Source organism: Novosphingobium sp. PASSN1 (assembly GCF_002278815.1).
Genome location: NZ_NKIS01000001.1, coordinates 1 through 57671, shown reverse-complemented (window position 1 = coordinate 57671; position 57671 = coordinate 1). Strand labels below are relative to the sequence as shown.

Annotated in this window: 50 protein-coding genes (1 of these 50 running past the window's edge); 25 read left to right on the top strand and 25 right to left on the bottom strand. The window is 64.4% G+C overall.

From position 1 onward, the window contains the following. Positions 1 to 1471: the 5' portion of a benzoylformate decarboxylase gene (gene mdlC, locus CFE35_RS00250; RefSeq protein WP_292926743.1), read on the bottom strand. Its footprint begins 89 nt before the window's first position; only the first 1471 of its 1560 coding nucleotides appear in the window; it begins with the start codon at positions 1469 to 1471; its stop codon lies beyond the left edge, outside the window. A 93-nt stretch (positions 1472 to 1564) separates the two neighbouring features. On the opposite strand from mdlC, the gene CFE35_RS00245 reads away from it, so the two are divergent. From CFE35_RS00245 to CFE35_RS00225, 5 genes are all read left to right on the top strand, one after another. Further along, positions 1565 to 2467 carry a LysR family transcriptional regulator gene (locus tag CFE35_RS00245; protein WP_292926741.1) on the top strand — a complete coding sequence of 301 codons (903 nt, stop codon included), beginning with the start codon at positions 1565 to 1567 and terminating at the stop codon, positions 2465 to 2467. Positions 2468 to 2529: 62 nt separating this feature from the next. Continuing rightward, positions 2530 to 3438 carry a ketopantoate reductase family protein gene (locus tag CFE35_RS00240; protein WP_292926739.1) on the top strand — a complete coding sequence of 303 codons (909 nt, stop codon included), beginning with the start codon at positions 2530 to 2532 and terminating at the stop codon, positions 3436 to 3438. 162 nt (positions 3439 to 3600) lie between these two features. Continuing rightward, the gene (locus CFE35_RS00235; RefSeq protein ID WP_292926737.1) at positions 3601 to 3984 is read left to right on the top strand and encodes a hypothetical protein; all 384 of its coding nucleotides are present in this window, start codon (positions 3601 to 3603) and stop codon (positions 3982 to 3984) included. Positions 3985 to 4497: 513 nt separating this feature from the next. Continuing rightward, a complete protein-coding gene (locus CFE35_RS00230; protein WP_292926735.1) occupies positions 4498 to 6480 on the top strand; it encodes a TonB-dependent receptor in 1983 nt (660 codons plus the stop codon). A gap of 12 nt (positions 6481 to 6492) precedes the next feature. Next, positions 6493 to 7908, top strand: a complete 1416-nt coding sequence (locus CFE35_RS00225) for a PepSY domain-containing protein (RefSeq protein WP_292926733.1) — start codon at positions 6493 to 6495, stop codon at positions 7906 to 7908. A 49-nt stretch (positions 7909 to 7957) separates the two neighbouring features. Here CFE35_RS00225 and CFE35_RS00220 read toward each other — a convergent pair whose 3' ends face one another. From CFE35_RS00220 to CFE35_RS00185, 8 genes are all read right to left on the bottom strand, one after another. Then, positions 7958 to 9370, bottom strand: coding sequence for a sulfatase-like hydrolase/transferase (locus CFE35_RS00220; protein WP_292926731.1), 1413 nt, complete (start codon positions 9368 to 9370; stop codon positions 7958 to 7960). A 68-nt stretch (positions 9371 to 9438) separates the two neighbouring features. Beyond that, positions 9439 to 10392, bottom strand: a complete 954-nt coding sequence (locus CFE35_RS00215) for a TauD/TfdA family dioxygenase (RefSeq protein ID WP_292926729.1) — start codon at positions 10390 to 10392, stop codon at positions 9439 to 9441. Positions 10393 to 10420: 28 nt separating this feature from the next. Next, positions 10421 to 11815: an MFS transporter gene (locus CFE35_RS00210; protein ID WP_292927742.1), complete on the bottom strand. Its 1395-nt coding sequence runs from the start codon at positions 11813 to 11815 to the stop codon at positions 10421 to 10423. Between the two features lie 28 nt (positions 11816 to 11843). After that, positions 11844 to 14252 (bottom strand): TonB-dependent receptor, encoded by a 2409-nt coding sequence (locus CFE35_RS00205; RefSeq protein ID WP_292926727.1) that lies wholly within the window; start codon positions 14250 to 14252, stop codon positions 11844 to 11846. A 565-nt stretch (positions 14253 to 14817) separates the two neighbouring features. Next, complete coding sequence (locus tag CFE35_RS00200; protein WP_292926725.1) at positions 14818 to 15576, bottom strand: SDR family NAD(P)-dependent oxidoreductase; 759 nt, start codon at positions 15574 to 15576, stop codon at positions 14818 to 14820. Positions 15577 to 15601: 25 nt separating this feature from the next. Beyond that, a complete protein-coding gene (locus CFE35_RS00195) occupies positions 15602 to 15967 on the bottom strand; it encodes a hypothetical protein (protein WP_292926723.1) in 366 nt (121 codons plus the stop codon). 15 nt (positions 15968 to 15982) lie between these two features. Continuing rightward, positions 15983 to 17902, bottom strand: a complete 1920-nt coding sequence (locus tag CFE35_RS00190) for a hypothetical protein (protein ID WP_292926721.1) — start codon at positions 17900 to 17902, stop codon at positions 15983 to 15985. A 130-nt stretch (positions 17903 to 18032) separates the two neighbouring features. Continuing rightward, positions 18033 to 20372 carry a TonB-dependent receptor gene (locus CFE35_RS00185; RefSeq protein ID WP_292926719.1) on the bottom strand — a complete coding sequence of 780 codons (2340 nt, stop codon included), beginning with the start codon at positions 20370 to 20372 and terminating at the stop codon, positions 18033 to 18035. A gap of 230 nt (positions 20373 to 20602) precedes the next feature. Here CFE35_RS00185 and CFE35_RS00180 point away from each other — a divergent pair, with 230 nt between their 5' ends. From CFE35_RS00180 to CFE35_RS00165, 4 genes are all read left to right on the top strand, one after another. Continuing rightward, positions 20603 to 21319, top strand: coding sequence for a GntR family transcriptional regulator (locus CFE35_RS00180; RefSeq protein WP_292926717.1), 717 nt, complete (start codon positions 20603 to 20605; stop codon positions 21317 to 21319). 82 nt (positions 21320 to 21401) lie between these two features. After that, positions 21402 to 21710 (top strand): EthD family reductase, encoded by a 309-nt coding sequence (locus tag CFE35_RS00175; protein WP_292926715.1) that lies wholly within the window; start codon positions 21402 to 21404, stop codon positions 21708 to 21710. 33 nt (positions 21711 to 21743) lie between these two features. Further along, a complete protein-coding gene (locus CFE35_RS00170; protein WP_292926714.1) occupies positions 21744 to 22952 on the top strand; it encodes a hypothetical protein in 1209 nt (402 codons plus the stop codon). 5 nt (positions 22953 to 22957) lie between these two features. Beyond that, a complete protein-coding gene (locus tag CFE35_RS00165; RefSeq protein WP_292926712.1) occupies positions 22958 to 23944 on the top strand; it encodes a phosphotransferase family protein in 987 nt (328 codons plus the stop codon). A gap of 70 nt (positions 23945 to 24014) precedes the next feature. Here CFE35_RS00165 and CFE35_RS00160 read toward each other — a convergent pair whose 3' ends face one another. Genes CFE35_RS00160 through CFE35_RS00145 form a run of 4 tightly spaced genes read right to left on the bottom strand, consistent with a single transcriptional unit; the run spans position 24015 to position 27499 of the window. Continuing rightward, entirely contained in the window at positions 24015 to 24401 is a 387-nt protein-coding gene (locus CFE35_RS00160; RefSeq protein ID WP_292926710.1) for a hypothetical protein, read from the bottom strand. A 4-nt stretch (positions 24402 to 24405) separates the two neighbouring features. Beyond that, positions 24406 to 26130, bottom strand: coding sequence for a pyruvate, phosphate dikinase (locus CFE35_RS00155; protein ID WP_292926708.1), 1725 nt, complete (start codon positions 26128 to 26130; stop codon positions 24406 to 24408). Then, the gene (locus CFE35_RS00150; RefSeq protein WP_292926707.1) at positions 26127 to 26753 is read right to left on the bottom strand and encodes a hypothetical protein; all 627 of its coding nucleotides are present in this window, start codon (positions 26751 to 26753) and stop codon (positions 26127 to 26129) included. Before CFE35_RS00150 ends, CFE35_RS00155 begins: the two co-directional genes overlap by 4 nt. Further along, positions 26753 to 27499: a PEP-utilizing enzyme gene (locus tag CFE35_RS00145; RefSeq protein ID WP_292926706.1), complete on the bottom strand. Its 747-nt coding sequence runs from the start codon at positions 27497 to 27499 to the stop codon at positions 26753 to 26755. The genes CFE35_RS00150 and CFE35_RS00145 overlap by 1 nt, the downstream gene beginning before the upstream one ends. A gap of 151 nt (positions 27500 to 27650) precedes the next feature. On the opposite strand from CFE35_RS00145, the gene surE reads away from it, so the two are divergent. Next, complete coding sequence (gene surE, locus CFE35_RS00140; protein ID WP_292926704.1) at positions 27651 to 28427, top strand: 5'/3'-nucleotidase SurE; 777 nt, start codon at positions 27651 to 27653, stop codon at positions 28425 to 28427. A gap of 8 nt (positions 28428 to 28435) precedes the next feature. Next, positions 28436 to 28855, top strand: a complete 420-nt coding sequence (locus CFE35_RS00135; protein WP_292926702.1) for a GFA family protein — start codon at positions 28436 to 28438, stop codon at positions 28853 to 28855. Here CFE35_RS00135 and CFE35_RS00130 read toward each other — a convergent pair. Genes CFE35_RS00130 through CFE35_RS00105 form a run of 6 tightly spaced genes read right to left on the bottom strand, consistent with a single transcriptional unit; the run spans position 28852 to position 36522 of the window. Next, positions 28852 to 30072 carry a thiolase family protein gene (locus tag CFE35_RS00130; RefSeq protein WP_292926700.1) on the bottom strand — a complete coding sequence of 407 codons (1221 nt, stop codon included), beginning with the start codon at positions 30070 to 30072 and terminating at the stop codon, positions 28852 to 28854. The two genes, CFE35_RS00135 and CFE35_RS00130, sit on opposite strands and share 4 nt — an antisense overlap. Then, the gene (locus CFE35_RS00125; RefSeq protein ID WP_292926698.1) at positions 30072 to 31622 is read right to left on the bottom strand and encodes an AMP-binding protein; all 1551 of its coding nucleotides are present in this window, start codon (positions 31620 to 31622) and stop codon (positions 30072 to 30074) included. The genes CFE35_RS00130 and CFE35_RS00125 overlap by 1 nt, the downstream gene beginning before the upstream one ends. A 20-nt stretch (positions 31623 to 31642) precedes the next feature. Further along, entirely contained in the window at positions 31643 to 33100 is a 1458-nt protein-coding gene (locus CFE35_RS00120) for a pyruvate carboxylase (RefSeq protein WP_292926696.1), read from the bottom strand. A gap of 4 nt (positions 33101 to 33104) precedes the next feature. Then, positions 33105 to 34472 carry an acetyl-CoA carboxylase biotin carboxylase subunit gene (locus tag CFE35_RS00115; RefSeq protein WP_292926694.1) on the bottom strand — a complete coding sequence of 456 codons (1368 nt, stop codon included), beginning with the start codon at positions 34470 to 34472 and terminating at the stop codon, positions 33105 to 33107. Between the two features lie 5 nt (positions 34473 to 34477). Next, complete coding sequence (locus CFE35_RS00110) at positions 34478 to 34978, bottom strand: biotin/lipoyl-containing protein (RefSeq protein WP_292926692.1); 501 nt, start codon at positions 34976 to 34978, stop codon at positions 34478 to 34480. Continuing rightward, complete coding sequence (locus tag CFE35_RS00105) at positions 34975 to 36522, bottom strand: hypothetical protein (RefSeq protein WP_292926690.1); 1548 nt, start codon at positions 36520 to 36522, stop codon at positions 34975 to 34977. The genes CFE35_RS00110 and CFE35_RS00105 overlap by 4 nt, the downstream gene beginning before the upstream one ends. 366 nt (positions 36523 to 36888) lie before the next feature. Between CFE35_RS00105 and CFE35_RS00100 the strand changes: the two genes are divergently transcribed. Together CFE35_RS00100 and CFE35_RS00095 are read left to right on the top strand one after the other, a co-directional pair. Then, complete coding sequence (locus CFE35_RS00100) at positions 36889 to 37911, top strand: phosphotransferase family protein (protein ID WP_292926688.1); 1023 nt, start codon at positions 36889 to 36891, stop codon at positions 37909 to 37911. Next, entirely contained in the window at positions 37908 to 38327 is a 420-nt protein-coding gene (locus CFE35_RS00095; protein ID WP_292926686.1) for a hypothetical protein, read from the top strand. The genes CFE35_RS00100 and CFE35_RS00095 overlap by 4 nt, the downstream gene beginning before the upstream one ends. Here CFE35_RS00095 and CFE35_RS00090 read toward each other — a convergent pair. The 4 genes from CFE35_RS00090 to CFE35_RS00075 form a co-directional block, all read right to left on the bottom strand. After that, on the bottom strand, positions 38324 to 38713 hold the full coding sequence (locus CFE35_RS00090; RefSeq protein WP_292926684.1) for a limonene-1,2-epoxide hydrolase family protein: 390 nt from the start codon (positions 38711 to 38713) through the stop codon (positions 38324 to 38326). The genes CFE35_RS00095 and CFE35_RS00090 overlap by 4 nt on opposite strands. Then, positions 38710 to 39780 carry a zinc-binding dehydrogenase gene (locus CFE35_RS00085; RefSeq protein WP_292926682.1) on the bottom strand — a complete coding sequence of 357 codons (1071 nt, stop codon included), beginning with the start codon at positions 39778 to 39780 and terminating at the stop codon, positions 38710 to 38712. Before CFE35_RS00085 ends, CFE35_RS00090 begins: the two co-directional genes overlap by 4 nt. Positions 39781 to 39868: 88 nt before the next feature. Further along, entirely contained in the window at positions 39869 to 40657 is a 789-nt protein-coding gene (locus CFE35_RS00080; RefSeq protein WP_292926680.1) for a helix-turn-helix transcriptional regulator, read from the bottom strand. 134 nt (positions 40658 to 40791) lie between these two features. Further along, on the bottom strand, positions 40792 to 41505 hold the full coding sequence (locus tag CFE35_RS00075) for a GntR family transcriptional regulator (protein WP_292926678.1): 714 nt from the start codon (positions 41503 to 41505) through the stop codon (positions 40792 to 40794). Between the two features lie 254 nt (positions 41506 to 41759). Between CFE35_RS00075 and CFE35_RS00070 the strand changes: the two genes are divergently transcribed. Beyond that, the gene (locus CFE35_RS00070) at positions 41760 to 42812 is read left to right on the top strand and encodes an NAD-dependent epimerase/dehydratase family protein (RefSeq protein ID WP_292926676.1); all 1053 of its coding nucleotides are present in this window, start codon (positions 41760 to 41762) and stop codon (positions 42810 to 42812) included. Between the two features lie 15 nt (positions 42813 to 42827). Here the strand turns inward: CFE35_RS00070 and CFE35_RS00065 are convergent, their stop codons facing one another. Next, on the bottom strand, positions 42828 to 43949 hold the full coding sequence (locus CFE35_RS00065) for a hypothetical protein (RefSeq protein WP_292926674.1): 1122 nt from the start codon (positions 43947 to 43949) through the stop codon (positions 42828 to 42830). A 178-nt stretch (positions 43950 to 44127) separates the two neighbouring features. On the opposite strand from CFE35_RS00065, the gene CFE35_RS00060 reads away from it, so the two are divergent. From CFE35_RS00060 to CFE35_RS00010, 11 genes are all read left to right on the top strand, one after another. Then, positions 44128 to 44943 (top strand): glucose 1-dehydrogenase, encoded by an 816-nt coding sequence (locus CFE35_RS00060; RefSeq protein WP_292926672.1) that lies wholly within the window; start codon positions 44128 to 44130, stop codon positions 44941 to 44943. Positions 44944 to 45166: 223 nt separating this feature from the next. Continuing rightward, the gene (locus CFE35_RS00055; protein WP_292926670.1) at positions 45167 to 47440 is read left to right on the top strand and encodes a TonB-dependent receptor; all 2274 of its coding nucleotides are present in this window, start codon (positions 45167 to 45169) and stop codon (positions 47438 to 47440) included. A 192-nt stretch (positions 47441 to 47632) separates the two neighbouring features. Then, entirely contained in the window at positions 47633 to 48655 is a 1023-nt protein-coding gene (locus CFE35_RS00050; protein ID WP_292926668.1) for a LysR family transcriptional regulator, read from the top strand. A 148-nt stretch (positions 48656 to 48803) separates the two neighbouring features. Then, positions 48804 to 49886, top strand: coding sequence for a phosphotransferase (locus CFE35_RS00045; RefSeq protein WP_292926666.1), 1083 nt, complete (start codon positions 48804 to 48806; stop codon positions 49884 to 49886). A gap of 121 nt (positions 49887 to 50007) precedes the next feature. Next, positions 50008 to 51264: a cytochrome P450 gene (locus CFE35_RS00040; RefSeq protein WP_292926664.1), complete on the top strand. Its 1257-nt coding sequence runs from the start codon at positions 50008 to 50010 to the stop codon at positions 51262 to 51264. Between the two features lie 50 nt (positions 51265 to 51314). Next, positions 51315 to 52427: an NAD(P)-dependent alcohol dehydrogenase gene (locus tag CFE35_RS00035; protein WP_292926662.1), complete on the top strand. Its 1113-nt coding sequence runs from the start codon at positions 51315 to 51317 to the stop codon at positions 52425 to 52427. 271 nt (positions 52428 to 52698) lie between these two features. Further along, entirely contained in the window at positions 52699 to 53097 is a 399-nt protein-coding gene (locus tag CFE35_RS00030; protein ID WP_292926659.1) for a hypothetical protein, read from the top strand. Positions 53098 to 53212: 115 nt separating this feature from the next. Further along, complete coding sequence (locus CFE35_RS00025; protein ID WP_292926658.1) at positions 53213 to 53380, top strand: hypothetical protein; 168 nt, start codon at positions 53213 to 53215, stop codon at positions 53378 to 53380. A 97-nt stretch (positions 53381 to 53477) separates the two neighbouring features. Next, positions 53478 to 53912 carry a DUF2244 domain-containing protein gene (locus tag CFE35_RS00020; RefSeq protein ID WP_292926656.1) on the top strand — a complete coding sequence of 145 codons (435 nt, stop codon included), beginning with the start codon at positions 53478 to 53480 and terminating at the stop codon, positions 53910 to 53912. A 24-nt stretch (positions 53913 to 53936) separates the two neighbouring features. Next, a complete protein-coding gene (locus CFE35_RS00015) occupies positions 53937 to 55973 on the top strand; it encodes a TonB-dependent receptor (RefSeq protein WP_292926654.1) in 2037 nt (678 codons plus the stop codon). 32 nt (positions 55974 to 56005) lie between these two features. Further along, on the top strand, positions 56006 to 57103 hold the full coding sequence (locus CFE35_RS00010; protein WP_292926651.1) for a PepSY domain-containing protein: 1098 nt from the start codon (positions 56006 to 56008) through the stop codon (positions 57101 to 57103). 16 nt (positions 57104 to 57119) lie between these two features. On the opposite strand, the gene CFE35_RS00005 is transcribed toward CFE35_RS00010, so the two are convergent. Continuing rightward, complete coding sequence (locus CFE35_RS00005; RefSeq protein WP_292926649.1) at positions 57120 to 57566, bottom strand: helix-turn-helix domain-containing protein; 447 nt, start codon at positions 57564 to 57566, stop codon at positions 57120 to 57122. Between the last annotated feature and the right edge of the window lie 105 nt (positions 57567 to 57671).

Here is a 57671-nt window from a genome sequence, read left to right as displayed (position 1 = left end):
GGCGCGCGGCAACCCCGTGTCCTTCGGCCAGCTTGCAGAAATCCAGTTCGGGAAATGTCGTGCCGACCAGTTCCTGCATCCCGAAAATGCGGCCGAAGTGATGCAGCGCTTCGTAGCGGTTGTTCTTCAGGATCACGAAGCTGACCGCCAACCCGTGCTGCGCCGCCGCGTGGAGGCCCTGGATCGCATACATCGCGGAGCCATCGCCAATAAGGGCGATCACCTTGTCATGCGGGCGCGCCATCGCCAGGCCAATCGCTGCGGGCAGACCGTGGCCCAGTCCGCCGCTGGCCGTGGTGTAGAACGTGTTCTTGCGCAGGATCGGCAGATGATCGTGCATCGGTCCGCGGCTGGAAGGCGCTTCCTCCACGATCACGCTCTCGGGCGCGCGCAGCGCGGCGAGGCGGCTCAAGACATAGGCGTCGGTCATCGCATCGCCGGTAGTGGGCACCGGTGCGGCACTGCGCGGCGCGGGCGCGGTGCGCGGCGGGCTGCCCGCCTGCGCCAGAAGCGCTGCCGCTGCCGCCTTGCACCCTGCCACGATGGCGGTGCCCGCAGGCGCCCATGCGGCGTGGACATGGTTGTCGCCAATCAGCCAGACGTCGCAGCCGTCCGGCACATGGGGCCCGTGTCCCTCGACATGGTAGAGGCTCATCGGGCCGCCCAGCGCGAGCACGAAATCATGGCACGAAAGCGCGCTGACAATCGCCTCGCGCCCGGCAGTGAGGAAGCCCGCAAACAGCGGATGATCTTCGGGGAAGCTGCACCTGGCCGACATCGGCGCGACCCACACGGCGGCCTGATGCCGCTCTGCCAGTGCAATTACCTCGTCCCACGCATCATCGCGCGCGGCCCCTGCCCCCACCACGATGGCAGGCCGCTGCGCCTGCGCCAACGCGCGCGCACAGGCGGCCAGCGCGCCAGCATCCGCCGCGCGCCCGGCATGGACCGTGCGCGGCGCGAAAGGTTCGCAGTCCCGGTCCCAATCGTCGATGGGGATCGAAACGAAGGTCGGCCCGCACGGCGGCTCCATCGCCACCAGCCACGCGCGGTGGATCGCGGCGGGCACATCTTCTGCCCGCGCCGGTTCGCACGACCATTTGACGAACGGGCGTGGAAACTCCGCCGCGCGCTCGGCAAACAGGAACGGCTCATAGGGCAGGATCGAGCGCGCCTGCTGCCCGGCGGTCACCACCAGCGGGGTCTGGTTCTTGAAGGCGGTGAACAGGTTGCCCAGCGCATGGCCCACACCCGCCGAGCTGTGCAGGTTGACGATGGCCGCGCGCCCGGTGCCTTGCGCATAGCCATCGGCCATGCCCAGCACGACGCTTTCCTGCAGGCCCATCACATAGCGGAAATCCTTGGGAAAATCCCGGAACATCGGCAGTTCGGTGGAACCGGGATTGCCGAACACCGTGGTCATCCCCAGCTCGCGCAGCAGATCGATGGTAACGGCGCGGACGGTTGGCATGGCTCTTCCCCGGATGTGTGCTTTGGACTGAAAATGAACCGTTCGGCATTGCAAGACAATTGCATTGTGGCCGCAAAGTCATACGCTCTTCGCATGGATTTCGATGAACGCCAGCTACGCGCCTTTCTCGCCATTGCCGATACCGGCAGCCTTGGCCGTGCAGCCCGCGTGGTGAACCTCACCCAGCCCTCGCTCAGCCGGCTGGTGCAGACGATGGAAGCCCGGCTCGGCCACCGCCTGTTCGAACGCGGCGGCAAGGGCATGGCGCTCTCCGAAGCGGGCACGCTGATGCTGCCGCGCGCGCGCCATCTGATGGGTGAAATGCAGGCGGCGCGCGATGAACTCGCCGCGCTCGGCGGCCTCCGGCGCGGCACGGTGCGCGTCGGCGCGGTGGCCGCCGTAATGCGCACACTGGTGGCCGATACCGCTGCGCGCGTGCTAGCCGAAACCCCGCTGCTTTCGTTCGATCTGATCGAGGCGGTCGATGGCGAGCTGCTCGAAGCCCTGCTCACGCGCCGAGTAGATCTGGTCGTCACCTCGCGCCCGCTGTTACACCGCGATGTGACCGCCATCGGCCTTGGCGCCTACAGCGATGCCTTTGCTGTGTTCGGCGCTGCCCGGCATCCGCTCGGCGAAAATGCCGCCCTGCCCGCTGCGCTGGCTTACGGCTGGGTGATGCCCGGCTTCGCGTTCACCCCGCGCGCGCAGTTCGAGGACATCATCGCGCAGCACAGCCTGGCGCCCCCACGGATCGCGGTCGAATGCAGTTCGGTCGAAGCGATGATCGCGGTTTCGGCGCGCAGCGATCTCCTGTGCTGGCTGCCCGAGCCTTTGCTGGCACCGCACATCGCCAATGGCACGATGCGCAACCTGGCGATCCCCGAACTCGCCATCGACCGGCGCTTCATCCTGCACCGGCGGCGCTCCGGGGTCTTGCCCGAAGCGGCGCGCCAGTTCGTGCAGCATTTCCCGCTGCAAGGCGAAATGCGGGCTTGACCAACATTTCGCCGGGCCTGGATACTCGCGCACACATGCATGCACGTGAGGAGTTCGCCGGGATGGAAAACGTTGTGGTCGTCGGTGCCGGTGCCATGGGCTGCCTGTTCGCGGCGCGGCTTGCCCTAGCCGGTGCTCGCGTCACAGTGGTCGATGTCGACCGCGCCCGCCTTGCCTGCATTGCCGAGGAAGGCATCCGCCTGCACGATGCCAGCGGCGATCATGTCGTGCGCGTCGCTGCCTGCACGGCCGAGGAAACGGACCGCGCCGATCTCGTGCTGCTGTTCACCAAGGCGATGCATAGCCGCGCGGCCATCGCCTCCGTCGCGCACCTTGCGGATGGCAAGTGCTGCGCTCTCACCCTGCAAAACGGCCTCGGCAATGCCGAAGCGATGGCCGAAGTCTTTCCGGCCGCGAACGTGCTGGTCGGTGTGACCGACTGGCCCGCCGATTTCGCGCCTCCCAACGGTGTATCGGCACACGGCGAAGGCCATGTCTGGCTCGGCGCATTCCAGCCAGCGGGAGAGGCTGCGGCTTTGGCCGCCACCCGCCTGCTCAATGCTGCAAACATGGGGGCGCAGCATGATGGTGCAATACTCGCCGCGATCTGGGAAAAGGCGGCGTTCAACGCCGCGCTCAATGCGCTGTCGACGATCCTTAACCTGCCCGTCGGCGGGCTCGATACGCCGGATGGGCGGACGATTGCGACTGCCGTGATCGATGAAACCATCGCCGTGGCCGCCGCATCAGGAATCGCGATGGACCGCGCACGCCTGCTCGCGAAAACGGACTTCGCGCTGGCCAACCACAAGGCGCACAAGCCTTCGATGCTGCAAGACCGGCTTGCCCGACGCGCCACCGAGATCGAGGCAATCAACGGCCAGATCGTCAAGGCCGCAGCGGCGGCAGGGCTGGCCGCCCCGGTTACCGCCACACTCGCCGCACTGGTCAGGATGGGGGAGCCGGACTGAGAATCGCAACCGCAAAGCGCAAGTGCAGGCGCGCAACCGTCATTTGACTGTGACTTTGCCTGCTGTCTCATCCTGGTACCGCAACCGCTTGACCAACGGCCTCATTCACTTGACGAGTGACAAGCTGGCTGCATCGGCGTAACGGCGCGACCAATGCACTTCTTGCGCACCTTTTCCCGCGGGCACTACCGGCTGGCCATGCTGCTGGCCTGTCTCGCGCTCGTGCTCAAGGCAGCGGTGCCAACCGGCTTCATGGTGGGCACCGAAGGCAAATCGCTGACCATTCTTGTCTGCGGTGACGTCTCGGGCGATCACCTCACAAAGCAGATCACGATCCCCGGCAAGGCCGAAGGTCAGGCCAAGACGAACGAGAGCTGCCCTTACTCCTCGCTGTCCTTTGCTTCGCTGGATGCGGGCCTCCCCCCCTTTGTCGCGCTCGCAATTGCCTTCCTGCTCCTGCTGGGCTTTGCGCCCGTGCGCATTCCGCACCTTGCCAGTGCCAGCCACATCCGCCCGCCGCTGCGCGGACCACCTGCCCTGATCTGACAGACTGACCGGCCTCACCCCGCGTGAGGCTACCTGACAGATTTGCCCCGCGCGCCCGTGCGCGCGCCGGGCACGGTGGATACCAAACATGAAGACATCACTGGCTGCGCTCGGCCTTGCGCTGAGCCTCGCTGTTGCGCCTGCCTGGGCGCAGGACCTCCCCGCACCGAACGCCGAAATTCCGGAAAGCTCCATCCTCGTTGTCGGGCAGAAAGACGCCCCTCCGGCCCCAGATGTCCGGAAGGACTGCGCACGACGGCCAGACCATGTGCATGACCGGCACTGGCATGCGCGATCATCGTCAGGGTGTTCCTGAGTGCGGAATCTTGGGCGCTGCTACTTAAGCCGCCCGTGAACCGTGGTGAATGGTCATCGCCATAGAGCTCAGACCAAATTCAAGCACCTCCAGGATCGGACAACTGCCACGCCTAAGTTGCGTTCATGAAGAGCCGTCGGCCCTTTGGCTGACCAGGTTCAAGGCGTTGTTCGCCGTACAAATTCGAAAGGCATTTTATGAAAACGTCCCTGTTCGCCCTTGCTGCGGCCGTAAGTGCTACGCCCGCTCTCGCAGAAGAATCTGCGGCTGAAGATCGCACCATCATTGTAGTCGCGCGCACGCAGTCTGATCTGGCTGAAGCTGAAGCCAGACGCACGGCGGGCGGTGCTACCGTTGTGACCCATGACGATTATGCCGACAAATCGCTCGTTTCACTGCGAGATACCCTTGGCTACACGCCGGGTGTCTACGTCCAGCCTCGCTTCGGTCAGGAAATTCGGATTTCGATCCGTGGCTCCGGTCTCTCGCGTGGCTTCCACATGCGCGGCCTGACCCTTCTGCAGGACGGCATTCCGATCAATCTGGCGGACGACAACGGCGATTTTCAGGAACTGGAACCTACCTTCTTCGACCATCTGGAAGTCTATCGCGGCGCCAACGCCCTCCGCTTCGGGTCGGGCACCTTGGGCGGTGCCATCAACGGGGTTACCCCCACAGGCCGCACTGCACCCGGTGTTTATGCCCGGCTGGATGGCGGCACATTCGATACCGCAAGGCTTCTGGTTGCAGGCGGTTTCGCCACCGATCGCACCGATGGCTGGCTGGCCGCGAGTGCGGACACATCCATCGGGGATCGCGATCATGCCAAACGGCAATCGCTGCGTTTCCATGGCAATCTCGGGTTCAAGCTTTCCGATACCGTAAGCACACGGATTTATGCCAGCTACAACAATATCGATCAGGAACTTCCCGGCGCCTTGAGCCGGTCGACAGCCTTGACCGCCCCCAAGACTGGCAATTTCTTCGGCAATCAGCAGCGTGACATCAATTCCGTGCGTCTACAAAATCGAACGACGGTCGATCTCGGTGCCCTCAAGGTCAATCTGGGCGTGTTCTACAACCACAAGGAACTCTTCCATCCCATCTTTCAGGTCATTGACCAGAAATCGGATGACCTTGGTGCATTCTTCCGGGCTGATTATGCAGCAGGTCCGCTCGAACTCACTGTGGGCGGCGAGACACGCCATGGCACGGTTAATTCCCAGCGCTTCGTCAACCTGAACGGCATCAGCGGCAACCAGACATTTGCGGCTGACCAGAAGGCCCGCACTTCATCGCTCTATGCGGAACTGCGTTATCGCGCGGCCGAGAAACTCACGCTGATTGCAGGCGGCGTCTACGCCGATGGTTTCAGGCGGCAGCATGAAACCTACAACAGCTTCGCGGGCGGTCCCCGCGACGTCAAAGGCCGTGCATCATTCAATCAGTTCTCGCCAAAAGCGGGGCTGCTTTACGAAGCCAGCCCGGAAATCCAGATTTTTGCAAACTACAGCAAATCGGCCGAGTTTCCCGGATTCATCGAACTGGCGCAAATCTCGCAGTTCGTTCCCATCGACGCGCAGCGGGCCTGGACAGCCGAATTCGGAACGCGCGGAAAGCTGGGGATCGCGAGCTGGGAAGTCTCCTTTTATCGCGCGGATCTGAAGGGCGAGATCCTCCAGTTCAACACGGGCCCGGATGTTCCGGCTTCGACCTTCAATGCTCGAAAGACGCGTCACCAAGGTATCGAAGCGGGCCTCTCGCTAGATATCAAGCCCTGGCTGCGCCTTCGCCAAGTCTATCAGTATGCCGACTTCCGGTTCCGCGAAGATTCGCAGTACGCAAACAACCGTCTGCCGGTCATCCCGCGCCACAGCTATCGCGGCGAGTTGCGCTTCGGAACCGACCGGTTGCATCTTGCCCCCTCGCTCGAGTGGGTTCCCCAAGGTGCCTGGGCCGATTACCGGAACACCACCCGAACTCCGGGCTATGTGCTTCTGGGCCTGACCGCCGGGGCAACCGTGCGCGACGGGATCGATCTTTTCGTCGATGGCCGCAACATCACGGGCAAAAAGGCCATCGGCGACATTTCCGCGGCCATCACGGCCACGGATGCGTCGGTCATCTATTATCCTGTTGAACGTCGCGCCGTGTTCGCTGGCGTTCGCGCTCGCTTCTGATTGGAGGCCATGATGGATCGGAACGCATTGTACCGCACAGTGTGGCGCTGGCACTTCTATGCCGGGCTGTTCGTCATGCCGATGGTGGTGATCCTGGCGCTCACCGGCGCGGTCTACTTGTTCAAGCCGCAAGTCGAAGCGTGGGAGGAACGCGCCTGGCGCGGCCTCTCGGCGGCACAGGCAGCCTCCCCCGATGCGCAAGTCAAGGCCGCGCTGGCCGCCTTCCCAGGCAGCCGGTTCCACTCCTACCGCCTGCCCGAAGCGGAAAGCGATGCCGCGCTGATCCACCTCGCGCTGCCAGATCACGCCATGCGCGATGTCTTCGTCTCGCCCGCAGGCACGGTTGTCGGCGCGCTCGATCCGGAATGGCGGATCATGCAGGTGGTGCAGGAAATCCACGGGCAGCTGCTCATCGGCAAGCAGGGGAGCTGGCTGGTGGAGCTGGCGGCCAGCTGGGCCATCGTGATGATCCTGACCGGGCTTTACCTGTGGTGGCCGAGGGGGCGCGGCCTTGCCGGGGTGATCTGGCCGCGACTTCAGGGCGGCGCGCGCGTGTTCCTGCGCGATCTTCATGCCGTCACCGGCTTCTGGGTCGCGGGTCTTGCGCTCGTGCTGCTGGTGACAGGGCTGCCCTGGGCCGATGTCTGGGGCAGCGCGTTCAAGGCGGTGCGCACCGAAATGGGCTGGATCAAGGGCAAGCAGGACTGGACCATTGGCGGTGCCCCCGCCAGCGGCGGTGACCATGCCGGGCATGACCACGGCACCATGCCCGGCGCAATGCCCCCCGGCACGATGCCCGCAGGCACGCACCGGATGCCCGATGGCACCGTGATGGCAGGCCCGGCCATGTCGGCCGTATCGATCAGCGAGATCGTGGCCGAAGCGAAAAGCCGCCACCTGCCCTTCCCGGTAATCGTGACCCCGCCGGGCAGCGCCCCGCCGTTCGGGGGGAAGGCGAGCGGCGGATGGTCCGTCCGCAGCGACACCCAGAACCGCCCGTTGCGCACCGCGCTCACTTTCGATCCAGCAACAGGCCAGGAAACCAGCCGCGAAGTCTTTGCCGACAAGCACGTGATCGACCGCGTCGTCGGCTACGGCGTCGCCTGGCACGAAGGGCAGCTGTTCGGCCTCGTCAACCAGTTGATCGGCGTGGCGACAGCGGCGATGCTGATCACGATGTCGGTCTCCGGCTTCCTACTCTGGCGGCGGCGCAAACCGGCGGACCAGCTCGGCGCACCGCCCCAGCCCACCCTGCCCCCGCGCATGGGCGGCGCAGTGCTCATCACCCTTGCCCTTGCCGCACTGCTTCCGCTGCTGGCCATCTCGATGGTGGCAATGCTGCTCCTCGAATATGCACTGCCACGGCTCCTGCCCCGTGCGGCGCGATGGTTGGGCTTGCGGATCCCGAACAAAGCGGCCGCGCAATAGCGCCCGAGACGGCGGCGCTGGCGATGCAGGAGGGGGCAAGCCAGCGCCGTTATTTGTCGTTGCCGTAGTGATCGGCCGTATGCTCGCCGGTGAGACCGTGGGTGTAGGACGCCGGATCCAGCGCGAGCATGGTCTTGTCCCAGACGGCCCAACTCTGCGCCAGATCTGCGTAGATGTCTGGTTTGCGCAGCTTGAGGTTGGCGCGTTCGAGCGGATCGGCGACCACATCGAACAGGAATGTGTTGTCCTCGATCTTGAGGTACTTGAACCGGCCCTTGCGCGCGGCCTGCTGGCCGTGGCCCTTGTAGCGCCAGAACAAGGTGCGCTCGGGCAGCGCCCCGCCTTCGAGTGCAGCGCGAAGGTCTGTTCCATCGGGCGCGAAATCCGCATCAGCCGCGCCGCCAGCGGCCGCCACGAAAGTCGGCAGCCAATCCATCGAGATGATCTGCGCGTCGCTGGTGCTGCCGGGCTTCGTCACGCCCGGCCAGCGCACGATGGCCGGAATGCGCAGCCCGCCTTCGAGCAATTCGGTCTTGTGCCCGCTGAAGGGCCAGGTGTCGGAAAAGCGTTCTCCGCCGTTGTCGCTGGTGAACACCACGATGGTGTTGTCCGCCTGCCCGCTGGCGGCCAGCGCATCGAGAATGCGCCCAACCTGAAGATCCAGCCGGGTGACCATCGCCGCATAAGTCGCAGCACTACCGCCGTCATAATGGAACTGCGCTTCCGGATTGCCGAGCGCGGCAAGGCGGCGCGCTTCGGCTTCGTCTTCCGGGGTTTCCCACGGCCAGTGCGGGGCGGTGAAATGCAGGCTCATGAACCACGGGCGCGAACGCTGGCCAAATTCGCGCAGCACATCGATCGCGTGATCGGCCAGAAGATCGGTGGTGTATCCCGCTTTCGCGAGCGGGGTCGGGCCGTCCCACAAGTCGGGCTTGCCGTTGCTGGAGGCGTGGGTAAAATAGTCGATGGCACCGCCGCGCAGGCCCCAGAAGTGCTCGTATCCGCTCTTCAGCGGGTCAAAGGCGGGCAAGCTGCCGAGGTGCCACTTGCCGACCAGTGCGGTTGCATAACCGGCCTTGCGCAGCAGCGATGGCAGCGTCGGATGCTCGGGGGGAAGTCCGATATTCTCCCGGTTGGCGAGGGGTTCTTCTAGGCCGACAGGCAACCGGTACTGATAGCGCCCGGTGATCAGCGCGACCCGCGTTGCCGTGCAGACGGCGCTGTTGGCATAGGCGCTGGTAAACCGCAGGCCCTCGCTGGCGAGCTGGTCGAGCCGCGGTGTCTGGTAATCGCGCCGTCCGTAGCACGAGAGGTCGGCATAGCCCATGTCGTCGGCCAGAATGAACAGGATGTTGGGCCGCCGCCCGGGCTGCGCCGCCAGCGCGCCCTTGGGCAAGGCAGCCGTACCGGCACCGGCGGCGGCAAGAGAGAGGGCGGCGCGGCGCGAGAGCGTTGCTGACACGGAGATGCGATACTTTCGACTGGAGGATGCCCCGGCACCGCTTGGGCGCCGGGGCTTGAAACAACGAATCAGGCCGGCTCGGTCGCCCGTGCCTTTTCCTTCTTTACCGTGCGGCTGCGGCGGCCGTCGATAGCGACGGGAACTTCGCCGTTGACCGTCGCGCGGCGCAGTGTGCGGCGCTGCAGGCCGAAATCGGCGATGGCGCGGTGCTGGGTAGATTGGTTATCCCAGAACGCCACATCGCCCGCGCGCCAGCGCCAGCGCACGACGTTTTCTGGCCGCGTGATGTGATCCTGCAGGATGTTGAACAGGCGGGCGGAGTCCGCCTGGTTCAGCCCGACGAACTGCTTGACGAAGTGCCCCAGCAGCAGGCTGCGTTGGCCCGACACGGGGTGCACGCGCACGACAGGATGCTCGGTCTCATAGACGGTCGAGGCGAACACATTCTGGTTGAACTGCGAGCGGCTCTTCTCCGCCTCGTCGTTCTTCGGTGCGTTCTGGAGCACAGCGGCGTAGTCGTAGACGTTGGTGTGGACGGCCCAGAGGGTGTTCACCAGCTGGCGCAGCGGTTCGGGCAGGCCTTCATAGGCCGTCTCGCCATTGGCCCACAGCGTATCGCCGCCCGCTTCCGGAATGGTGATCGCGCGCAGGATCGATCCCTTGGGATAGGCATCCACGAACGTCACGTCGGTGTGCCAGCTGGAAGCGGCATAGCCTTCCTTGCTGTCAAGCTCGAGCAAGTAGCGCGAACCTTCGGCGACCGGCACGGTGGGGTGCGCGACGGGATCGCCGAAGCGCGCGGCGAAGGCTTCGTGGCGGTCGTCGGTCAGATCGTGCTGATCGCGGAAGAACACGACCTTGTGGCGCACGACGGCGTCCTTGATCGCCTCGATCACGCTTTCGTCGAGATCGTCGGCGAGGCGCACGCCTCTGATTTCAGCGCCGATCGTGCCGGTGACGGGGACGATCTCCAGCGGCGAGGCAGGGTCTTTGGCATTCACGTAAGTGGTAATGGCAGTCATGGTCGTTCTCCTGAGGGACTGGAGGGGGTCATTCGGCGGGCACGAGAGCGGCAGCGACAACGCTGTCCCGCGCTTCGAGCTGGCGGCGAATTTCGGTGTGCCGGCGCGCATCGAGCGGAAAGCCCAGCATGAGCGCGGCGGCGATGGCGTGGGCAATTGCAGGCCCGAGGGCGAAGACCACGATCAGCCAGCGCAGCGCCTCTGGCGTGTTGGCGGCGGCCTTGGGATCGAAGCCGAGCGAGGCGACCAGCGGCAGCGCGATGCCCACGGCGATGGCCCCGCCCAGCTTGATCGAGATGCCGAAGACCGAGAAATAGAGCCCGGTGCGGTCCTCCCCGGTGGCGAGGCGGTGATGATCGGCGATGTCGCTGACGATCGAGCGCAGCATTAGGTTGCCAGAACCCTGGCTGAGGCCCTGCAGCGCGGCTAGGAGCAGCATCAGCCAGAACCGGTCTGCCGTGACGAAAAGCAGGCCGAGGTTGATCGCGGACTGGACCAGCTCTGCCGCCACTGCGCCCCGCGATTTGCCGAGCGCGGTGCCGACGCGCTGCCAGATCGGAGCGGCTAACACGCCGAATGAATACTGGAACAGGAACATCCCCGCCGCCCACTCGGGCCGGCCCAGCGCGAACGTCACGACGAAGAGCAGCAGCCCGGTGCGCACCCCCTGCCCTGCGGTCACGGCGGCATCGGCGGCCAGCACGCGCAGCAGCAGCGGATTGCCGAGCACGGCCTTCAGCCCGGCGCTTGCCGAAAGCGGGCGTTCAAGCGCGGGTGGGGCGATATCGGGCACGGCGGTCAAGGTCAGCCACAGGCCGGGGAGCGCGGTGGCCAGCACCAGCGTGCCGAACAGGGTGAGCCGCAGCTGCCCATCACCGGGGCGGAGCTGATCGGCAATTGCGGGCAGCACCAGCGCCAGCACCAGCGCGCAGGACGAGAGCAGCGTGAACAGCGAGGCGATGCGTGTGCGTTGGTTATAATCGCCGCTGATCTCGCCCGACCAGGCCATGAGCGGCGTGGAAAGCGCCGAAGCACCGCAATAGTAGAGCGTCACGCCGAGCCCGACCCATGCCGTGCTCACCCCGTCAGGCGGAAAGAACAGGATCGCGCTGCCCGCGATGAACAGCACCCCGCCGCCGAGGATCCACGGACGGCGGCGGCCCAGTCGGCTCTGCGTGCGATCACTGAGCGAGCCGACCAGCGGATCGAGCAGCGAGTTTACCGCCTGCCCGGCAAGGAACAGCAGCCCCAGCGTGGCGAGCGGGATGCCATAGTGGCGCGAGAGCAGCGCGGGCACATAGGCCATGACCGGCTGGGCGGCGGCATAAAGCGGGATCACCAGCGCGCTGAAGCGCAGCAGACGCCATGTGGAGTACGCTGGTCCGGAGACCGGAGCCGCGAACGCAGAGTGGAGAGGATGCATTGTCACGGCTCCGGCCTCCTTCCCGCCGTCAGAACCGCGTGCGGAAGGTGGCGCCGAAGGTGCGCGGTTCGCCCACCTGTCCGGTCACCACGCCCGTCGCCGCGGGGCTGAGGCTGAGGTAGTAGTCCTTGTCGAGGAGGTTCTTGGCCCAGATCGCGAGATCCCAGACCCCGCTTTCCGCGCGCAGACCAAGCCGCGCGTTGATCAGGCCGTAGCCTTCGATCCGGGCCAGCTTCGAGTTGCTCGACGAGGTGTTGAAGCTCGACCGGTATGACCAGTCGATATGCGAATAGACGCTGACCGTGCCGCTTACCGGCAGGTTGCCGTCAGCACCCAGCGTATAGGCGAACTTGGGCACACCGGGCAGTTGCCGGCCGCCGAGGTCCGCCGCAACAAGGTTGGGCAGGCCCGCACGCACCGGATTGATCTCGGGCGCAAGCGGCGCATTCGTATAGGTTACGTAAGTTGCCTCGGTATAGCTGGCCGAGGCATTGAACGCGAAGCGGTCGCTTGGTGCGAAGCGGAAATCGCCTTCCACACCCTTCGAACGGACCTTTGGAATGTTCGCAATATATTGGCGGCTGACACCGATCACCACCGGGTCGGTATCGGTGATCGCGGTCTGGTAGTCGCTGATCTCGGTCCAGAAACCGGCAATGTTCAGCGTCGCGCGGCGATCCAGGAACTGCGACTTCAGGCCCAGTTCGAAGGAATCGACCTTTTCGGGCCGAACGCTGGGATCGGTGATCGTCACCGGCAACTGTGTCAGGTTGAGCCCGCCAGACTTGTTGCCCCGCGCATACGTGCCGTAGACCAGCACGTCCGGCGTCACCTTCCAGCTGAGCGTGGCCTGGCCGGAGAGGTTGTCGTCCTTGAGCCTTGTCTCGAACAGCGGGATCACGCGGTTGAAGGCTGCGCGGATGCCCAGGATCGCGGTCTTGGCGGCATCCGGAAATGCCGTGATATCGGGGGCGCTGGCCACCCATTGCTGGAACGTGCCGGTCTTGTCCTCATGGGTGAAGCGCAGGCCCGTCGTCAGCGTGACGGTGGGCGTCACGTGCCAGTCGGTCTGGCCGAACACCGCGAACGACTTGGTGCGCGGCTCCGAGGTGGAATTGACCTCGTAGCCATTGAGCGCCGCATTGCTGATGGCGGGGGGCGCTGCGGGCAGGAACCATGTGGGTGCCGCCGCGCCATATCCGGTGGCACCATAGCCCCGGATCGTCTGCCAGAAGTAGTAGGCGCCGATCACGTAATCGATCGTCCGATTGCCCTGCGAAGCGAGGCGCACTTCCTGGCTGAACTGGCGCTGGCGATTGGCCTGCTGCGCCTTGACGACGACCGGGAGCGACGTGCTTTCGCCGTCGTTCGCCGGATCCCAGTCCCACCAGCGATAGGCCGTGATCGCGGTGAGTGCCGCGCCGCCAAGATTCCAGTTGATCTCGCCCGAAACGCCGTAGCCCTTCATGTTCGCCTGGTAGTGGCTGTCTGCCTCACCGATCCGGTCAAAGGCGTTGAAGCTGGGCAGCGTGTAGCCGGGTAAGCGCGCGGTGCGGACGGAGAAACTGTTCGGGATCGGCGCGCCATCGGTGTAGGTCGCGGTGTTCGAGACGAACAGGTTCAGCACGTTGTCCTGCTTCTGGCGCGAATAGTCGCCGATCAGCCGGACCGAGAGATCGCTCGTCGGGGTAAACAGCAGCTGCGCGCGCAGGGACGCGTTGTAGTAGTTCTGGGCTCTGGAATTCTGCGTCTTGTTGAAGGTGAAGCCGTTGTTCTGGCTGATCGCGCCCGAGACGCGCACCGCCAGCTTGTCCGGAATGATCGCGCCGCTGGCCGAAGCCCGCAGCTGATAGAACCCGTAGTTGCCGACATCGGCCCAGCCGGAAAACTCGGGCGTGAAGCTCGGCTTGCGGCTGGTGATGTTGATCACGCCCGAAGTGGTGTTCTTGCCGAACAGCGTGCCCTGCGGCCCGCGCAGCACTTCGAGCGCTTCGAGATCGACAAGATCGAACTGCGTGGTGCCGACGCGGCCATAGTAGACGTTGTCGATGTAGAAGCCGACGCCGTTCTCCAGCCCGTCGTTGGTCAGCGCGACGTTGGAGCCGAGGCCGCGGATGTTGATGTTGGTGTTGCGCGGGTTGAAGCTGAACACCTGCAGGCTGGGCACTTGCGCCTGGATCTGCGCCAGCGTGAAATCACCGCGCCGTTCCAGTGCGGCAGCGCTCACCACGGAAACGGCGAGCGGAATGTCCTGCACCTTCTCCTCGCGGCGGCGCGAGCCGGTGACGACAATGGCACCGCCGCCGTCTGCGGACGTGATTGCGGCATCATCGGGAGCCGGAGCGGGTACTGCATCCTGCGCAAACGCCGTGGGAGCAAGCGCCAAGGCTGCCCCCGCAGCGCTGGCCAGAAGAAAAGAACGCGAGACGAAAGACATTTGAAAATCCTGCAATGAAGAGGGCATGGCTGGCAGGCTCCGCGCACGCTGAAGGGCGCGCGGATCGCTGGCGGCAGAATGTGTCCGTGACTGAGCAGCCGACACGGCAGCGCAGCACGAGCGGGACGGAGAAGACCGCGCGGAAACGAGCGCGTGCGATGCCTCAAGGCATTGGTGCTCGTTCGGTCAGGTCATGAAGGTCGGACTATCGATTGCCGCGGGATGACCCGTCCGGCAGAGCTTCAGTCCGAGCTGGTAACGGCGCTCAGGCGAGCGCAGGCATGTTGTGCATCGTATCACCTCGTCGTGGAGGGGATCACGATACCTGGCGGTGTCGCCCCAGCATCGCGCGCTTTAGCGGTTGGTAACGCGGAGCAAGCTGCATCCCGATCAAAGGCCGCGGATCAGGTCCCTGTTGTGTGAACGGATGGCCTGATCTCCATGGCCGTTCGGGTAATGTCTACCTATTGCGTTGAGTTCAGCACGTCAAGCAGAAGCTTTTCTGTCCGGCGCAGCAGCGGGGCTTTCGCGCGCGGGATTCGCTCACGGTAGCCCCCTTGCTGCGTCAGGCCATATGCCCCCCGCAATTGGCATGCAGGACCTGCCCGGTGATGACCGAAGCACGGGCCGAGGCAAGAAACAGCACAGCCTCGGCAATCTCGTCCACTTGTGCAAGGCGCCGAAGCGGCAAGGCCTCTGTCACCGCGCGCACCGCGCCGGTCTGGTCGGACTCCATCAGGGCGCGCACGGTCTCGGTCATCGTGGGGCCTGCGGCGACGGCATTGACCCGCACGGCGGGTGCCAGTTCAGCGGCAAGACTGCGGGTCAAGGCCTCCACGGCCGCCTTGCTCGCGCTGTAGGCGGCAAGGCCCGGTGTCGGGAACCGGGCGGCAGTGGAGGACATGTTGACGATCGCGCCGCTGCGCCGAGTCAGCGCGGGAATGGCCGCGCGGCACATCCGGAAGGTCGTGCCGATATTGGCAGACAGCGTCTGGTCGAAATCGGCATCGCCCGTATCCGCCACCAGCGCGGTCGGATACCAGCCTGCGATATTGGCGACCACATCGAGGCCGCCAGCCAGCCCTTCGGCAGCGGCAACCGCCCGCGCCGCGATCTCGGCGCTGTCGGCATCGCCTGCGATTCCAAGGTGCGCCTGCCCCGGCCCCGCTGCCAGCGCATCGATTGCCGCCTGAAGCCGCCCGGCATCGCGTGCCACACCGACGACGCAGGCACCTCGCGCAGCGAACATGCGCGCCACGGCAAAACCGATCCCGGACGAGGCACCCGTGACCAGCACCGTCCTGCCGTCAAACTCGCGCTCCATGGCGTTATATTCCCCCCTGGGCGGTTCAAACGGGCGCGGTGGTCACGTGTCCGTGCTGGTCGATCACCATGCGCACGATCCGGTCACGGCCCGAGCGATCACACAGGCCGACATAGTGCACCCGCTGACCGCGCAAGACGCCGACAGCCTGATCCCCAAGCTGATAGATGTGCTGCCCATGCGCGGCCCCGACCCATCCGCCGCCCGCCAGCAGTTCGAGCGAAACCGCAGCGGCAACCCATTTGCGCACCCGGGGACGGCGCAGCCATTCGCGAATGCGCCGGTAGAACGTATCGGCATCCTCGCCCGGCAGCGGCCGGACCAGCCCGAAGAACACCAGCCAACCGCGCACGATCGCCGTCACATGCGCAATGATGAGCGCGGCGATCATGCAGCACAGCACGGGTCAGATCACCGGCACGAGCGTCAACTGGCTGCGCTTGTCGAGATCGAACAAGATATTCGCCTGTCCCTGGGCATCGGCGATCAGCGCCTGCCCGGTCTCGACCACGCGGTAGCCTCTGCCCGGCTTAAGACGGCCAAAGCCGAGCTCGGTCCGGACCGGTTCGCCGCCGGCACGCAGCACGAGTTCGAGCGCCTGACCATCGCTCACCGCGCGGGTCACCAGCACCTCGGGATATGTCGCCCTGGTCAGCAGCGGACCGGTCTTCCACGCCTCGGGGAGGCCCTTGTTGACCATGTCGCGCACCGTGTTGCGGCGGGTCCATGTGAGCATGTCCGGAAGATCGGCGCCATTGCGTTCGGCCAGCGCGGCGCGGGTGGCCGCGATGATCTCCTCGTCGCCCATTTCGAGCGCGGACCACAGCACCATCGTCAGCGGGTTCATTTCCGGCCACTGGTCGAACGAGAAGTTCGCCGGCTTGCGCGTGTCCCAGCCCAGCGGCAGCAGTTTGAAATCGAGGCTGCCATCGGGCCGCGTCTTGATGAAGTCCTGCTTTAGCACCTGCCACAGGCGCTCCGCCTGCTCCGGCGCATGCGGGGTCAGGAAGCGGATGCCCCATGTCTCGCCAAACAGGCCGGAGAGGCTGGGCACCTGGAAGCCGAACGGCGTCGAGGTGCAGACCTTGATGCGGCCATCGGCCATCATCATTTCCTCGGTCATGGTCTGCTCGAACCGGTCATGGACCGGGCCAAGCAGGTTCGTGCCGTGGCGCGCATCGTGCAGCGCCAGCGAGGTGCGGCCGACGAGGTTGCACATCGAATAGACCCAGCGCGGCTCGCACGGGAACCAGCCGAGATCATAGCGCTGGTAATTCTTCTGGACTTCCTTGAGCAGCCCCTCGTGGTTGTACGGGAACGCAGTCCGCTCGTCCCAGCGGAAGGTCAGTTCGCCGGGCGCGGCAAAAGGCGACGTGCCGCTCGCAGTCTCGAACAGGCCCAGCGAAACGCCAAGGAAGCCCGAGAGCATGATGTTGTCGATCTCGACCGGATTGCGCGAAATCTGGAAGTTGCCCCAGAGGCTTTCCCAGAACCAGTAGTTCCAGGTCTTGCGGTCGATATGCTTGCGGATCAGGTTTTCCTGCGCCGTATTGAGATAGCCGTGGAACGCGGGAAGCTGGGTGTACTGGCCGAACGCCAGGTTCCAGCTCATCGTGCTGATCTGGTAGCGCAGCGCGCCGTCCTGCCACGTATCGTTCGTGGTAAAGCCGCTCCAGCTATCGACCGGCTGAAGCGCAAGATCGAGCATGCGGCGGTATTCGAGGATCTGGCCGTCCGTCATCTCGGGCGAGGCTTCGATCGGGGCTTCGCGCAGCACCGGTTCGGCCTTGGCGAGCATCACGTTCAGATCCTTGCCCCGCGCCTGCTGCTCGGCAAAGCGGCGGCGGCGTTGCAGCCCGAGGTAGCCGTAGATCGCTCCTGTTCCGGCCGGGATCAGGTAGGCCATCGCGCTGACGCCCTCCCCGCCTTCAATCCATGCAGCCGAAAGCAGCGCCGTGCCGACGAGCACGCCGGGAGGCCCGAGGATCACGCCGCGCGCCCACCAGATGAAAGTGATCACGGCAAAGCAGGCGAGAGAAACCAGCGCACCAAGCACGCCGACCACGCCGCCCGCATAAAGGAACCCGCCGCCCGGAAAGATCAAGCCAAGCCCGAAGGCCTGCCACTGCGCGCTCATGCCCAGCAGCACCGGGGCCAGCCCGGCGAGGAACAGCGCCGTCAGGCCGATCTGGAAGCGGCGGATGCGATAGGCGGTCAGCGGCCCGTTCGGCTTGAGGCGTTCCGGGATCGGCGGGATCGCGGCCACGATGGGCTTTGCCGCCCCGCTGCCATCCAGAAGGCCGTCCACGATCGCTTGCGTCGCCATATGCTGTCTCCCGAAACGCGCGGCTGCTGTTTTATCGCAAGCCCTGATTCGCTTATGTATATCGTACTACGATTCCGTCATACGGAAAAACCCCCGGAGCGCTTGGGCGATCCGGGGGCTTCGAGGGACCTCAGTAGCGGTAGCTGACCTGGATACCGTAGGTTCGCGGCATCCCGGAGAAGCGGACGATCGAGGCCAGAGTGTCCTGCGTGTTCGTCCAGTAGTAGGTATTGCCGACATTGCGGACAAAGCCGCCCAGCCGCACCTTGCCATCGTTGAACTCAAGCCCGGCGCGCAGATCGACAAGCGTGTAGGCGCGCATGTCGAAGCGTCGGTCCGCCGTCACCCCCAGCGTGGTATTGGTGTTCGCCAGCGCCGTGGTCGATTGGCTGTTGTGGGTGACCGAAACCCCACCATAGGCCTTGGTCGTATCGCTGACCGGAGCCTTGTATTCGGCATCCCCCGTGAGCGTGAACTCAGGCGCATAGGGGAAGTGCTGGCCGGCAAAGTTCTGCAGTTTGCCGAGCGCGTCATAGCCGGTGAAGTCGGTGATCTTGGTCTTGATGTAAGTCGCGCCCATGCTCACCGTCAGCCCTTCGACCGGGCGGGAAAGCAGCGAGGCTTCGACACCCCACAGATGGCTCTTGGGCACCTGGACGAGGCCGTCGAGCGTGCCGAACACCGGATCAGGCAGGCGGCCGCGCAGCTGCTTGTCCTGATAATCGTAGTAGAACCCGGCGGCGGTCAGCTCGAGAGCGCGGCCCGCAATCGGCGCCTTGAACCCGGCTTCGTAGGCCAGCACCGATTCCTGCTTCACCGGCGCATAGCCGCGGAAGCTGGCCACCGATGCCGTGGGGAAGCTGCCTTCCTTGTAGCCCTTGCTCACGCGAACGTAGAGCAGCGTGCCGCCATCGGTCTTGTAGTTGAGCCCGGCATTCCACGAGACGTTGTGCTCGTTGAGCTGCTGCTTGAGCGCATTGGGGCCATAGGGCGTGAAGGTCGGGTCGAAGGTGATGCACTCCCCTTCCTTGACCTTGGTGCCGAAGATCGTGTTCCACCACACGGCGGTGTCCCCGCCGAAATCGTGCGTGCAGCCCACGAAGCTGCGCTTGCTATCGGTATAGCGCGCGCCGCCAATCAGGGTGAGGCGCGGTGTGATCTCGTATTCCGCGTTGAAGAATACGCCCAGGTTGCGGGTATCCTGCGCGGAATCGTTGTAGGTCAACACGCCGCGCGGCGCACCGGGGATCATGTAGAGCGGGTTCGACGACGGGCCCTGGCTGAAGTTGTAGAACAGCCGGTCATACGTGTCGGCGCGGTTGTAGTTCCCGCCGAGGATGAAGGTCAGCTTGTCGAACTTGCCGCTGATGCGCAGTTCCTGGTTGAAATTCTTGATGTGGCCAGTGGTGTTGGTATCGGCGGAGGCGAACCGCGCACCATCGAAATCCTGCACCGAATCCGTCTTGTAGGACGAATAGGCCGTGATGCTGGTCAGCGTGAGGTGGTCCGACAGTTCGTAGTCTGCGCGCAGGCTTGCCTGCCAGAACGAGTCGTCGCGCCGCAGCGGACGACCGAAGATGCCGTAGCTCCAATCCGCCGCGCGCGCATTTTGCGGAGCGCGCGGATAGTTCTTGAAGTTGGTCGCATCCGGGCTGCCGCACGTTCCGGCAACCGAACCGGCGCAATTGTCCGACTGGAGCTGCGCCGCCTGCGTATCACCCTTGTCGCGCCAACCATTGACGTTGAGCGCCAGCTTGAACCGCTCGCTGGCCTCGATATCGATGATCGCGCGGCCCTGCAGGAGGTTCTTCTTGCCGAGCTCGTCCTGGCGGGTGTAGCTGTACTGCCAGTTGCCCGATTGCAGCGTCCGAACCGCGAGGCGCGCCTTGACGGTCTTCGACAGCGGCCCGCTGACGAAACCGGCGATGTCACCCGTGCTGAAATTGCCGTAGCTCGCGTCCACACCAGCCGAGAACGTATCGGTCGGCTTGGCGACGACATAGTTGATCGCGCCGCCGGTCGTGTTCTGGCCGAACAGGGTGCCCTGCGGCCCCTTGAGCACTTCGACACGCTCGATATCGAACGCCGCGCCGCGCGTGGTGGCCGAGAACGGCAGAGCGACTTCGTCGGTGTAGACCGCCACGGTCGGCGATGCCGAAAGCGTGGTTTCATAGAAGCCGACGCCGCGCAGCGTGTAGACCGGCGTGTTGAACGGCGAAGGCTGCACGGTCAGGCCGGGGACGATCTTGCCCAGATCGGTGGGCGACGTGATGCCGCGCGCAACCAGCGATTCGCCGGTTTCCGCCGTGATCGAAAGGCCGACATCGTTGATCGACTGGCGGCGCTTGTTGGCCGTGACGATGATTTCACCGTCGCTGGCGGACGCTTCCGCCGCAGCCTGAGGGGCGGTTTGCTGGGCATTTGCGGCTGAAGCAGCACCGAGCGTGGCCAGCGATACTGCTGCGGCCAAGAAGAATTTCCTCTGCATCATTTTCTGCATCCTCCCGTTTTTTGATTTCACGAACCGGCTCGGGACCCGCTTCGCCTGGATCGTCGGGATATCTCGCGCGGTTAAGCATCTGTCAATATCGTTCGACGATTTCGTGACACGAGAGCGGCGGATAATTTTGTACAGAACTCGACGCCGCCACGAAGTGCGATTAGAACTGCGAAGAACCAGTACGATCGGGAAGGCAGCGAATGGCGGCGAAGGCACCCAGCAATGACATCGAGGCAGAGCCGGGCGCGCCGGAGAGCGTGAGCAGCGCGGCGGACAAAGTCAGCGAAGCGATCATCCGCGGCATCCGTTCGGGAACATTCGTGCCGGGCCAGCATCTGGTCGAACCCGACCTCACCCGCCGCCTCGGGATCAGCCGCGGGTCGCTGCGTGAAGCCCTGAAGCATCTTGGCGCCGAAGGGATCGTCACGCTCAACCGGTTTCGCGGCGCCTACATTGCCTCGCTCGACAAGAAGGCGATCCTCGATCTGCTGCAAACGTTGGAACCGCTGTGCTCGCTGGCGGCTCGGCTTGCCGCCGAACACTGCGACACACCCGAAAAGGCGCAGCTCGTGCGCGATGTTGCGGCCGAGATCGACGAGGCCAATCGCGCCAAGAACCGCGCCCTCTATCTTGAACGGCGGCGGCATTTCTATTCGGTGATCGTGGAGATCGGCGGCAACCAGGAGCTGGAACGCGCCATGCCGCTAACCCGGACGGATCTGTTCCGCGCCCAGATCGAGCCCGTGCAATCCGACAAGCAGCGCAACCGCCACGCCTCGGGCTACAGCAAGATCGCCAAGGCCATCGCCGATCGCAATCCAGCCGCCGCAGTCCGCGCGGTCCAGCGCCATTTCGCCGGCACCATCCAGACGATCGAGGAACTGCCGGACGGGACGTTTCACAACATGATTGCCTGACCGCCCGTCAAAATTACTAGACGAAATCGTAGGACGGTTTTACCACTGACTTCGGGAGCTAGATCAACCTGAAGGCAGCCTGATGATTCGAATCGTGGCGATCTACCCGAACACGGCAGGAAGCCGTTTCGATGGGGCGTATTACGCCGGCCAGCACACCAAGCTGGCCCGCTCGCTGCTCGAGCCGCTCGGCCTCCTCGGCATTTCGACACTTCTTGGCAAAGCCGCGCTCGATGGCGCGCCGCCGCCCTTCTGGGCCATCTCCGAAATGCATTTCCCCACGCGCGAGGCGTTCGACAGCGCCATGGGTGCGGCCGGGGAAGCGCTGTTCGCCGATCTTCCCAACTACACCGACACCGCGCCCGTGCTGCAGATCGCCAGCGCGGCCTGAAATCATCATGCAAAAACAATTGGGAGCCTGAACATGGAACAGATCTTGCGCAGCAATGCGCCGCGCTTCGTGCGCAATGCCATGGAAGACATCGGCATGATCACTGCGCTCGATGAATTCCTGAACCACCAGATTGTCGATACCTTCGCCTCGGTCAGCACGTCCGAGCACAGCTGGACCGAGAAGATCTGGAGCACGATCGTGCGCAAGGATGGCTCGATGGGCATCGATTTCGGACTTGGCCGGTATCACAATCGCGGCATTCTGGATGGCTGGGCCGCCGTCTCGCGCGGGGCCGAACAGTGGACCGTGCGCGCCAACCGCGAACTGCGCGATGATCCGCTGATGACCGAAGTCGGCCCGCTGACTTACGAGATCATCGAACCGCTGCGCCAGGTACGCTATGCGCTGGCCAGGAACGACATCCAGCCGATTGCCTATGACATCACCTTCACTGCCGAAATGCCGCCGTTCTTCGAGGATCGCCACAAGCAGCGCGAAAAGGACGGCTTCCGCGTCGGTTCCGACGTTATCCGCTACCACCAGATCGGCGTGCCTTCGGGCTGGGTCGAACTGGAAGGCCAGCGGATCGAGATCAAGCCCGAGGAATGGACCGAGTACCGCGACCACTCGTGGGGCACCCGGCTCGATGTCGGCGCGAACAATGCCGATATTCGCCCGACCTCCGATTTCGGCGCGGCGCGCTTCGGCGAAGGCGAATTCGTCCTGATCTGGAGCCCGTTCATGGTCATCTCGCCCACCGGCGAGAAAACCGGCTATCACATCTATCACCAGACCAAGCAGGGCCGCGTGTTCTACTCCTCCGGCTATCGCAACCTGCCCGATGGCACGCAGGAAAAGATCAGCCGCGTGCGCCCCGAACTCAAGTTCGATGACGTCACCCGACGTTTGCTCGGCGGCCGCCTGCACTTCGACATGCAGCAGGGCGAAACCCGCACGATCGAGGTCGAAGTCGCCGGTCCCGCCGGTGTCCACCTTGGCCCCGGCCTCTATCTCGGCTTTGATGGGCGAAAGCACGGTTCGTGGCACGGCCCGCTCACGGTCGAGGGCGAATACATCGCCAACACGCTCGACCGCGAAACGCTAAAGCGCATCCGGCAGGTGCGCGATTGCCCGATCAAGGTGCGCGAGGGCGATTCCGTTGGTTACGGCATCATGGAATCGATCATCCACGGCGCGCATCCCGATCTCGGCCTCACCGCCGAAAACACGCTGATCTGACGGCGATGGCACGCGACACACAGGCCCTGGCGGCAGGGCTGCGGCACTGGCTGAAAGACCGCGGCGAACGCATCACCGGCGTTCGCACGCTGTCCGCCGGACATTCGAACGAGACTTATCTGGTCGAGGGGATCAACGAGATCCTGCGAATGCCGCCATCGGAAGAGGGCCTGCTCCCGCCTTACGACATGGTGCGCCAGCACGAAGTGCTGACCGCCGTGGCGGGCGCGGCCCCCGCCGTTCCGCTCCCGCCGATCCTCGAACTCTGCACCGATCCGGGCGTGCTGGGCGACCAGTTTTTCCTGATGGGCTGCATTCCAGGCGAAGCCTTCGAATACAGCGTGCCGGACTGGCTCGCCGCCGATCCAGTCGACGGCGCGGACCGGGTCTGCACCCAGTGGTTCGATGCCGTGGCGGCGCTTCATGCCATGCCCGTCTCGGCCATGCCGCCGGGCGGAAGGACGGTGCAGGAAGAAGCCCAGCACTGGCTCACCGTTTCGCAGGAATCGGATGCAGACCCGCGCCTTATCGCGATCCTCGAAAACCTGGTGAAGTCTCCGCCGCGCACCTCCGGCCCGGCCACCCCGGTCCACGGCGATCCCAAGCATGGCAATTGCCTGTGGCAGGACGGCAAACTGACCGGGCTGCTCGATTGGGAAATGGCCCAGATTTCGGAACCCCTGCTCGATCTCGGCTATATCCAGCTGTTCCACGATCAGGGTGAGGCCTCGCTTGCCGATGCAGGCTTCGAGCTGCCGGGCTGGTGGTCGCCAGCCAGGATGACCGAGGAATGGGAAAAGCGCACCGGGCGCAACGCAGTCGATGTGAACCGCTATGTCGTTCTGGGGCAAGCCAAGATCTCGGCGATCATCTCGGTCGGCGCGCACTTGTTCAACAGTGGGCGCATCGCGGACCCGCGCTTCCAGGCCTTCGGCGCAGTGCTTCCAGCTTATGTCACCTTGCTGGACAAGCGCGCGCAGGCCGCTGGCTGAAGCGCGGCAACAGGCACAAAAAAGGGGGGGCGAACCACGGCGGTCCGCCCCCCTTTTTTTCAGCTCACGCTCAGGCGGCGGCAAAGGCGAGGAGGCTGTCTCCGTACTCGACAAGGTCGTTGGCCGCCGCGCCAAGCGCGAGCACCCGTCCGCCATCATGCGCGAACACATCGGTCTTGCGCCCCAGCACATCGATGCGGGCAACAAGGCCACCCGGTGCAACCACATCACCCACCGCGCAGCACGGCTCGAACAGCCCGAGGTGCGGGGCTGAAACCACGGCGCCCTGCGTGTCGTCGCTCGCGGGCGCAGGTGCCGCTGCCAGCATCGGATTGGCCGCGCCGTCCGGATGGGCGAAAAACACTTCCAACGCGGTGCTGCGCAGATGGAAATCGCGCAAACCCGCCTTCTGGAACTGCCACAGCAGGGCGCGGATATCCTCGATTGCGGTCTCCATCCGCTCAGTCCTCCAGCGCAACGAGCAGCGCGGGCAGCACCGGCTCGGTTATCATGGTCCGCACACCGGCGCGGCGCACGGCGCGGGCGATCTCGACATTGGCGAGCGCCGAACCGCGCGCGGCGGCCTTGCCGGTCAAGGCTCCGGCGAGATCATCGACCGAGCCTTCCGCCAGCAGCAGATCGACATCGACGGCATCGGCGGGAGTCCCCTCGCCCGGATGCTTCACCGTAACCGGGCTGCGTTCGCGCGCCCACTGGATGAGCCGCGAAAGGCGCGGATCTTCTGCCTCGCGCGGAGCCTCGGTCGGCAAGGCGCCATCATAGACTTTGCCGGTCGCGCCATCGACGGTGACCAGACGGCCAACTAGCGCCAGCGCACCCGCCCCCGTGCCCACCACGCAGGGCCGCCCGAGCGCGCGGCTGACGACCGCCGCATGCGAAGTTGATCCGCCCTGCTCGGTCACCACCGCGCGCGCGGCGATCATGCCGTGCACGTCATCAGGGCTGGTCGTGGCGCGCACCAGCACCACGGCTTCGCCAGCCGCCGCGCGGCGCTCGGCCTCATCGGAATCGGCGACCAGAATGCCGGTGGCAACGCCGGGGCATGCCCCCTCGCCCGCCAGTAGCAGCTGCGCATTCTCTGCGGCCCCAGCCGCCAGATGCGGCAGCAGCAAAGTGGCGACCTGTTCGGCGCTCACGCGCGAAAGCGCGGTTGCCGGATCGATCCGGCCTTCATCGACCATATCGACCGCAAAGCGCACCGCAGCCGCAGGCGCACGCTTGGCCGAGCGCGATTGCAGCAGGTAGAGCTTGCCCATCTGCACGGTGAACTCGATATCCTGCACATCGGCGTTTTCGGCCTCGAGCAGCGTGCTTGCCGCCAGCAGAGCGCCGTGGGCTTCGGGCACATGCGCGTGCATGGCCTCAAGCGAAAGCGGCGTGAACTTGCCCGAAACCACATCCTCGCCCTGCGCGCGCGGCAGGTATTCGCCGTAGGGCACCGGATCGCCCACGAGCGGGTTGCGGCTGAACAGTACGCCCGTGCCGCTGAGCTCGTCGAGATTGCCGAAGACCATGACCTGCACCGTGACGGCTGTGCCCAGATCATGCGGGATGTTGTTGTGCTCGCGGTAGCGCTTGGCGCGCCGGGTGTTCCAGCTGTCAAACACCGCCTGCACCGCCCCGCGCAGCTGCGCGCGGCCATCAGCAGGCACTTCGCCGCCCGCCTTGGCCACTTCGGCGCGCCAGCTCGCGGGGTCGGCATCGTGCGCCAGTTCCACCGGCGATTTCAGCACGATGGCGCTGTAAAGCTCCATGAAGCGGCGGTGCGTATCGCGGGCAAACGCGGGCAGACCGGTCTCGCTCGCGAGCGCGGCTTCGCCGGCGTCGTCAATGCCGAGATTGAGCACCGTATCCATCATGCCCGGCATGGAAATCGCCGCACCAGAGCGCACGGAAAGCAGCAGCCGCTTGTCGCCGCCCGCAAAGCTGCGGCCGGTCTGCGCTTCGAGCCACTCCAGCCCACCAGCGATCTCGTCTTCCAGACCCGCCGGAAAGCCGCCTTCAGCCAGATAAGACAGGCAGGCCTCGGTCGTGATCACGAAGGCGGGCGGCACATGCAGGCCAAGCGCGGCCATGCGCGCGACCGACCAGGCCTTGCCGCCGATCAACTTGCGATCCGGCAGCGCGCTGCCGTCGAGATGGAGTACCCAGCGGTTCACGGTCATTCCTCGCGCTCGCGGCCCATGATCCGCAGCAGTTCCTCGTGCAGCTCAAACCACACGGTGTGGTAGGAATCGCGGCGGATATCGCTCACCCATTCCGCTTCGCCATCTTCCGCCGCCTCGAGCGCGGCGAGCAGCTTGTCGGCATAGTACTTGAGGCGCGGCAGCTTTGCGGCAAGGCGGCCCAGAATGCCCTCGGCCTGTTCGTGCAAGCTGCCGAGGCGGTCGATCACGGCGGCATCGTGCGCCTTGTCGCTGTGATCATTCGCGACCTTCGCGCCGCCCACATCGAGCGTCTGCCAATCGGTGATGATCTGCTTGAGCGTGCGGTTGATCCGCTCGAAGCCTTCGTAGGCGGCGACGAAACCTTCATCGGCGCGCAGATGCGTGAAATAGCGGGTGTAGCGCGCCTGGAGCGCGACCCCGGCCAACGGAGTGAGCGCGAAAGCCCCCTTGGCCTCCATTGCGCGCCCGCCGGCAACCGCCTGTTCCAGCACCGCCTGCGCGCGTGCTTCGGGCACACCGGCAAGATGGGCAATGGCGGCAAGCGGCGCGTGGCGCTTGATCGCGGCGGCGTGGAACACGAGATCGCGTTCGGGCATACCTGCAGTCGTTGCCGTGCTCATCATGCCCCCTCCCCGATCAACCAGACCCGGCCGACACGGTCGGTGCCCGTCTGGTAGTCTTCGGTTGTCTTGGCCTGTGCTGTCGCCTCGATCACGATGCGGTCACCCTCGCGGATGCCGGTGACCTTGGCGTTCATCAGGCAGGGGATGTTGTATTCGCGCGTCAGGATGCCGAGGTGCGAACGGACCGATCCGCCCGCGCAGATTACCCCGGCGAACTGGTCGATAATCGGCGCGGTCAGGGTGCCGCCCGAATCGTCGATGATCGCGATCGATCCGGCGGGAACGCCGTTCGTCAGCAGTTCCATCACGCGTTCGTTGGACCGCACGTAGAGCGCAGTGCCGGTCACGTCGGCGGGGTGGCGAACCACGTTGTCACCCACCCCGCGCAGAGCCTTGCCAGCGGCGTCCGGCTCGCCTTGCGGCGCTTCGGGATGAGCGAACCCCTCGCCGCTTTCAGCAGCCCCGTCGGCAGGTTTGTAGGCCTCGGGACGCTCGGCCACAGAGGCGCGCGAGGACCAGTCGAAGCGGTAGCCGGTCGCCAGAATGCGGCGCTCGACATCTTCCATGTCCGCCGCCGTAACCGCATCCGAGCCCTTGAAAACAAAGGAATCCCAGTCCTGACCGGAAGCGCCGAAACGCTCCCGCACTTTCTCGCGCACAAGATCGAGCACCGCCTCCACCAACGGGGTCGCCGGGGGCGCCGCATACTGGATATCGTCAATCGGCAATTTGTCGGCAGCCATGCAACAACCCCTGCATCCTCGTGGCTCAATGCATTGCCGATGCGGCTCACGCTGTCAACAGGATTGGATGAAATCGTCGGACGATCTTGACGACATACGGGCGCTGGCATACGCCTTGATCAGACCCTGATCCTGAACGGAGTGCCAAGCAATGCCAGTAGCCAACCCGCGTGTCCTGCTGGTCAACGACGACGGCATCGATGCCCCCGGCCTTGTCATGCTGGAAAGCATTGTCCGCCGCTTCACCGACGATATCTGGGTCGTCGCGCCCGACGAGGAACGCTCCGGCGCGGGCCACTCGCTCGCGACGACGCAGCCGATTCGCGTCCGCCAGCGCGATGAGCGCCACTTCGCGATCAAGGGCACGCCGACCGACTGCGCGTTGCTGGCGATCTACGAGCTGATCGAGGGCAAGCGGCCCGATATCCTGATTTCAGGCATCAACCGCGGCCCCAACCTCGCCGAAGATATCACCTATTCGGGCACGGCCGCCGCCGCCATGGAAGGTGCGCTGCTCGGCATTCCCGCCATCGCGCTCAGCCAGTTCTTCCGGCCACCGGCCGCGGTGCAGTGGGACACGGCGGAAATGTATGCAGGCCCGGTCATCGAAAAGCTGCTGCAACTCGAATGGACGCCGGGCCTGTTCGTCAACGTCAACTTCCCGGGCTGCCCCGCCGGTGAAGTCACAGGGATGCGCGTCACCACGCAAGGCCAGCGCCCGCCGGGTGCGTTCATTCCCGAACGCCGCGTCGATGTGCGCCATGTGCCGTATTACTGGATCAAGATCATGCTGCCCGACGGCGGCCACGCACCGGGCAATGACCTTCAGGCCATGCTCGACAAGGAAGTGTCAATCACGCCAATGCAGCTCGAAATGACCTGCCACCCGGCGATGACAAAGCTCGAGGCGCTGTTCGGTCAGGCGTGACCCCGCCGATGCACACCGCCAACCAGGCCCGCTGTTCCTGCGGTGCGCTGGGCGTGGAAACCCATGCCGAGGCGCAGTTCATCATCGCCTGCCACTGCCGCGCCTGCCAGCGCCGCAGCGGCGGGGCGTTTGGCGCGGGGGCATATTTCGACCGGGCCGCCGCCGAAGTGCTGGGTGATCCACGCGAATACGCCCGCACCCCCGAAGCGGGCGGAACCTTCCGCTCCTACTTCTGCCAGACCTGCGGCTCGACGGTGTTCTGGACGATCGACGATCATCCCGAACTGATCGGCATTGCGCTGGGCACGTTCGAGACGCCGTTGACCGGGGTCGCGGTGCACTCGCTCTACGAACGTACCAAGCTCGACTGGATCGCTTTGGATGCCGCTGCGCTCCACAGCCCGGCAGGATATACCGACGCGACCTAGCGCGCGAGAATGGTGACGGCGGACATGCCGTCCTCGACCCCGATGAAACCGCCCGAGTTTTCGGCCACGGCCACGCGCGCGCCTTCGACTTGCCGTGCCCCCGCACTGCCGCGCAATTGCGTCACGAGCTCATGGATCTGCCCTAGCCCGGTGGCAGCGAGCGGATGGCCCTTGGAGACGAGGCCGCCCGAAGTGTTGACCGGAATGCGCCCGCCGAGCGCCGTCTCACCGCGTTCAGCGGCAGGGCCAGCCTCGCCCGGGCCGACAAGCCCCAGCGCTTCGGTCTGGATGATCTCGCCGATCGAACTGGCATCGTGGACTTCGGCCAAGTGCATATCCTGCGGCCCCAGCCCCGCCTTTTCGTAGGCGATTGCCGAAACCCGCCGGGTCACGTGGCGGGCATAGTCGTCCGGCGCGCGGTCCGTGCCGGTGCGGTTTTCCGCCGCGAGCACGCGGATGGCATGGCCGCCCAATTGCCGCGCGAGGTCCGCGCTGCACACGATGGCGGCAGACGCGCCGTCGCTGATCGGCGCGCACATCGGATTGGTCAGCGGCCAGGCCACTTGCGGCGCGGCGAGGATCTGTTCGGCCGTCATCGCCTCGCGGTATTGCGAAAGCGGGTTCCACTGCGAGTGGGTGTGATCCTTGGCCGCAACGGCCGCGATCTGCGCCTGCGTCGTGCCATAGGTCGCCATGTGCAGCCGCGCCTGCGCCGCATAGGCTTCCATCAGCACGTTGGGGCTTTCGCTCTGCCTGCCTTCGGGCACCGGCTGGAGAAGGTGCGCCGTCTTTGCGATATAGGCGCGCGCCTCGACCAGATCGCGCGGCTGCTGGAACACGGCAAACCGCTTGGCCCGGTCGTCGCTGTAAAGCTTCTCCACGCCGACCACGAGCGCCACATCGGCGAGGCCCATCCGCACGTAATCAATCGCCAGATGCAGCCCCACGGTCGAACTGGCGCAGGCCTGCTCGACATGGAAACCCCGCACGCCGCTGATGCCAAGCGGGCGCAGCGCGTATTCGCCGGGGATCGACATTTCGCCCGCGAAAAAGCCCTGGATGACATTGGCATAGACCGCCATGTCGATCCGCCCGCCTTCGATCCCCGCATCGGCGAGCGCAAGGCGCACCGCCATTTGCGTCAGCTCTTCGTGGCTCTTGTCGAGGTGCCGGCCGAAGGGCGTCATGCCCACGCCAAGGATCACGGCGTCGCGCATCAGATCGTCCTTCCGGCCGCGTTCCACCGCGCCTTGCGCAATTCGGCGCGCAAGACCTTGCCCGCATTGGAGCGCGGCAGGCTCTCCATGATCTCCACCGACTTGGGCGTCTTGACCGGCCCGAGCCGCTCGCGTGCCGAAGCCAGCAGTGCTTCGATATCGACCGTGCCCCCGGCGCGCGGTTCGACCACCGCAATCACCGCCTCGCCCCACTTCTCGTCGGGCACGCCGATCACCGCGCAGTCCTGCACTTCCGGCCAGGCCATCAGCGCCTGCTCGACTTCGGCGGGATAGATATTGAACCCGCCCGAGATGATCATGTCCTTCTTGCGGTCCACCACATAGAACCAGCCGTCCTCGTCGCGCACGCCGATATCGCCGGTGTGGTGCCAGCCGAAGGTCGAAACCTCGGCGGTTGCTTCAGGGTTCTTGTAATACCCCTTCATCACCAGCGGCCCGCGTACCACGATTTCGCCGCGCACACCGGGAGGTAGGATGTTGCCCTCGTCGTCCATGATCTCGACGATGGAGAGCAGGTTCGCGCGGCCGCAGCTGCCGGGATGCGCGAGTTCGCCCGCAGCATTCAGGTGTTCATGCGGCGGCATGGCTGTCACGCACATCGGCGCTTCGGTCTGACCGAAGCTGGCGTTCATCACTGGCCCCATCACGTCGATCGCTTCCTTGAGCCGGTCGAGCGACATCGGCGCGCCGGCATAAGAGATGTATTCGAGGCTTGAGAGATCGGCTTCCCGTACGCGCGGATGGGCGAGCAGCATGTAGACCGCCGTGGGCGGCAGGAACATGTACGTGACGCGCTCGCGCTCGATGGCGTCGATCACATCACCCGCATCGAACTTCGGCAGGACGACCACCGATCCGCCGAGCGCCATGCTGGCCAGCGCAAGCGGCCCGGCCGCATGGGTCATCGGCGCGGCGACGAGGTTCACCGGCGGCGTCTTCATCGGCATCGAGGCGACGAGGCTGGAGACCAGTGCCTGCCAGTTGCCGTTCGAAAGCATCACGCCTTTGGATCGACCGGTCGTGCCGCCAGTATTGCCGAGGAAGGCCAGTTCATCGACATGCCCTTCGCGGCGCTGCGGCACGGGCGCGTCACCCTCCACCATCAGATCGCCAAGCCACACATCGGCTTCGGGAAAGGCCTGGTCGAGCGCGATATAGCGCCGGATGTGCGGGCATTCGGTGCGGAATGTGGCGATGCGGTCGGCCAGTTCCGAATGGATGATCAGCGTATCGACATCGAGCAGATCGAGCAGATAGGCATTCTCGCCCACCGCCGCGCGGTTGTTGGCCATGACCCAGACGCCGTCCGCCCGCAGCGCGCCGAGGATCGCCTCGAACGCCAGCGCGCAATTGCCGCTGAGCACGGCTGCGTGGCCGCCTGCGGGAAAACCGTCGGCGATCAGACCGCGCGCAATAGCATCGCTGCGGCGGCGCACTTCGTCATAGGTGCGGACCGCGGTGCCTTCGATCATGCAGGGCCGGTCATGCGCGATGCGCGCACCTCGGTCGAAGAAATCGATCATGCGCATGGCTGGATCCCCGCCGCCCCCTATCGCCGCATCGTGAGTTCGAGATTTTCCGACCGCATCTGCACGAGCGGCAGGCTCGCCATGCGCATGAGCCGCGCGACCTGATCCAGTTCGGTCGAGGACAGCGTCGGGAAATCCATCCGGATTGGCCCGGCCGCCCGCATCCGGTCGATATCCGAGCCCGGAACGAGCGCGCGCAGCAGCAGTTCGTCGTCGTCACCATGCGTGCCGTGGCGGCGGTGGAGTTCGGCGCGGTCAGGCTGCTCGGGCGGCGTTGCGAGGATTTCCTTGGCGCGCGGGGCAGACATGATCCGGTCCATCGCCTCGCCGTTAATCGGCGCGGGCGGCTGGCCATAATAGCCAGCGGCATACTGGATCACTTCGTCCGGCACCGCCGAATAGCGCTTGCCCGTCACGATATTGAGCACGGCGACCGTGCCGACCAGCTGCGCGAAGGGCGTCGCCATGCCGGGATAGCCCAGCTCGCGCCGCACCAGCGCGACTTCGTCGAGCACCTCGGGCAGCTTGTCGAGCATGTTCTGCTGGATCAGCTGGTTGCGCAGCGTGCCCATCATCCCGCCCGGAATCTGGGTGGTGAGCGAAGTCACGTCGTATTCGTAGTGCTGATCGTGCAGATAGCCCGCAGCCTTGGCCACGCTGCGGAAGTGATCGGACACCGGCTTCAGTTTCGACGTATCGATGTTGTGCGTATGGCCCAGCGCTTCCATGTTCTTGACCATGATGTCGATCGACGGGATCGAAGGGCCATTGGCCATGGACCGCGCGGCGGTGTGCAGCACGGTGACGCCAAACTCGACCGCATCGCAATAAGCCTTGGCCGATTGGGCGAGCATGTTATTCGAATGCAGCTCGATGGGCTTGCCGCGCGCATTCGCCTTGATCGCCGGAACCAAGGTCGAGATGCGGTCACGGTCGAGCACGCCGCCAGTATCATAGAGCAGCAAGCTGTCCACTTCGTCGAGCGCGGAGAGCTTGTCCGCCTTGTCCGCCCAGAAGGCATCATCGTGCACCGGCGAGAGCGTGAACAGCATCGTGCCCGCAACCTTGGAACCATGCCCCTTCGCGATCTTGGCAAGGCGGTGCATCTGTTCGATGTTGAACAGCACGTCGTAGATCCAGAAGCTGCGCAAGCCGTGCACGCAGAGCCGATCCACCCAGATGTCCATCAGCGCCTCGGGCGTGTGACCGAACGTGACCGAGCCATTGGAGCGGCAGCCCGCGCGCAGCGGTGTGTTCGGCATGGACTTTGTCAGCAGGTCCAGCCCCGCCCACGGGTCTTCCTGGCAGTGGCGGATCAGCACTTCGAACAGCGAGGAACCGGCAAGGCTGATGGTGCTGTAGCCGGTCTGGTCGATGATCGGCGTGACCGGCAACGCCATGCCGGCCTGCATGCGCATACCCCACAGGCTTTGCTGGCCATCGCGCAGCGTTTCGTCGAGGAACTGAATATGGGCCATGCGCCTACTCCGCCGCCATGCGCTGGGCTGTGAACAAGTCCTGTTCCAGCCAGCGCGTGTGGATCTTGTTGTTCCGGAAGGCTTCCTCGCGCAGAATCTGGCGGTGAAGCGGAATGGTGGTCGGCACGCCTTCGACCTCGAAGCTGTCCAGCGCCCCGGTGAGCCGGTCGATGGCGTGCTCGCGTGTGTCAGCGTGGACGATCAGCTTGCCGATCATGCTGTCATAAAACGGCGGGATCGAAGCGCCTTCGCTGATATGGGTGTCGAGCCGGATGCCCTCGCCCTCCGGCGGGCGCCAGCGGGTGATCGTGCCGGGCACGGGCACGAAATCGCGCGCCGGGTCTTCGGCATTGATGCGGCATTCAATGGCGTGGCCGGACAGGACCACGTCTTCCTGCCGCACCGAAAGCCCCTGCCCTCCGGCAATCCGCAGCTGTTCCTGCACCAGATCGCGGCCCGTGACCATTTCGGTGACGGGGTGCTCCACCTGGATGCGGGCATTGACCTCGATGAAATAGATCTCGCCGCGCAGCACGTCGTAGAGGAACTCGGCCGTGCCCGCGTTGCGGTAGTTCACGCTCTTCGCCAGATTGACCGCTGATGTGTGAAGCTGCGTCCGCAAGGCCGCAGGCATCACCACGCAGGGCGCTTCCTCGATCACCTTCTGGTAGCGGCGCTGCACCGAGCAATCGCGTTCGCCGAAATGAACCACCTCGCCCTTGCCGTCGCCCATGAGCTGCACTTCGACATGGCGCGCCTGCGGCACGAACCGCTCCATGAACAGCGTGCCGTCGTTGAACGCGGCCAGCGCTTCGGCGCTTGCAGTCTGGAACCCCGCCTCCACCTCGGACGCATCGCGCACGATGACCATGCCCCGCCCGCCGCCGCCCGCCGCCGCCTTGAGCAGGACGGGATAGCCAATTGAATCCGCAATGCGTCGCGCGTCGGCGGCAGAGGCGATCTCGCCGCTTCCGGGCACCAGCGGCACGCCGGCGGCAGCGGCCATTTCGCGCGCACGCAGCTTGTCGCCCAGCGCCTCGATCATATCCCCTTCGGGGCCTACGAACGTGATGCCATGCTCTACGCAGAGCCTTGCAAGCTCGGCGCGTTCGGAGAGGAAACCATAGCCCGGATGGAGCGCATCGCAGCCGCTCGCCTTCGCGGCCTGCACCACGAGCCGGGCATCGAGATAGCTCTTCGCGGCGGGGCCAGGCCCCAGCACCAGCTTGCGATCGGCGAGCCTAGCGGCAGCGCCTTCGCGGTCCGCATCGGAAACCCCGACCACGGTTTCAAGGTTCAGCGCCTGCGCGGCCCGCAGCACGCGCAGGGCGATTTCCCCGCGATTGGCAATGAAGAGGCGTGAAATGGCCATGGCGATCAGCGCGGCCGGATCGCGAAGAGTGGCTGGCCCGCCTCGACCAGAGCGCCGTCAGTGGCGAGGACAGCCTCGACCGTCCCGGCAACCCCGGCCCGCACGGCGGTGAACAGTTTCATCACCTCGACGAGGCAGACCTCTGTCTCGGCATCCACCTCGCTGCCGATCTCGACATAATGGGGCGAGCCGGGCTTGGGTGCGCGGTAGAAGGTGCCGAGATAAGGCGCGCAGACGACACTCGTGCCTTCAGGCGCAGCCGATGCCGCGACCGGCGTGGGCGCAGGCCTGAGTTTCACCGGCTCTGCTGCAGCGGCAGGCGTGATAGCGGCCGGCGCCGCCACCGTGCCGACGGTGATCTTGGGGCCATCGAGGCCGGCAGCGTCAGCATCCTGCGAGAGGTAGATCTCGATTTCCCCAGCCCGCGCATGGAGTTCACGCAAGCCCGACAGGCGGAAATCCTCAACCAGTTTCTCTAGATCTTTCAGGGGATCAGACCCGTTCATGCGCGCGTGCTCCTGATGGCTTCGATATCCGCCGGGGTCAGGCCCACGCCCTTGCCTTCCAGCGGCGATCCGGCCTGTTCCAGCCGATAGAGTTGCTCCACGGCTGCATCGCCGGGGCGGAACTTGGCGGTCGTGTCGCACACGAAGCGCAAGCCATCCGCCATCTGCGCCGGCCGGAAAGCGGCAGCGCGGGCGTTGAATTCGGCCAGCGTGAGGCGGCCCGCCGTGGTGGTGTAGACGTCCTGCTTGTCCGGAAACAGGCTGGTGCCCTTGGGGATCGGCCCCAGCGTCGGCGCATCGCCTGCGCGGTCCAGCACGGAATAAGGCACCTGCGTGATGTAGCGCGCCGCCTTGTTGTTGTGCTGCATCATCACGTAGGGATTGAGCTGCTGGCTGGGGAGCGAAATCAGCCCGACCATCTCACCCAGGAAATCACGCCCGAACTCGTCGTTGAACAGGCTGCGGAAGCGGTTCGCGCGCGGGTCGATGGTCATCCAGTCATCGTGTTCGTAGACCCCGGCGAGATGCGCGAATTCCTTGGCCATCGAGAAATAGACCAGCGCGCCCGCGTCCATCATCTCATCGCGCGACCAGCCGGCCATGCGCTTCCACAGCGCCACGGTCGCCTTGCGGATACGGTCGGTCAGATCCTCGAAGGTGTCCGCCAGTTCTTCGGCGCTGCCCATGCCGACCGGGATATAGCCGTCGGAAAGGGCGTCAGAGGTATAGAGCCCCACGCCGGTCAGCTTGTCGGCGGTGAATTCGGGCCGCGATTCAAAGCTGCCCCAGTCGTCCATCAGGTAGAAGTGGCAGCCGGTGGCTTCCATCGTCACGGTCAGGTTGCTAAAGGGAATGTCGCCCGCCACCCCGTCCAGCCAGGGATAATCGCCCTCCGCCAGATCGGTGAAATCGCGGATGATCATCTCGCGGTCCTCTCCCAGACGATAGGGACCGGAATTGTTGAGCGCGCAGCGGCTCTCGCACGAAACCAGAAAGCCGTATTGCGAGATCGTGGCGAGGAAGGTTTGCGCCGCCGTGTTCAGCCGGTCTCCGGCCGTGCAGCTGTGCAGTTCGGCATGGAAGCGCTGCACGCGGCGCTCCGGCAGGAGCTGGACGCGCTGGCCGAATTCGCGGGCATTGATATGCCCGTCCTCGCGCTGCTGCGCCAGTTTGAAGCGGCGCCAGAAGTCCATGACATAGGCCACGTCCTCGGCAGCGTCCTCGGCGCCCAGCATGCCGAAGTTGATCAGCATCTCGCGCCCGAGCAGGTAGAATGTGGGGAACGACCAGCCAACGAGATTGCCAATCTTGCCGCCCATCGCGCGCGAGCGGTCACCCAGCTCCTCTGCCGAGACGCGGGCTTCGACCTTCCGCAGCAGTTCCGGATAGCGGTAGAACGCGCAGAGGTAGGACAGCAACATGTAGGACGGCACGGGGAACAGCTTCGATTCCTGCACCGTGCGCGTGACGCACAGCCAATAGGTGTCGTCGCCGATCGACTGGATCGCGTTGTTGGCCTGCAGCAGCCGAACGTAACCGGGCATCATCCCCATCCTTCTCGTGTTCTCGCCCTTGTGGCGCATGCCGTTCTCATCTGTCAATATCGTCCGACGATTTTGACAAGGCAGACTTGGCATTTCCCCGCCCAACTGCGCCGCCAATCACACCGCAAGCCTCACCAGAGCCAACCGGAATGCGGTCTAAACCACGGTCTTTTGCAACAGGCTGGAGCACGTTCCCATTGGCCCGCCCCCTGCTCCGGATTCGCGGCAAGGTACCGAAAACCGGCCTCCTTCAATACGCCGCCGGGGCAGGGAATGGACATGACTGGTTTCCGTCCCTTCCGGTCTGCCCGCTTGCAGGCATGGTGACCTTGGCAGACTGGAATTGCCACCGGGAGAGGTGTGAGAATGCGCGATGTCACAGAGCCGCTGCTATGCGGCTATCTGGCCGAAAAGATGCCAGGCTGGCGGGATATCGCCATAGCGGGGCTGCACCGGCTGCCGATGGGCGCTTCGCGCGAAACCTTCCGGTTCGATCTGTCCTACACGGACGATACCGGGTCGCAATCGCTGCGCGTGATCCTGCGGCGCGATCCTCCGGCCTCCAATGTCGATAGCGACCGGCGGCACGAATACGAAGCCTACCGCGCGATCTATGGCCACGGCATCCCGGTGCCGAAGATGCTCCTGCTGGAGGAAGACGCCAGCCACTTCGACGGCGCGATCTCGCTCGCCGAAGACCTGCGCGGCTATAACAACAGCGAATACCAGTTTCAGGACCCAGCGTGGGCGGACCGCCTGCCCCATATCGCGCGCGAGATGTGGACGGCGATGGGCCGCCTTGCCGCCGTCCCCGTCGAAGACCTCGACCTTTCGTTCACCCGCCCCGCCACGTGCGAGAACACCGCCGCGCAGGAACTCGATTACTGGGCCGCCAGTCTCGACAAGCACGATGTCGGCCCCGAACCGATCATCCGGGCGGCCATTCGCAAGCTGCGCCGCTGGCAGCCGGTCGCGCAGAAGCTGGCGCTCGTCCACGGCGACTTCCGCGCGGGCAACTTCCTCTATGATGACGCAGGCAATCTCGTAGCCGTGCTCGATTGGGAAATGGCGCATTGTGGCGATCCGCTGGAGGATCTCGCGTGGTCGATCACGCGCGTGTTTTCGTTCGGCAAGAACGACCTGCGCTCGGGTCTCGCCCTGCGTGAGGACGCGATCCGCATCTGGGAGGAAGCAAGCGGTCTGACCGCCGATCCCGAAGCGTTGGCGTGGTGGGAACTGTTCATCTGCGTCAAGGCGCAGGCGATCTGGAACGCATCGGCGCATGTCTGGAAGACCGGGCAAGGCCGCGAAGTGATCCACGCCTATGCCGCATGGTGGCTGCGCAATGCGCAAGACAAGTCCGCGCTCGAACTGATGGGGAAGCTGTGAAGCCCGATGTCTCTCTCGCGGTCGGCGAACTCGCTCACCGCCTCCGCACCGATCTGCTTGCCGAACTGACCGGCTTTCGCGCCAATGTCGCCGCGATGGGCGCGGCCATGCTCGATATGGTGGCGCAGGAATGGGACGGCGCCGCCGCCCGCCTCGTGCGCGAAAACGGGGCGTTTCGCGCGCTGCTGGAGCGCGGCGCTGCGCTGTATGCAGCGCCGCTTCCCGGCGGCAATGACGCGGACTTGCGCATCTCGGCCCTCACGGCGGAAAACGACCGCCTACGCGGGCTGATCACCGATCTGATGGAACGCCTGGAAGACGATGCTGCAGGCCCGGCGCAGGCCCTGCTCGCTGATATCTGGACCGCGCTGGCGCAAACCGTGGCCGACCGCCGCATAGCATCGGCCAATTTCTAGGCGAAAAGCTCGCCGGGCATGGCAGCCATCAGTTCCTGCATGTCGAAATAGTCACGCCACGCGATCACTCGCCCGTCGCCGCTGATTTCGAGTATTCCGGCTGCCCTGACGGCGGTCCAATCCTGACCGGCAAAGCGGAACCGGTCGATCCGTTCGGTCAGCACCTTGCGGCCTGCCACGGCGAGCGCGAGAATTTCCCAGTCGATGGCCTCGGCCGCCAGAAACGGCGCGAGCATTGCCATCGCCGCCGCGCGGCCGTGGGCAGGCTCCAGCGGGATGCCGTGACACACCACATCATCATGCAGCAGCGCTGCCACCCCGTCCGCTTCGCGGCGGTTGAAAGCCGCGATCAGGGCTTTCACCACGCCAGCGGGATCGGCGTTCATCCGGCCCAGCCCGGCTTGACCAACGCCTTGATCGCGCCCGTCCCGCCGGTCAGTGCGGCAAAGGCACCGTCGATCCCGGCAAGGTCAACGCGCGTGGTGACCAGCGGGGCCAGCCGCTCCGGATTGTCCAGAATCATGCGAAACGCATCGGCAAATTCGTCGCCCGAATAGGCGAACACGAACTTGAGCGTGATGCCCTTCTGGATCAGGAACGCCGGCTCCAGCCCGTCGAGCTCCATGCAGACGCCCACCACCACGATCGTAGCGCCGACGGGAGCCTGCCGCGCGAGCGCCATGAGCATGCCCGGCTTGCCGACGCATTCGAACAGCACCGCGCGGCTGCGTTTGCGCAGGGCCGGATCGACCGCCATCGCAGCGGAAAGGCCCTGCGGCAGGCCCAGATCATTCCACCATGCGCCGGTTGCGTCCTCGCCCGGCATCACCACGGCATCGGCCCCCATCGTCTCGGCCATCTGCGCGCGCGCGGGATTGGGCTCCACGGCCAGCACGGGGCCAAGCCCCAGCGCCTTGAGCCGCGAAATGACGAAGAGGCCCACTGGCCCGCAGCCAAACACCGCATAGGCCGCATCGGCATCGACCCCGCCTTCGGCCACGGCATGGACCGCCACCGCCAGCGGCTCGGTCAGCGCGGCGATGTCGGTCGGCACGTCATCGGGCACTTTCAGGCAAGCCGCCTGCGAAACCAGCATGCGTTCGGCAAACGCGCCGGGATAGGAATTGGAATAGCCGATGAGCACGATCCCTTCCGGCCCGGTCAGGAAAGGCGGCGAAACAATGCGATCACCCGCCTTCAGCCCGCCCCCGCTCTCCAGCACTTCGGCGCAGAATTCGTGCCCCATGATCACCGGCCTGGCCGGGTCCATGAACCCCTCAAAGCCCGCGCGGTGGAGCAGATCGCACAAGTGGCCGGCGTGATCCTTGGCGTGCAGGTCGCTGCCGCAGATGCCGCACGCGAGCGGCTTGACGACGACCTCGCCTGCGCGGGGTGTTGGCTCGGGCACGTCCTCGATCGTCAGGGTGCCCGCGTTCAGTACCGCCGCCTTCATGCCTCATCCTCTCGCCAAAGCGTATCAGCGGGCAGAGTGGGCCTTCGCGGCGGCCGCCGAAACAGACAGGTTTCCGCTAATTGGACGTTCAGTGAAGCTGCCGCGAAATCCGCGCCACCAGCGCGGCACGGCTGTGAATGCCAAGCTTGCGGTAAATCCGGCGCAGGTGGTTTTCAACCGTGAACTCGGAAAGTGCCAACTGGTAGGCCACCTGCTTGTTCTGCTTGCCCTCGCAGATCAGCGCCGCAATCTGGCTTTCGCGCGGCGAAAGCACGATGTCGCCGTTCTGTCCGCCCAAGGACGCGCCGGGCTGCAGGATGCCCCGGGCACATGGCAGGACAGCGTGCAAGGCCATCTGCCCGAACGGCTGGTCGAACAGATCATCCAGCAGCTTGTCGACCACCAGGTCCGCCAGCCCGTGCAGGCGGCGCTCGAGCAGGCCGATGGGCACGCCGGCCTTGCCAACCCCGCGCCGGGTGCAATGCGTGCCGATGACAAGCGAGAGCCTCGACGTGACACGCAAGGACAGCGCGCCCACCACGTCGATCGCGTGCTGCGCAAGGAACGTCCGGTAGTCGCCCGAATCCTCGGCCAGCGCATCGATGCGCGGATCGCCCCAGCGGATGAACTCGGCCCGGCGGCCGCTGGTGCGGGCAAAGGGATCGGCCTTGAAGACCCCTCCGGCCGCATAGATATGCTGCGCCTGATCGGTCACGCCATGGTGGTGAATGTAGGAAAGCCGGGCCTGCTCGCCGCAGTCCTCCACGAAGAACACCGACGCGGTGTCGAGCCCGCAATCGGCGACGATCTGGTCCGTCAGTCCCGCAATGTCCCGGCCTGCAATGTCTCGGCCAGCAATGTCCTGAATCGCTTGCATCGGCTCTCTCCTAACGCCGACCCGATTGAATCGGGCGATCATCTTGTGTCGGCAATCTTAGGCAAACAGGCGATTTCGTCAAACAATTACATTCTACAATCGAACCCGGAGACTGGAGGACAGCCGATCCGAGGTCAGGCGTAGCTGGCCGTGAAGACATCGGCAGGCAAGGCATCCACGGTCAGCCGGGTGCCCTCGAAATGCTTGCGCACCGCCCGTTCAGCGCGTGCAGGATCGCGCGCGATAACCGCCTCGGCCAATTTGGCATAGCCGCCAGCATGCCGCCGCTGCTGCTCGCGCGTCTGGACTTTGTCGAACTGCGCGCGAAACAGGTCGGTGCGGGACAGCGGAATGACCCGGGCGAGTTCGCTGTTCTTCCCCAAGGCGATCAGCAAGTCATAGAAACGCCGCCGGTTCTCCAGATAGACCGCGATCTGCGATCCCTGGCCGGGCCGGTTGAGCTCATGCGCAATTGCGCGCAGACCATCCAGCTGACCGGGCGTTCCGCCTGCCTTCGCCGCCAGACGCGCCGCCAGCGAACAGAGCGGCTCCAGCACATCGAGCAAGTCGTGGACCGCTTGGCGGTCCAGCGCGGAAATGAAGGCTCCGCGAAACCGGGTGAGCGTGACGATCCCGTCTGCAGCCAGATGCTTCAGCCCTTCGCGCAAAGACCCCCGGCTGACCCCGAACCGGCGCGTCAGATCGCCTTCGACAAGGTGCTGACCCGGCACCATCTGGCCCGATCGGATGCAGTATATCAGCCCCTCCGCAAGGCGCTGGATGGTATCGCGGGGCGCGCTGTCGGCTGCGTTTTCGGTGACAGATGCGCCGTCTTCAACGTCTATCAATATCCTGGCCCCTGCTGAAATCTCGCGCCTTGGTCGTGCGCTTCCTGATTGGAATGAGCCAGCCCAGCGCCTGCATAGCAGGCGGTTTGCGCAGGCCTCCCATGCTGAATTGTATTCTCCCGATCCGCAAGCCCGGCCACTGACAGGAATTCGTCAGTCGCCATCCCTCCCCCATTGTGGAAAGCCGCCCCATGCTGGCCCCGATGACGCGCGTACCGATCCGCCCGGCCCAGTGCACGCAAGGGAGCAAGGTGTTGAAAGTACTCGTCATGGGCGGCAACCGCTACATCGGCCTGCAACTCGTCCACGAACTGGTAGAACAGGGGCACGAGGTCACCGTACTCAACAGCCATGAAGCGCCCCTCCCCCCGGGCGTCGTGCGCCTGCACGGGCAGCGGCATGAACCCGGCACGCTGGAGCGGCTGCTCGGTCCGCTGCGTGACAGCTTCGACGCGGTGTTCGACAACACATCCTACACCCCCGAACACCTCGAACCGATGATCGCGCTGTTTCGCGGCCGGGTGCAGCATTTCATCTTCACGAGTTCGATCGCGGTCTACGAAATGGCGCTGGCACAGCCGGTCGAGGAAACCGCGCCGCTCGGCCGCGATGCTGTAACCGCCCTCTACGGCGCTTATGCCGCCGCCAAAGTGCAGTGCGAGGAGCGGTTGGCGCGCGAGCATGCCGAAAACGGCTTCCCGGTCACCACGCTGCGCGTCGCGCATACTTGCGGCCCCATGAGCCCGGCAGTAACGCGCGAACCCGGCACGTTCAGGCGCCTTGAACTCGGCCGCCCGCTCCTCATCGCGGGCAAGACCGAGGCCATGGTCCACATCGTCCACACCCGCGATGCCGCGCGCGCGCTGGTCGCCGTGCTGGGCAAGCCCCATGCCGCAGGGCAAGTCTACAACGTGGCGGGCAAGCAGTTTTCGAGCATCGTCAACTATTTGCGCCTGATGGCGCAGGCGGTCGGCGTCGAGCCCGAAATCATCACCATGCCGGACGACCTGCCCGCGCATATGCGTTCGCCCATCGTCCACTGGCTCGAGGCGAGCCGGGGCAGCATGGTGTTCTCCATCGCGCGCACCCGCGCCGAACTGGGCTGGGAACCAAAGTTCTCGCTCGCCGAAGGCCTCGCCGATTCCTACGCGTGGTTCCGCAGCGGCGGCCGCGAAACCTACGAGTACGACTTTGCCCCGGATGACGAGATCCTCGCCGAAGTCGCCCGGCGCGGCGGCATCGCTGCGCAGCAAGGCCCCGCTCGGACCGTGCTGCGCAGCCAGCTTGATACGCTGGAGAACATGTAACGGGGGCCTCCGCCGTCACAGCGGATCGAGGAAGCCCTTCATCCCGTAGCGCGTGTGCGGCCCGACGATGTACTGCTCCAGCGCGCCGACGCCGACCTTGTCCCCGCACGTGGCGCGCACGACTTGTTGCATATGCATGAACTGCGGGGCGTTGATGTCGATCTCGTTGATGTTCCAGCTTTCCAGCCCCCAGGCTTCCTTGCCCTTGTAGAAGCCGTGGCCCCACTCGGGGTTGTTATAGCCAGTGCCGCACATGTGGTAGCGCAGCAGCGGCTCGAGCACGAACGTCTCGGTCCGGCCATCGGGATAGGTCGTGTCGATCTCTGCTCGCTTGATCACCCGGCTGCCCTTGTGAAATTCAAGGCGGTGCGTGCCGCAAATGGCCGCCGTGACTTGCTCCTCATCGAGCTCGTCAAACCCGCTTTTCATATCGAACGTTTTGAAAATCTGGGCAAATTCCTTCCAGCGTTTGCCGTCCTCGTATTCGTGCTGGCCCCAGTGCGTGCAGCGGTCTTCCCAGTGGATCGGCGCCCAGAGCCAGAAGAACTGGCTCGGCATATCGCGTGAGACGCCCTTTTCAGTCTCGCCGGTCCAGCGCCAGCCCCACGAGCGGTCCTTGGTGCCATAGGTCGTCTTCGCGCTGATTTCCGTCCGCTCGCCGTTCACTTCGACCCACCCTTCCCAGCGGCCGAACTGGCTGAAGCGCTTCATCTGCGCGACGGTGCGCACGTTCTGCTTCATGTGATCCGCCGGCTCTTCGTGCGCCACGGTGGTGGCGTGGAAGGTGAGATCGCAGGCAAAGCCGGTGTCATTGGGCTCGACCGTCACGCGCACCGTGCGCATCGGCTCGACGATTTCGTGGCGCATCGGCCCCGCAAACAGATCGGTGCGGTCGCCGGTCAGGTGGCGCGAAGCGTGGAAGCTGTCCTGCGAGCCGTCCTTGCGCACGATCGAGACCGAACCATCCATCACTTCACGGTTGGGGTAGGCGGCGAAGGCTACGCCGATGTAGAATTCTCCATTGAAATCATAGCCGTTGTGCCAATAGCGCGCATACATGTTGCGCTCGCTGGAGAAGAGATACGACAGCGGTTCGGCGGTCTGGTGGATCGGGTAATCGTCAAACTTGATCAGCATTCGGTCTCTCCGGACTTGAATTTCGCGCAAGCGGGGACGCGCAGACCCTCCGCACCATTGCCGACCCTACCCCCGCCCTTGCCACGACCAAGCGACGGAAACCCGTCCATTTACCAATCAGGCCCGACAAACGAGAGAGGTCCACCAACGCAGAAGCGCCAATTGGGAGAGCGTTCGAGTGGGCCGGTTTGCAGACAAGGTTGCCATCGTGACAGGCGGTGCTTCAGGCATCGGCGAAGCGACTGTGCGGCGTCTGCATAGCGAAGGCGCGACAGTCGTGATCTGCGACATCCGCGGCGATGCGGTCGACCGGCTGATCGCGGAGCTTGGCACTGACCGTGCGCACGGCCACCTGACCGACATGATGGACCTCGGCGCGGTCGAGCAGATGGTCACCGACCTGGCCGCGCGGTTCGGCCAGCTCGACATTCTGGTCAACAACGCCGGGATGGGCTCCTTTGGCCGCGTGACGGACATCGACCTCGCCCACTGGCGCGAAGTGATGACGATCGACGTGGATGCCGTGTTCATGGCCAGCCGCACCGCGATCCCGCATCTCACCCGCAGCAGCGGCACGATCGTGAACGTCGCCTCGATTGCCGGGATGCTCGGCGATCACAGCTTTGCCGCCTACAGCGCGGCGAAGGCGGCGGTGATCAATCTGACGCGCTCGATGGCGGTCGATCATGCGCCGCGGGTGCGCGTCAACTGCGTCAGCCCCGGCCTCACCGCAACTCCGCTGGCGGTTGGCCTGACAGGGAACGCCGAAATCATGGCGGGCTACGGCGAATGCATCATGCTGGGGCGCGCGGCCGCTCCGGCCGAAGTGGCCGCCGGCATCGCTTTCCTCGCGTCTTGCGATGCGAGCTACATCACCGGACACAACCTCGTCATCGATGGCGGCATGACCGCGCATAGCGGGCAGCCCAACTTCACCCGGATCCTGGCTGGAAAGAGCCATCTGGATGAAGCCGAAACGGCCATCCGCCGCTGATGCGCGGGAGCAAGCACACGGGCGGGCGGCTCGCTGCGCCTTCTTATCGGGTACTCCGATGGATTCATGGTCAAAGCCGATTGGATAAATCCGCATCGGCACAGCAGGAACGGCAGCAATCCGAGTGCGATCGGGGGCCTTTGCGACTTTGCCTACCCGGCAAGGATGTCACGCAGACGCCCGCCACAACAATCTCGAAAATGAATTATGGGAGGGGTTTAGAATGGCAAATCTGAAATTCATGTCCGGCGTTTGCCTGGCATCGGTTATCGCTGCCGGGATGGGCGGCACCGCATACGCACAGGCCGCCGATGCGCAGCCTGCGGCCACATCCACCACCGACACCAGCGGCGATATCGTCGTGACCGCGCAGCGCCGGTCGGAATCGATCCTCAAGGTTCCGATCTCGATGGCCACCCTCTCGCAGAACGACCTGCGTGCGCGCGGCATCACCAATGCGATCTCGCTGGCGGCACAAGTCCCGTCGCTGCAGGTGAACAGCCCTTACGGCGATTCCATGCCGAACTTCACGCTGCGCGGCATCGGTGTCGGCAACGAACACAACTTCAACCAGGCTTCGCCCATCGGCGTCTACACCGATGACGCCTATATCTCGGCGCGCGCCGTGCAGGGCCTCGGCATGTTCGATCTCGAACGCATCGAAGTTCTCGCAGGCCCCCAAGGCACGCTCTATGGCCGCAACACGACCGGCGGCGCGATCAACTTCATTTCGCGCAAGCCCAGCCTTTCGGGCAGCAACGGCTATGTCGATGTGGGCTATGCCCGCTTCAACACATTCTCTGCAGACGGCGCGGTCGAAACCACGCTTTCAGAAGGCAAGGCCGGCCTGCGCGTCTCGTTCAACTATGCCCGCGGCGATGGCTACATCAAGAACCGCGCGCTTGACCAACCCGCTGCCAGCTCGACCAATTCGATCGCCGGCCGCGCCATCCTGCGCTTGATGCCGACCGAGAAGCTCGACATCACGATCAAGGCATCGATCGGCAAGTCCGATCCGACCCAGGCGGGCATCTTCAACCAGGGCACCGGTCCCAATGGCGCAAGCCCGCTGCAGGGCACGGGCCGCGCCGCCAAGGGCCTGTCGTTCTTCGAGACGGACAGCCCGCGCCTTGGCCGGTCCTACGTCTATACCTACGGCACACAGCTCAACATCAAGTACCAGCTGTCCGATACGGTGTCGCTGTTCTCGCTGACGTCTTACGACCACGCGGACCAGAACTTCACGCAGGAAGGCACCGGCCTGACTTCGGCGACAGCGTTTACCCAGCTGCTCGATACCTCGTATGGCAACCGCTTCAAGATGTTCAACCAGGAGCTGCGCGCCAGCTACACGGGTGACACCACGAAGCTGCAGGTCGGCGGGTACTACGGCTACGACAAGATCAACTCGGATAGCTACTACTGGCTCGTCAACGGCGCGTCGAACATTCACCAGCTCTACGACCAGACCCGCCGTTCCAGCGCGATTTTCGCGCAGGGCGACCAGAAGTTCGGCCATGTCAACGTGACCGTTGGCCTGCGCTACACCTGGGACAAGCTCAAGTACGACAACTACGCTTCGTACCTCGGGCCGGCCGCGCTCAACAACGGCACGCGCGATACCTCGGTCTTCCCGTTCGACAAGTCGCCGCTCTACTTCCTCGGCTCGTATGATGCGACCACTGGCCGCTACAAGTCCGGGCCGGACATCAAGAAGAACAGCCAGGCCCTGACGGCACGCGCTGCGATCAACTACACCTTCGATGGCGGCCAGATCGTCTACGCCAGCTACAACCGCGGCTATCGCGGCGCTTCGCTGTGCGGCCAGTGCTTCACCGGGCCCATCACCGCGACAGAGCCAGAAAAGGTGAATGCCTTCGAGATCGGCGCGAAGGGCAAGTTCCTCGACAACATGCTCAGCGTTTCGGTTGCTGCGTTCCTGATGAAGTACAAGAACCAGCAGATCAACGAGGTCAACGGCGCGAACACCATCCTCGAGAACGTCAATTCGGCGGAAATCAAGGGCTTCGAGTTCGATTTCACCCTGCGCCCGACGAGCGGCCTGCGCTTCTCGGTCAACGGTTCGTTCCTCGATCCGAAGTACAAGGACGGCAAGCTGCTGTTCGGCGATATTTCGGGCTTCCAGATGGCCTATGCGCCGAAGTTCCAGGCCAGCGGGCAGATGGATTGGCAGTTCGCCAAGGCAGGCAGCGGCACGTTCTCGTTCTCGCCCTCGATCGTCTACACGAGCAAGGTCTACTACTCGCCCTACGAGAACACCAACAACCAGCAGTTCCTGCATCAGGACGCGTTCGCGAAGGTCAACGCGCAGATCAGCTACGACACCGAGCGCTACTCGGTGCGGGCGTGGATGAAGAACGCGTTCAACGCCAAGACCTTCGCCGACGGCCTCGATCTGACGGGTGCCTTTGGCTACGTCTACCTGATCCAGTCGCCGCCGCGCACCTTCGGGGCGAGCTTCGGCTACCGCTTCTGACGGCCGCCTTCCCTCAAGGCGCTGCATGTCGCCCCGGCCGGTTCGCCCGGCCGGGGTTTCATGTTTTCGGGGGCGGAGCAATACGCCTGAAGCGCGGAGGATTAGCGCCTATTGTGTTGATCGGGTGAAGGCGTATGCCGTGCCGAGCACTGCGGCAGGAAACCACAACAAGGTGACGCGGGGGAGTCCGGGATGTTTCATGTCGACCTGAAATTGCTGCGCAGTTTTGCGGCAGTGGCCCGCGAATGCTCGGTCACGCGTGCCGCAGAATCGCTGCATCTGACCCAGCCCACCGTGTCCGGACAGATCAAGGAACTGGAAGCCTCGCTGGGCTTTGCCGTGTTCGAGCGCACCACCCGCCAGATTTCGCTGACCGACGAAGGCCGGCTGCTGCTTCCGCCAGTGCTCGAACTGCTGGGCAAGGTTTCGGATGTTCGCGAACTGGCCGAGCGCATGGCCGAGCAGATGAAGCATCGGTTCCGACTGGGTGCGGCCATGTATACGATGGACCTGCCCGACCGGATCGAGATGCTCGATGCCTTCGCCGCGGCCCGTCCCGATATCCGCCTCACGGTCGACAACCGGCTGCAAACCGATCAGGTGCGCGAACTCCTCGGCGGCAGGCTCGATGCCGCACTGCTGCTCGGCGTTCCGGTGCCCATGGCGCCAGCCGAGTTCCTCGGGCATCTCCGCCTCGGCGAAATTGCCAACGAGGTCATCTATCCCGATACGCTGGAGCGGGTCCTGCTGCGCCGCCAGCCGATTGGCCTGCTCGTGCCGGAACACTCCGATCTCGCGCGCTTTGATGTCATCCCGCCGGACCAGCTCGCGGGGCAGACCATCGCCATGCTGAGCGCCGAACACGGCGAGCGGTTCGTCAACCCGATTGCCAATTTCCTGCTGAGCTTTGGCGCAAAGCCGCTGGTTTCGGCGGAGGGCAACGCCATGGCTATCGAACGCTATGCCTTGCGCCACGGCATGCCAGCGCTGGGCATCAACTGGTTCCCCAATCTACCGGGCATGGTGCAGCGGTCTGTCGAGGGCATGGATTTCCACATGGACCTTGCGCTGGTGCTGGGCACTGCTCCCAACACAGCGGCGCGGCGCTTCTTCGATTTTGTTCGCGAATGGGAAGCCACCCGCAGCCAGACGGCCTTCCGGCCTGCACATGCAGCACCGGCAGACCCTCGATCCCGGCTAACGGTCGTTTCCTGAGCGGACTGGCGCGGGGGAGTGCGGCGATGCGGCGCATTCATCGAGACCGCCGATGATTGCGCAGCAAAGCCCGATTGGACCCTGCGCTCAGGCTGCGGAACGCTGCTGGACGCAAAAAACAGACGTCGATTGTCCATGGGAGAGCTGAATGTCGATCGCCCCGGCGAGCCTGGTAGGCCGCGTTGCAGTGCCGCGTCCTGCCGAACTGGATTGTGACTGGCTGAATGCCGTGCTGGGCGAGCGGGGAATCGGCGAAGTCGCCAGCCTCGATGTGTCCCCGGTAGGGGCCGGTCAACTGGGCGAGACGGCGCGGCTGGCCTTGCGCTATGCCCCGGGGGCGAGCGGCCCTGCCACCGTGATCGCCAAGTTCGCCTCAGCCGACGCGGCCAGCCGTGACGTTGCCCGGAACTGGTCGCTCTACGAACGCGAAGTGCGCTTCTACGACGAGCTCGCCAGCCGCGCCGGACTGCGCACGGCAGGCTATTACGGTGCCCGCATGGACGCGGACGGCGGCTTCGTCCTGCTCCTCGAAGACCTCGCGCCCGATGCGCCGGGGGATCAGTTCACCGGATTGTCCCTCCCGCAAATGACGCAGGGCGTGATCGAGGGAGCGCGGCTCCACGCCGCTTTCCGCAACGCCGACGACAGGCCGGACCTTGCCTGGCTCGATGCCGGGAGGATCGCCCAGCCGTTCTACCAGCCCGAAGTGCTGCGGGCGGCCTGGCCCGCTTTCCGCGATCGCTACGCTGATCGGCTGGATGCCCGCCAGATCGAGGTCTGCGATGCGCTCGCCGAACGCTACGAGGTCTTTGCCCGTCCCCGCTCCTCGGCGCGCTGCGTCACCCACAACGATTACCGGCCGGACAACATGCTGCTCGGGCCAGACCGGCTTACCGTGGTCGATTGGCAATCGGTCGCGCTGGGCTGGGGCGCGGTCGATATCGCCTATCTCATCGGCGGTGCCTGCGATCCCGCCGAGCGCCGGGCGCTGGAGCCGGACATGCTGCGTATCTACCACGACGAGCTGGTCCGTCTTGGCGTCGATGACTACACCTTTGTGGAATTACAGCAGGATTATCGCCACTTCACCTTCGCCGGGATCAACGTTGCCGTCGGCGCGGCGATGCTGGTGCAGCGGACCGAGCGCGGCGACCGCCTGTTCCTGACGATGCTCGACCGCTTCGTTACCCATGTGCTGGATCACGATGCCCTCGCGCTGCTGCGCGGATGAACCAGCCTCGCGGGATCGCCCGTGCTACCAATCGGTGCCGCCGATAAATGCGGTTCGATCCCCGATTGGACCCGTCCGCCCGCGCTCTGCACAATGCAGCGCGGGAGAAGGAGACAGTTTCGTGGCGCTGACATTGCAGGACGATATTGACGAAGTGATCGTCGATCCCCGGACCTATGGGGATGAACACGCCTACCACCGCGCCTTTGCGCAGCTGCGCGCGCATGATCCGGTGCACTGGACAAGCCCGCGCGACTTTCGCCCGTTCTGGGCCGTGACGCGCCACGCCGATATCATGGCGGTGGAATCGAATCCCGCCAACTTCCTCAACGATCCGCGCCAGTTCCTCGTCTCCATCGCCGACGAGGAAATGCTGTTCGCGCAGACCGGAAGCCGCAATTTCGCGCGTAATCTGGTGGCCATGGATGATCCCGACCACCGCGCCTACCGCGCGCTGACCTCGGCCTGGTTCGGCGCGAAAAGCGTTCGCTCGCTCGAGACCGAGATCGCGGCGCTCGCGCGCGAGACCGTCGACCGCATGCTCGCCTCGGGCGGGAGCTGCGATTTCGCCAAGGAAATCGCAGCCTGGTATCCGCTGCGCACGATCATGATCGTGCTGGGCGTGCCGCAGGAAGACGAGCCCTTGATGCTGCGCCTGTCGCAAAAACTGTTCGGCAGCACCGATGCCGAAACGGGCGGCGGGGATGCCATGGCCTCGATGGTCGAGGCATTCGCCGCGTTCAACGCCTACTTCGATAGGATCACGCAGGATCGCCGCGCTAATCCGCGCAACGATGTGGCCTCGATCCTTGCCAATGCCACCATCGACGGCAAACCCATCGGCGACAGCGAACGCAACGCCTATTACCTGATCGTCGCGGCGGCAGGCCATGACACCACGAGTTCGGCGATCTCGGGCGGACTGCTGGCGCTGCTGCAGAACCCGGACCAGATGGCACGGCTGCGCGCAGACCCGGAACTGATCGGCAATGCGGTGGAGGAGTTCATTCGCTGGACTTCTCCGGTCAAGCACTTCTTCCGCACGGCGGTGGCCGATTGCGTCGTGGGCGGCAAGCAGGTCCGCGCGGGGGATTCGCTGATGATGTGCTACCCATCGGGCAACCGCGACGAGACGGCATTCGATGCGCCGTTCGACTTCCGCGTCGACCGCGCCGATGCGCGCAAGCACATCGCATTCGGCTATGGCCCCCACCTGTGCCTCGGCAACATGCTGGCCAAGCTGGAAATGCGGCTCCTGTTCAAGGAACTGCTGGAACGCACCGCCGATATTCAGCTGGCGGGCGCACCGGCGTGGGTAGAGGCAAACTTCGTATCGGGCCTGAAGCGGTTGCCGATCAGCTTCACGGCGCGCACATAGCCTGTTGCCAGCGGGGTCGTCGCGTCCCAGCTGGCCTTGGAGTGATGGACATGTCGACCTGCAAAGCTGCCGTGGCTCATGGCGCAAACCAGCCGTTCACCGTGGAAGACGTGGTCGTCACCGCCCCGCGCGCGGGCGAAGTGCTGGTGCGCATCGCGGGAGTGGGCCTGTGCCACACCGACCTCGTGTTCCGCGATCAGTTCGACGCCTTCGCCAAGCCCGCCGTGCTGGGCCACGAGGGTTCCGGCGTGATCGAAGCCATTGGCGAGGGCGTGACCGGACTGGCTCCGGGCGACCGGGTGATCCTCGGCTTCTCCTCCTGCGGCACCTGCCCGCGCTGCGCCGAAGACCTGCCTAGCTATTGCCTCCAGTTCGTGCCGATGAACTACGCCGGCATGCGGCTGGACGATGGCTCGACCGCCTATGCATCGCGCGATGGCGCGCGCATCTCCTCGCACTTCTTCGGCCAGTCCTCGTTCGCCACCTTGGCCATGACGCGCGCGCGCAACGTGGTGAAAGTGCCCGAAACCGCGCTGCCGCTCGAACTCCTCGGCCCGCTCGGCTGCGGCCTGATGACCGGGGCCGGCGCCGTGATGAAGTCCATGGACTGCCGCGCCGGATCGAGCATCGTGGTGTTCGGCGGCGGACCGGTGGGGCTGGCCGCCGTCATGGCGGCAAAAGTGCGCGAGTGCAGCGCCATCATTCTGGTGGAGCCCGTGGCAGATCGGCGGGCGATCGGGATCGAACTGGGCGCAACCCATGCGATCGATCCCGCTGCCGGCGACCTCGGCGAAGCCCTGCGTGCGATCCTGCCGCTGGGGGTAGACTTCGCGCTGGACACCACCGGCAATGTCGGCGTGATCGAAACCGGGCTGGCCAATCTTGCGCCGCATGGCCTGATCGGGCTGGTCGGCGTGCCCAAGGATCTGGGCGCGGCGTTTTCGGTCAATATTGCCGCGCTGATGACACCGGGCCTGCGCATCATCGGCATCATCGAGGGCGATGCCGTGCCGCAGAAATTCATCCCCGAATTGCTGGCGCTCCACGCCGCCGGGCAGTTCCCGTTCGACCGGCTGATCCACACCTATCCGCTGAGCCAGATCAACGAGGCGATTGCCGCGCAGGCGCGCGGAGATTGCATCAAGGTCGTGCTGATCCCCTGATTTGCGCTGTCAGCTGCAACCGGTTCGACGCAATCGCATCGGGGGCAAAGGCAAATGGCGGTGCGAGAGCGCCCCCCAGCCAACTCTCTCTCGGCACATCATATTGTTTTTACACGTTTATATTTCCTACTACGTGCTTGATTTCGGTTGATTTGCACACTCCAAGCTGGCCCCTGGGTGGGATGGCTGTCTGGCAAACCGCTTCTTAGAGTTGGTCGTCTGACCCGCAATCAGGTGACAACGTAAAATTCTTGCGCTAGCGGGACGTTCCATGAACGCATGGGTCCGAGATTCGAAGGCAGGGAAATCGCTTTTTGCGATCGCCGTCCTGCTCGCACTCACCCTGCGTATCCTGATCCCGACGGGCTTTATGCCTACGGTCAGTTCTAACGGCATCGTCGTCGAGCTGTGCTCGGGCATGAGCGGCAAGACGGTCACTATCGATATCGGTAAGAAGTCCACCGGCAATGAGGGGCAGCATACCGCTGAAAGCCCCTGCGCGTTTGCCGCGTGTCTTGGCCACGGTCTAATTTCTGCCGCGGACCTGCCGACCATCCTGCCTTTCGTTTACGGCCTGACCATCTTCGTTGGCACGGCGATTGCCGATCTGACGATCAGCCGTCTCGCGGCGCCGCCGCCGCCATCCCAAGGGCCGCCTGCGCTGAGCTGAGCTCGCGCAGCGGACACTCCAAACCTCGTTCGCTGCTGACCTGCGCTCAGGCTGTGCCTGCGCGCGCGTCTGACATCCGCTTCGGATGGTCAGACCTCAGTGAACAGGTTTCATCATGACTACGGATACAGGGGCGATATCGCCCAAAATCGAGCAACTGCGCACGGTTCGGCGCTGGGCGTGGCGGCTGGTGGTTGCCTTCTTGCTGGTCCACTATGCGGCTGGCGCTGCTCACAATCTGCGTTTCCCGGAGCCGGACTTTTTTCTGGTCAAGGTAGGCTGACGCCATGCCTTATGTTTGCCAAAGTTCAGGCGGGGCAAATTCCGCAAAAGGCCCTTGGGACCCAACCTATTACGGAGCCAGCCGGCCCGTTATCTCGATGACGGCGCCGCGCTCCGCCTTGCCGTGGAGTGCGAAGCGTATCCTGTGGATCGCGGTGGCAGTTTCCGCTGTCATGTCGCTGCGCTTTGCCATGATCGGCGCATGGCCCGTGCTGATCTTCAGTGCGCTCGACATTGGCGGTCTTTATGTCGCCCTGCACATGTTCAGTCGCTCCCGACCACCAGAAGAGCGACTGCAATTCCATTCTGACCGCATCGAGCTTGAACGGATCGATGCCAAGGGGCGGAGCAGCAAGATTGCACTGCCGGCCTACTGGACCCGCCTCGAGACCCAAGAACGACCCGACGGCGATTGCCGCCTGTGGTTGGTGTTCCGTCAGGAACGTCACCCCATCGGCATATGCCTGGGGGCTGCCGAACGACGCGCAATCGCGCCGCAAATCCAACACGCGCTGCAGTCGCAGCGGAACTGAATTCCATTTGAAGGGGAAAATACAATGAAGACATCCATGATCGCCATTGCCGCTGGCCTGGCAATTTCAACTCTATCCAGTGCGGCATTCGCCCAGGAAGTAACGAACAAGGAAGAAAAGCGGCAGGCTGACACAAGCTTTTCGGTCGGCGAAATTATCGTCACCGCGCGTGGAATGGCCGGGAACACCAACAACGTTTTGACCTCGGTCGACCGCATGGGTGGTGATATCGCGCAGAACGCTGACGTCGACAATGTTTTCGAACTTGTCGGGCAGATGCCGGGCATCCAGGTCACCGATTTCAATCAGGGTACGACCAGCGGAAAATTCTCGATGCGCGGCTTCAATGGCGAGGGGAACATCAATGCAGTGAAGCTGCTGATCGATGGAGTTCCGTCGAACAGCAACGACGGCAACATGCCCTATATCGACATGGTCTTTCCGCTCAACATCGAGACCATCGAGGTGGTACGTGGCACGTCAGACCCTCGCTATGGACTGCACGCCATTGCGGGCAGTGCTAACATCATCACCCGTTCGGGCGGCACCTATCTCGATGCACGTGGATCGGTCGGCAGCTACAATACAATCGAAGGCCAACTTGTTGCTGGCCTAGAAACTGGCAATGTCACCCAGAACTATCAGGTCGCTTATCGCGATAGCAGCGGGTATCGTGATCATGCGGACGCACAGCGGCTGAGCCTGTCGGGCAAATGGGGGTTGGCACTGGGCGAAGACGTGAAGCTGGGCGCGATTGCTCGCTACTATAAGGCAGACGCGCTGGAACCAGGCTATCTCACCTTTGCCGACAGCCGCTCCAATCCCCGTATGACCAATGCGTACAATGCGTCTGATGGTGATACGCGCGAGATCCAGCAATATGCGATTACCGCTGATGTTGCCTTCTCCGACCGGCTCGATTGGTCGAGTTCGGCCTATTTCAATCGCCTGCGTGACGATCGTTACGTCAAGTTCTCCGCAGGCGCCTCACAGCAGCGCCGCCTGACCGAAGAGGATCATTACGGCGTCTCGAGTGCATTGCACTGGCATGGCGATGTAGCGGGGATGAACTTGATGTTGGAGGCCGGCGGCGATGTCCAGTGGCAGGACAATCGTTCACTGCGCTGGCTATCGGTTGCTCGGGTCCCCACCAGCCAAACGCGCAATCAGCAGTTCGATCTCACGATAGGTGGGGCCTATGTCCAGGCGATCCTTGAACCTGCGCCATGGCTCCGCATTACGCCCGCCTATCGGGTTGACTGGGTTGGCGGCAATTTCAACAATCGCCTCAATTCGACCACCGCACCGATCAATGACTATGGGAGTATCGACCAGCCCAAGCTTTCGATCGCCATCCTGCCAGTTGAGGGGCTGACGCTCTATGGCAACTGGGGGAAGACCTTCCAGATCGGGCTTGGCTCCGGCGCCTATCTGATTCCGCCGCGCGCCGTAGACCTCGCGCCATCGATCAACGAAGGATGGGAACTGGGCGGAAAGTACCAGCTGGGTGATGTGTTCGAAGCGCGTGTCGCCTATTGGGAGCAGAGCGCAACCGGCGAGATCGCACGTAAGCTGAATGATCCGCTCGGCGATTTCGAGAATGTCGGTTCAACGAACCGCAAGGGTGTCGATGTGCAAGCCAGCGTGCGGCCGATGCCGGGCCTGAATGTCTGGGGAGCTATTGCCTGGCAGGAAGCGATCATCACTGTGCCTGCGCCGGCAACCCCGCAATATGCAGGCAATAGCATCGATCACACGCCGCAGTGGCTTTGGTCGGGCGGCATCGACTGGTCGCCCATTCAAGCGCTGACCTTGTCCCTCAGCGGACGCGGGCAGTCCTCCTATTACCTTTCGAGCGCCAATGCCGAAGGCAAATGGGGCGAGATGACCGTTTTCGACGCAAGCGCCACCTATCGCCTCAACGAAAAGGTCGAACTCGGCCTCACGGTCAAGAACCTCGGTAACGACTTTTACGAATACGTCTGGTGGGATGGTGCGCAATCCCTGCACAGCCCGGCCAACGGCCGAAACGTCACTGCCAGCGTCAGGCTGCGCTTCTGATGCGGCAACCGGGGGACAGATTGCGCCGCGGGGTGCGCAAACTCCATCTTTGGCTGGGGTTTGCTCTGGGCGGCCTGTTTGTCCTGCTGGGTCTGACGGGGTCGGTCCTAGCCTTCTATCCGGAGATTGATGCGCTGCTGCATCCCGAAATCCGGGTGGAGGGCTCGGCTCCACCTGACTGGGACCGAGCCTTGGCAACGGTTCGTACTGCCTATCCGGAAAAGATGGGGCCATGGCGGTTTGAGGTCACCGACGATCCCGGAGCAATTCCTGCTCGCTACTACGATCCACCGGAGCGCGCGGGCCATGCGTTCCGCCCGATGATGGTTTGGCTTTCTCCCGACGGCAGCGAAGTACTGCGCCGTGATTATTGGGGCGAGTACGCGATGACTTTCATCTACGACCTACACTACCGGTTGTTGCTGGGCGAGATAGGCGGAGAAGTGCTGGGCTGGCTGGCTTTTGCGCTTCTGGCATTGTTGCTCAGCGGGCTTTGGGCGTGGTGGCCGCGGGGGTCTTGGGCAAAGGCGCTGCGCATCAAGCGCCATGGCCAACCCCAGCGCACCTTGCGTGATTGGCATAAGATAACTGGTCTGTCGGGGCTGGCTTTCCTGATTCTTTTGACAGCGACCGGCATTATGCTCGAACTTCCCGAGCAGAGCGACACTACTCTTAACGCCATTGGTTTGCCAGTGGATAGCGCCCCCCATGTCCATCGGGCAGGCACAGAAGAAGCCCCTACGACACATGCTGTTGTCCCTTCCCAGGCGATCAGCGCGGCGAAGAGGGCCCTTTCGCAAGCGAGGATTGCTTGGATAGAAACTCCTCCATTAGCGGGAGGCACTTATAGGTTGCGAATGCAGGTTCCCGGGGATCCCAGTTATCGGTTTCCGCACAGCTTCGTCTGGGTCGACGGCGCCACCGGAAAGGTGTTGGCAGTTCAAGATGCACGGAAAAGTCGAGCAGGTACTGCAGTCAACAATTGGGTTCATCCGCTACACGACGGATCCGCGGCGGGGCTAATCGGTCGTCTGCTGGTTGCGCTTGTCGGGCTTGTACCACTGCTGCTTTTTGGCACTGGGCTCCTGCGCTGGCGCTTAATGCAAAGAGCAAGTCGTCCGCCCGCCTGACGATCCGCATGTATAATCAGCCATTATCAGGCGGATTTTTACGCATCCGTAGAATACCGACAGCCAAGATCTGCCCCACTTCTGAGAGCCGCTCCTCTGCCGTCATTTTGCTCGGATCGGGTCCGCCCGGTGCCCATCGAGGCTGAGGGCGCGGTGCTGGATAGAGATCCGCAACTAAGGACGGCTTCTTCGCGAGCAATGCGAGTAGGACCTTAGCTGCCCCTGTCGGTTGCCGGCGGCCTTGTTCCCAGTTTGTCACGGTGCCCACCGGGACACCGATGCTCACCGCGAACTCGTCTTGTGACATCCCGGTCCTAGCTCTGACCGCGGACACATCCACAAATGGAACTTTAACGCGGGATCGGCAGATGATTGGCTCATCGGAGCCTGAGAAGGTCACGGTGACCTTCAAGGCTTTTTTGGGGTTTCTCTGGTGCTTCAGTATCCATCCGGTGAAGGCCACGGCGTGATCCCGACCGGAGCGTAGGCCGGGTTTATGCGGCGATTGCTTCGGAGCGCGGCGCCCAGTTCCAAGGCAGGAGCTCGTCGAGCCTTGTGGCCGGATGAT

Excerpts from the sequence above, each read along its gene's own strand:
- CFE35_RS00245 (WP_292926741.1), top strand. The coding sequence starts at position 1,565 with ATGGATTTCGATGAACGCCAGCTACGCGCCTTTCTCGCCATTGCCGAT.
- CFE35_RS00240 (WP_292926739.1), top strand. The coding sequence starts at position 2,530 with ATGGAAAACGTTGTGGTCGTCGGTGCCGGTGCCATGGGCTGCCTGTTC.
- CFE35_RS00230 (WP_292926735.1), top strand. The coding sequence starts at position 4,498 with ATGAAAACGTCCCTGTTCGCCCTTGCTGCGGCCGTAAGTGCTACGCCC.
- CFE35_RS00225 (WP_292926733.1), top strand. The coding sequence starts at position 6,493 with ATGGATCGGAACGCATTGTACCGCACAGTGTGGCGCTGGCACTTCTAT.
- CFE35_RS00215 (WP_292926729.1), bottom strand. The coding sequence starts at position 10,392 with ATGACTGCCATTACCACTTACGTGAATGCCAAAGACCCTGCCTCGCCG.
- CFE35_RS00210 (WP_292927742.1), bottom strand. The coding sequence starts at position 11,815 with ATGCATCCTCTCCACTCTGCGTTCGCGGCTCCGGTCTCCGGACCAGCG.
- CFE35_RS00205 (WP_292926727.1), bottom strand. The coding sequence starts at position 14,252 with ATGTCTTTCGTCTCGCGTTCTTTTCTTCTGGCCAGCGCTGCGGGGGCA.
- CFE35_RS00200 (WP_292926725.1), bottom strand. The coding sequence starts at position 15,576 with ATGGAGCGCGAGTTTGACGGCAGGACGGTGCTGGTCACGGGTGCCTCG.
- CFE35_RS00195 (WP_292926723.1), bottom strand. The coding sequence starts at position 15,967 with ATGATCGCCGCGCTCATCATTGCGCATGTGACGGCGATCGTGCGCGGT.
- CFE35_RS00190 (WP_292926721.1), bottom strand. The coding sequence starts at position 17,902 with ATGGCGACGCAAGCGATCGTGGACGGCCTTCTGGATGGCAGCGGGGCG.
- CFE35_RS00180 (WP_292926717.1), top strand. The coding sequence starts at position 20,603 with ATGGCGGCGAAGGCACCCAGCAATGACATCGAGGCAGAGCCGGGCGCG.
- CFE35_RS00175 (WP_292926715.1), top strand. The coding sequence starts at position 21,402 with ATGATTCGAATCGTGGCGATCTACCCGAACACGGCAGGAAGCCGTTTC.
- CFE35_RS00170 (WP_292926714.1), top strand. The coding sequence starts at position 21,744 with ATGGAACAGATCTTGCGCAGCAATGCGCCGCGCTTCGTGCGCAATGCC.
- CFE35_RS00165 (WP_292926712.1), top strand. The coding sequence starts at position 22,958 with ATGGCACGCGACACACAGGCCCTGGCGGCAGGGCTGCGGCACTGGCTG.
- CFE35_RS00160 (WP_292926710.1), bottom strand. The coding sequence starts at position 24,401 with ATGGAGACCGCAATCGAGGATATCCGCGCCCTGCTGTGGCAGTTCCAG.
- CFE35_RS00155 (WP_292926708.1), bottom strand. The coding sequence starts at position 26,130 with ATGACCGTGAACCGCTGGGTACTCCATCTCGACGGCAGCGCGCTGCCG.
- CFE35_RS00150 (WP_292926707.1), bottom strand. The coding sequence starts at position 26,753 with ATGAGCACGGCAACGACTGCAGGTATGCCCGAACGCGATCTCGTGTTC.
- CFE35_RS00145 (WP_292926706.1), bottom strand. The coding sequence starts at position 27,499 with ATGGCTGCCGACAAATTGCCGATTGACGATATCCAGTATGCGGCGCCC.
- surE (WP_292926704.1), top strand. The coding sequence starts at position 27,651 with ATGCCAGTAGCCAACCCGCGTGTCCTGCTGGTCAACGACGACGGCATC.
- CFE35_RS00135 (WP_292926702.1), top strand. The coding sequence starts at position 28,436 with ATGCACACCGCCAACCAGGCCCGCTGTTCCTGCGGTGCGCTGGGCGTG.
- CFE35_RS00130 (WP_292926700.1), bottom strand. The coding sequence starts at position 30,072 with ATGCGCGACGCCGTGATCCTTGGCGTGGGCATGACGCCCTTCGGCCGG.
- CFE35_RS00125 (WP_292926698.1), bottom strand. The coding sequence starts at position 31,622 with ATGCGCATGATCGATTTCTTCGACCGAGGTGCGCGCATCGCGCATGAC.
- CFE35_RS00120 (WP_292926696.1), bottom strand. The coding sequence starts at position 33,100 with ATGGCCCATATTCAGTTCCTCGACGAAACGCTGCGCGATGGCCAGCAA.
- CFE35_RS00115 (WP_292926694.1), bottom strand. The coding sequence starts at position 34,472 with ATGGCCATTTCACGCCTCTTCATTGCCAATCGCGGGGAAATCGCCCTG.
- CFE35_RS00110 (WP_292926692.1), bottom strand. The coding sequence starts at position 34,978 with ATGAACGGGTCTGATCCCCTGAAAGATCTAGAGAAACTGGTTGAGGAT.
- CFE35_RS00105 (WP_292926690.1), bottom strand. The coding sequence starts at position 36,522 with ATGCCCGGTTACGTTCGGCTGCTGCAGGCCAACAACGCGATCCAGTCG.
- CFE35_RS00100 (WP_292926688.1), top strand. The coding sequence starts at position 36,889 with ATGCGCGATGTCACAGAGCCGCTGCTATGCGGCTATCTGGCCGAAAAG.
- CFE35_RS00090 (WP_292926684.1), bottom strand. The coding sequence starts at position 38,713 with ATGAACGCCGATCCCGCTGGCGTGGTGAAAGCCCTGATCGCGGCTTTC.
- CFE35_RS00085 (WP_292926682.1), bottom strand. The coding sequence starts at position 39,780 with ATGAAGGCGGCGGTACTGAACGCGGGCACCCTGACGATCGAGGACGTG.
- CFE35_RS00080 (WP_292926680.1), bottom strand. The coding sequence starts at position 40,657 with ATGCAAGCGATTCAGGACATTGCTGGCCGAGACATTGCAGGCCGGGAC.
- CFE35_RS00065 (WP_292926674.1), bottom strand. The coding sequence starts at position 43,949 with ATGCTGATCAAGTTTGACGATTACCCGATCCACCAGACCGCCGAACCG.
- CFE35_RS00055 (WP_292926670.1), top strand. The coding sequence starts at position 45,167 with ATGGCAAATCTGAAATTCATGTCCGGCGTTTGCCTGGCATCGGTTATC.
- CFE35_RS00050 (WP_292926668.1), top strand. The coding sequence starts at position 47,633 with ATGTTTCATGTCGACCTGAAATTGCTGCGCAGTTTTGCGGCAGTGGCC.
- CFE35_RS00045 (WP_292926666.1), top strand. The coding sequence starts at position 48,804 with ATGTCGATCGCCCCGGCGAGCCTGGTAGGCCGCGTTGCAGTGCCGCGT.
- CFE35_RS00035 (WP_292926662.1), top strand. The coding sequence starts at position 51,315 with ATGTCGACCTGCAAAGCTGCCGTGGCTCATGGCGCAAACCAGCCGTTC.
- CFE35_RS00030 (WP_292926659.1), top strand. The coding sequence starts at position 52,699 with ATGAACGCATGGGTCCGAGATTCGAAGGCAGGGAAATCGCTTTTTGCG.
- CFE35_RS00025 (WP_292926658.1), top strand. The coding sequence starts at position 53,213 with ATGACTACGGATACAGGGGCGATATCGCCCAAAATCGAGCAACTGCGC.
- CFE35_RS00020 (WP_292926656.1), top strand. The coding sequence starts at position 53,478 with ATGACGGCGCCGCGCTCCGCCTTGCCGTGGAGTGCGAAGCGTATCCTG.
- CFE35_RS00015 (WP_292926654.1), top strand. The coding sequence starts at position 53,937 with ATGAAGACATCCATGATCGCCATTGCCGCTGGCCTGGCAATTTCAACT.